This is a genomic window from Kitasatospora sp. NPDC056273 (assembly GCF_042268845.1).
Lineage (GTDB): Bacteria > Actinomycetota > Actinomycetes > Streptomycetales > Streptomycetaceae > Kitasatospora.
Genome location: NZ_JBHJSJ010000029.1, coordinates 52,427 through 106,129, shown reverse-complemented (window position 1 = coordinate 106,129; position 53,703 = coordinate 52,427). Strand labels below are relative to the sequence as shown.

The following is a 53,703-nucleotide window of genomic DNA, read 5'->3' as shown; positions in this document are numbered from 1 at the left end:
CACCCGGAGGGTTCCCTCCCGGGTGGGCCGCCGCCGTGTGAGGAGCGCGGTGCTCAGGTGGTGGTGCCCCCGGCGCCGCCGGCGCCCGCACCGGACCCGCCGGACCCGCCGGACCCGGGCAGCCCCGGGATGGTCGGCAGCTTGCCCTTGTAGTCGGTGATGCCCTTGACGATGGTGTCCATCACCGCGACGTCCGGCGACTTGTCGGCGATGTCGAAGCCGAAGTGCACCGAGACCAGCGACTTCCCGTCGGCGGACGGGAAGACCACGGTCTGCACGTAGCCGTTGTTGCCCTTGGGCGCGTCCACCTTCCAGCGGACCAGGTAGCCGTCCTGGCCGTTGACCTTCACGGCCTCGGACTTGAGCTCCTGGTGCCCGGTGACGTCGCCGTACGCGGCCTTGGCGGCCGCCGCGATGTCGGCCTTGGCCGCCGCCTGGGCGTCGGTGCCGCCGCCGTCGATCCGGCCGGTGTTGGCCCCGCCGAGGGAGCAGGTGCTCTTGCCGTCCACGCAGGTGTACGAGCCGACGCTGAGCATGGCGTAGCCGTCGGTGGTGGTGCCTGCCTCCCAGCCGTCCGGGACCGGCAGGGTGAGCTTGTTGACCACGTCGATCGCCTGGTCGGTGCTCGGGCGGGTCTTGCCGCCGCCGTTGCCGTTCCCGCCGCCGCCCTTCCCGCCGTTCCCGCCGTTGCCCCCGTTGCCGCCCTTGCTGTCCCCGCCCCCACCGTTGCCGGGGTCGCCGAAGCCCGGGAGGCCGCCCCACGGGCCGTAGCCGCCGCCCTGCGGGGCCGGGCGGGCGCTGCGCGGGGCGCGGTCGCTGTGGCCGTCCACCGCGAGGTAGGTGACCCCCGCGCCGACGGCCAGGCCGAGCAGGGCGGCGACGGTGGTCGCCAGCACCAGCTTGGAGGGCTTGCGCCGGGGCTTGCGCGGCGGCCCGGCGGGCGAGCCGTAGGCGGCGCCGAAGGGCGGCGGCTCCGGGTAGCGGACGGTCGGGCCGCTCTCCAGCACCTCGCCCTCCAGCACCGTGGTCTGCCCGGCCGCTCCCGGCCCCGGGGCCGCGGCGGCCGTCGGCTCCGCCTCCGGGGCCTGCGGTGCCGGGGCGTCCGAGGGTGCGGGCCGGGTGTCGGCCGTCCAGCCCTTGCCGTCCCACCACCGCTGCGGCCTCGGGTCGCCGGTGGTGTTCTTGGGGTCCGGGTACCACCCGGCGGGAATCTGCTCGCTCACGGTAGAGAATCTAAAGGCAGCCGGATAAACGCGAAATCAGCGCGGCCCGGAATTCCCGCCGTTTTCGATGAGATTCCGGTGAGAACCCCGACTGCGACCCTTCCGCGGCCCTTCCGCGGCCCGACCGCCCGCGGCCGCGGGCGGCTACAGCGGTGTGACGTACGCCCCGGAGATGCCGCCGTCCACCAGGAACTCGCTCGCCGTGATGAACGAGGAGTCGTCGCTGGCCAGGAAGGCCACCGCGGCGGCGATCTCCTCGGCCCGGGCGAACCGGCCGAGCGGGATGTGCACCAGCCGGCGGGCGGCCCGCTCCGGGTCCTTGGCGAACAGCTCGCGCAGCAGCGGGGTGTCCACCGGCCCCGGCGAGAGCGCGTTGACCCGGATGCCCTCCCGGGCGAACTGCACGCCCAGCTCGCGGGACATCGCCAGCACCCCGCCCTTGGAGGCGGTGTAGGAGATCTGCGAGGTGGCCGCGCCCATCCGGGCCACGAAGCTGGCGGTGTTGATGATCGAGCCCCGCCCGTGCCGGCGCATGTACGGCAGCGCGGCCTTGCAGCACAGGTAGACCGAGGTCAGGTTGACCTCCTGGACCCTGCGCCAGGCGTCCAGGCCGGTGGTCAGGATCGAGTCGTCCTCGGGCGGCGAGATGCCCGCGTTGTTGAACGCGACGTCCACGCTGCCGCAGGTCTCGTACGCCTCGTCGAACAGCGCCTCGACCATGTACGGGTCGGTGACGTCGGTGTGCACGAACAGCCCGCCGACCTCCTTGGCGGCGGCCCGCCCGGTCTCCTCGTCGAGGTCGGCGCAGACCACCTTCGCGCCCTCCGAGGCGAGCCGGCGGGCGGCGGCCAGGCCGATCCCGCTGCCCGCGCCGGTGACCACGGCGGTGCGGCCGACCAGCCGTCGGCAGACGGGCTCGTCCGGCGCGGCGTGCTTCTCGCTCATCGGGCTGTCACTCCTCGCTGTGGATGAAGACGTTCTTGGTCTCGGTGAAGTGGCGCAGCGCGTCCGGCCCCAGCTCGCGGCCCACCCCGGACTCGCCGAAGCCGCCGAAGGGCGTCCAGTAGCGCACCGAGGAGTGCGAGTTGACCGACAGGTTGCCCGCCCGTACGCCCCGGGCCAGGCGCAGCGCGCGGCCGACGTCCCTGGTCCAGATCGAGCCGGACAGGCCGTAGCGGGTGGCGTTGGCCAGCCGCAGCGCGTCGGCCTCGTCGGTGAACGGCAGGACGGCGGCGACCGGGCCGAAGATCTCCTCGGTGACGGCCGGGACCTCCGGGTCCTCGGGGGCGACCACCGTCGGCGGGTACCAGTAGCCGGGCCCGTCCGGGACCTTGCCGCGGGCCAGCACCGGCAGGTCGGGGGTGAGGTAGGAGGCCACCCGGCGGACCTGGGCGGCCGAGATCAGCGGGCCGAGCTGGGTCTGCGGGTCGGTCGGGTCGCCGGTGCGCAGGGTGTCGACGGCGGGCAGCAGCAGGGCGAGGAAGTCCTCGTACACCTCGCGCTGGACCAGGATCCGGCTGCGGGCGCAGCAGTCCTGGCCGCTGTTGTCGGCGAAGGAGAGCGGGTCGGCGGCGCGGGCCAGGTCGGCGTCGGCGAAGACGATGTTGGGGCTCTTGCCGCCGAGCTCCAGGGTGACCCGCTTGGCGCGGGCGGCGCAGCGGGCGGCGACCTCCTTGCCGACGAGGGTCGAGCCGGTGAAGACGATCTTGCGGACGGCCGGGTGGTCCACCAGGGCGCGTCCGGTGGTGGCGCCCGCGCCGGGGACGGTCTGGAACAGGCCCTCGGGCAGGCCCGCCGCGAGGGCGAGTTCGGCCAGCCGCAGAGCGGTCAACGGGGTGGCCTCGGCGGGCTTGAGCAGGACGGCGTTGCCGGCCGCCAGGGCGGGGGCGAAGCCCCAGGCGGCGATCGGCATCGGGAAGTTCCACGGCGCGATCACCCCGACCAGGCCAACCGGCTCGTGGAAGGTCACGTCCAGGCCGCCGGGGACCGGGATCTGCCGGCCGGTCAGCCGTTCCACTCCCCCGGCGGCGTACTCCAGCAGGTCCCGGACGTTGCCGGCCTCCCAGCGGGCGCTGGCCTGGAGGTGGCCGGCCTCCGCCACCTCCAGGGCGGCCAGCTCCGGGACGTGCACCTCGACCTGGTCGGCGAACCGGCGCAGCAGCCGGGCGCGTTCACCGGGGGCCAGCGCCGCCCAACCGGCCTGGGCCTTCACCGCGCGCCGGACGGCCGCGTCCAGCTGCTCGGGGGTGGTGTCGGGGACGGTGGCGAGCACCTCGCCGGTGGCGGGGTTGCGGACCGTGCTGCTCCCGGCGGTCGCGTTCGGCTCGGTCACGGCTCACATCCGTTCGAAGGATCGGTAGCGCTCCCAGTCGGTGACCGCCCCGTCGTAGGCGGACTGCTCGACCCGGGCCATGTTCAGGTAGTGCTCGACCACGTCGTCGCCGAAGGCCTCGCGGGCCAGTGCGCTGTCCGCCCAGAGCCCGGCGGCCTCGCGCAGCGAGCCGGGCACCCGCGCGTACTCCTCCACCGCGTAGGCGTTGCCGAGGCAGGGCGCGGGCAGGTCCAGCTTGCGCTGCAGCCCGTGCAGGCCGGCCGCGATCATCCCGGCCACCGCGAGGTACGGGTTGACGTCGCCGCCCGGCACCCGGTTCTCCATCCGCAGGCCGGGGCCGTGGCCGACCACCCGGTAGGCGCAGGTGCGGTTGTCCCGGCCCCAGGCGACGGCGGTCGGGGCGAAGGAGCCCGGGCGGTAGCGCTTGTAGGAGTTGATGTTCGGCGCGTACAGCAGGCTGAACTCGCGCAGCGCGACCAGCTGGCCGGCCAGGAAGTGCCGCATGGTGTCGGTCATCCGGCCGTCCCGGTCGGCGAAGGCGGGGGCGCCGACGGTGTCGCGCAGCGAGAGGTGGATGTGGCAGCTGTTGCCCTCGCGCTCGTCGTACTTGGCCATGAAGGTGAGCGCGCAGCCGAGTTGGGCGGCGATCTCCTTCGCGCCGGTCTTGTAGACGCTGTGCTGGTCGCAGGTGGTGAGGGCGTCGGCGTAGCGGAAGGCGATCTCGTGCTGGCCGAGGTTGCACTCGCCCTTGGCGGACTCCACCACCAGGCCGGCACCGGCCATCTCGGTGCGGATCCGGGACAGCAGCGGCTCGACCCGGGCGGTGCCCAGCATCGAGTAGTCCACGTTGTAGAGGTTCGCCGGGGTCAGGCCGCGGTAGCCACCCAGCCAGGCCTGCTCGTAGGTGTCGCGGAAGACCAGGAACTCCAGCTCGGTGCCGATGTCGGCGGCCAGACCGTACTCGGCGAGCCGGGCGATCTGGCGGCGCAGCAGCTGGCGCGGGGCGGCGTCCACCGGGTGGCCGCCGTGCCGGGCGAGGTCGGCGGTGACCTGGGCGGTGCCGGGCTGCCAGGGGGTCAGCCGCAGGGTGCCGAGGTCGGGGCGCATCGCGAAGTCGCCGTAGCCGGTGGCCCAGGAGGAGAAGGCGTAGCCGTCCACGGTGTTCAGGTCGACGTCGACGGCCAGCAGGTAGTCGCAGGCCTCGGCGCCGTGCTCGGCCACCTCGTCGAGGAAGAACCGGGCGGCGAAGCGCTTGCCCTGGAGGCGCCCCTGCATGTCGGTGAAGGCGAGCGCGACGGTGTGCACCTCGCCGGTGTCCACCAGGGCGCGCAGCCGGTCCAGGGTCAGCGGCGGCCGGGGCGGCGAGCCCGCGGCGGCCCGTTCGGGCGTTTCGGACATACCGAACCCTCCTCCTCGATCACTCTTCGAGATCAAACGGTCACAGCGAACCGTACGGCCTGCGACTCGCGGGGCGGAAGAGGGCGGGTGGGTGTCGGGCGCCCGTGGCGCGCCGACGCGCGTGGCTGACGGTGGATCAGGTGCTCCGGGGGGAGAATGCGCGCCATGGATCGCAGGCCTTTGATCGGCGTCAGCACCTACCTGGTGGACGCGAGTTGGAGCGATTGGCGGGGCCGCCGGGTGGCCCTGCTGCCCGAGCGGTACACCGCGCAGGTCCGGGACTCCGGCGGGATCGCGGTCCTGCTGCCGCCGGACGTCCCGGAGCGCGCCCCGGAGGTGCTGGCCCGGCTGGACGGCCTGGTGATCGCGGGCGGGCCGGACATCGACCCGGCGTACTACGGGGAGCCGGCCCACCCGGCGACGGAGGTGGACTCGCCGGAGCGGGACGCCTGGGAGGTCGCGCTGCTGCGGTCGGCGCTGGCGGCGGGGATGCCGCTGCTGGCGGTCTGCCGGGGGATGCAGGTCCTGAACGTGGTGTGCGGCGGGACGCTGGTACAGCACCTGCCGGACGTGGTGCCGGTGGACGTGCACGGCGGCGCGCCCGGGTGCTACGGCTCGCACCTGGTGCGGCCGGTGCCGGGGACGCTGCTGGGCGGGCTGCTGCCGGAGAGCGAGCTGGAGGTGCCGACCTTCCACCACCAGGCCGTCGACCGGGTGGGGGCGGGCCTGCGGGTGAGCGCCCACGCGCCGGACGGGACGGTGGAGGCGGTGGAGGGGCCGGGGTTCGCGCTCGGGGTGCAGTGGCACCCGGAGCAGGGGGACGACCTGCGGCTGATGCGGGCCCTGGTCCGGGCGGCCACCGCGGCGGTCCTCGACGCGATGGCGCTGGGGTAGATCAACTGGGCGCGGGGGAACGGGAGTTCGGGAGGCCGGCCGGGTGCGGAGTGAGCCGGATCCGGCCGCCCGGACGGGAACGACAACGGTCACCAGTACAACCTTTGGATCTTTGTCGATTCTGCGATTCACTTCGGTTGCGGGGCGGTCGTATCGCGCCCCCTTTCCCACCCGTGCGCCCAGAGAGGACTTCCATGGCCGGGCACGAGCACTCGCACGATGATCATGCGCATGACCAGAGGCACTCGCCCTCCCACTCGCACGGCTCCGGGGGGCACGCGCATGGTTCGGGCGGGCACTCCCACGGCTCCGGGGGACACGGCGGCCACTCGCACGGCGTCGCCGCCGACGCGGACCGCCGCTGGCTGCTCAGCGCCCTCGCCCTGATCGTCGTCTTCATGGCCGGCGAGGTCGTGGTCGGCTTCGCCGCCCAGTCCCTGGCCCTGATCTCGGACGCGGCGCACATGCTCACCGACGCCGCCTCGATCGTGCTCGCGCTGATCGCCATGCGGCTCGCCGCCCGCCCGGCCCGGGGCGGCTACACCTACGGCCTCAAGCGCGCCGAGATCCTCTCCGCGCAGGCCAACGGGGTCACCCTGCTGGTGCTGTCGGCCTGGCTGGGCTACGAGGCGGTCACCCGGCTGTTCGAGCCGCCGCAGGTCACCGGCTCGCTGGTGCTGATCACCGCGCTGATCGGGATCGTCGTCAACCTCGCGGCCACCTGGTGCATGTCCAAGGCCAACCGCAGCTCGCTGAACGTCGAAGGCGCCTTCCAGCACGTCCTGACCGACCTGTACGCCTTCATCGCCACCGCCGTCGCCGGCGCGATCGTACTGACCACCGGCTTCGCCCGGGCCGACGCCATCGCCTCGCTGATCGTCGTCGCACTGATGCTCAAGGCCGGCATCGCGCTGGTCCGGGACTCCGGACGGATCTTCCTGGAGGCCGCCCCGGCCGGGATCGACCCGGACGCCGTCGCCGACCGGATGGTCACCGAACCGCTGGTCGAGGAGATCCACGACCTGCACATCTGGGAGATCACCTCCGGCCAGCCCGCCCTGTCCGCGCACATCCTCGTCACCCCCGGCGGCGACTGCCACGCGGTGCGGCGCTCCCTGCAGCGCCGGCTCTCGGACGAGTACGGCATCACCCACTCCACCCTCCAGGTCGACCACGTCGGCGAGGACGAGGCCGGCGCGCTGCTGCAGATCGCCACCCCGCCCGACTCCACCGCCTCCGCCGCCACCGCTGCCTCCACCGCCGCCGAGCACTGCGCCGACTCCCACGGCCCGGTCCACCGCGCCGGACCGCACGAGCACTGAGAACCGGCGGTCCGTCACCGCCGTACGGCATGATCTGAGACGTGACCGCACCGCGACTGATGCTGCTCGACTCCGCCAGCCTGTACTTCCGGGCCTACTACGGCGTACCGGACACCCTGCGCTCGCCGCAGGGTGAGCCGGTCAACGCCGTCCGCGGCCTGCTGGACTTCATCGCCCGGCTGGTCCACGACCACCGGCCCGACCAGCTGGTCGCCTGCATGGACGCCGACTGGCGCCCGCAGTGGCGGGTCGACCTCGTCCCCTCCTACAAGACCCACCGGGTCGCCGAGGCCGCCGAGGACGGCGAGGAGGAGGTGCCCGACACGCTGGCCCCGCAGGTCCCGGTGATCGAGCAGGTGCTGGACGCCCTCGGCATCGCCCGGGTCGGCTCCCCCGGCTACGAGGCGGACGACGTGATCGGCACCCTCACCGCCCGCGCCACCGGCCCGGTGCAGATCGTCACCGGCGACCGCGACCTCTTCCAACTGGTCGACGACGCCCGCGGGATCACCGTGCTCTACCCGGTCAAGGGCATGGGCAACCTCCAGGTCACCGACGACGCGCTGCTTCAGGAGAAGTACGGCGTACGCGGCGCCCAGTACGCCGACATGGCCGCCCTGCGCGGGGACCCGTCCGACGGCCTGCCCGGCGTCAAGGGCATCGGCGAGAAGACCGCCGCCCAACTGATCAACGAGTACGGCGACCTCCCGGCCATCCGCGCCGCCGCCCTCGACCTCGGCTCCAAGCTCACCCCGGCCCGCCGCCGCAACATCGTCGAAGGCGCCGCCTACCTCGACGTCGCCCCCACCGTCGTCCGCGTCGCCCCCGACGCCCCCCTCCCGGACTTCGACCCGGTCCTCCCCCGCGAACCCCTCTACCCCATGACCCTGGAGGAACTCTCCACCCGCTGGGGCCTCGGCACCTCCCTCGACCGCCTCCTGGAATCCCTCGCCACCCGCTGACCCCGATTCCACTCCGGGGCCCGCACGTTCGCCTCGAACGCGCGGGCCCCTGCCCTACCGGCCGACCGCTACGCGGCCGGCCAGCCGTGGTGCGCCAGGCCGCCGGGGTCGGTGAGGGTGCCGTGGATGCCAGCGGCGGGGTACGGGATCAAGTCGTCGGGCAGGCCGTCCTCGGTGAACCAGCGCAGGTCCAGGCACTTCTCGGGTTCGCGGTTGACGGGCTCCCCCTGCCACTCGGTGGCGAGGTAGAACAGTCCGAGGCGCAGGGGTGCGGGGGCCTGGTGGTGTAGGACGGTGTAGGCGAGGCGGAGGTGGGCCGGGTCGGTCGTGATGCCGGTCTCCTCCCGCAGTTCGCGGGCGGCGCCGTGGGCGGGCTTCTCGCCGGGGTCGAGTTTGCCGCTGGGGGCGTGCCACTGGCCGTAGCTGTAGGGGCCGCCGCGCTGAGAGAGCAGGATCTTGCCGTCCGGGGTGCGCAGGACGACGTGGACGTCCACGATCGGGAGCGGGGCAGGGCCGATGTCGCTGATTGTGCTCATGTTCTCTCTAACTCCCGTACGGGATTTCGGTGTTGACCGTCCGGTGCGATACCGCTTCCAGGATGGCCTGTGCGGTGTCGGGCTCCGTGGTCAGCAGGACTGCGAGGTCAGGGACGTCCGCGCCGCGTAGGCGGCGGCGAGGAGGATCTCGGAGTCCACACAGTTGGCACCCTGGAGGACAAGGCCGAAGGGCAGGTGTCAGCCCAACAGTTTCGGAGCCCAGCGGCCTCGCTCGACCCGAGCGAGGCCGCGAAGCCCTGTCGCCGGGGCCGACCGATCAGGCGGCTCAGGCGGCGGCACCGTACTCGCGCGTCAGCCTCCGGACTTCGGCGTCCTTGAAGGCCAGTACCTCCTCCACGATCCCGCTCTTCGGCAACTCGGCCACGGGCACGCAGAGGTCCATCCGCTGAATGCAGACGCCCACCATGTACTCCCCCTGATCGGTGAGGTACAGGCGGATGCCGTAGTAGCCCTCCTCGCAGTCCGTGTCGTTGTTGAACCGGCACGACGCGCAGGTGTCGGGGAGCCGCACGGGCAGCAACCGCTTGACGTACACCGCCCGGCTGCCGAGCGCCCGGTAGAGGGTGCGCTCGTCGGAGGTCCCGGCGGTGAACGTCCGGAGCACCGGTTCCGCGCCGACCCGGGCCAGCACTTCGGAGATCGCCGCGACCGACTCCGGCCCGTCCTGGATGCTGGTGAGCATCCGCACGTCCGCGAACTGGCCGTACGACTCGACCAGGTTGACGACCCGGCCGACGTGGGCCATTCCGGGGACGACGATGTTCACGGAGGCCTTACTCGGCGCCCTGAAGCGCTCGGACTGAACGGCCCGGAGTTCTGCGGCGGTCGTGCCGAAGACCGACACGTTGACTCGGCCGAGTCCGGCCGCGGAGCACTCCGCCATCACCTGCCGGCCGCGTTCCCCGTTGCTGGTCATCCCGACGCTCAACCCCATGCCGGTGAGTGCCGCGACCAGCGCGGGCACCTCCGTGTGAAGGGTGGGCTCCCCACCCGTGAGGTGAACCTCGTGGGCGTCGAACGCCCTCGCCACGGTTCGCACCGCCCGCCGGAAGGACGCGTCCGGGGCCATCCTCGCGGCAAGGAAGCCGACCCCGTTCGTCTCGCTGTAGATCGACACACGCCCGGTCCTGCCCGGGCCCGCAACGAAGGGCAGTTCGGCGCGGCCTCGATTGTCGGCGGTGACCGGCGTTCCCTCGTTGTGGCAGAACGTGCAGGCCAGCCCGCAGTCGTCGATCACCTTGATGCGGATCGTCCTGTCCCGGACGACCCTGATCGCCGGACGATGGGTAGCTGACAAGGCTTGTCTCCTGTCACTCGAACGTGAGCCGGGGAATCGCTTCGATGTCGATCCCGTACCGGCGGTAGACCTTGGTGGTGTTCTCGCTCGTCAGCTCCTCCAGGGGGAGCTTGAGCGCGAGGGCGGTCGCGTGGACGCGTTCGGCGCTGTCGCCCTCGATCTCCAGGTAGGGGGGAATCAGCGGCCAGTGGTCGATCTCGATGGCCGCGCCACCGAGCGTCCAGGAGGACCGACGGTTCTCCTGGTACGCCTTCGGCTGGTAGCCGAGCTTGCCGAGGAGCGTGTTCGCGGCGTCGAAGTCACCGACGGTCGTCTCCGTTTCGGCCACGCCGTCGATCGCGTCGGAGTGGATCTCCTTGACGCACAGGGTGACGTCGGTGCCCGTGTCACGCAGCCGGACCCACGCTCCCGGCCGGCCGGGGATGTCGTAGACGTAGCGGCGCTGGAAGCGGTCGACCACGTGCTCGGCCCCGGCCCCGGCCAGGAGCACGCGGATCTCCTCCGGATCGACGTCGAGGATCTTCGCTTCGAACTCAGTTGCGGTCATGGGGAATTGCCTTCCTCGATGCGGTGCGGGCATACGAGCGCACGGTATCGGCGATGCTGCGAGCCACCTCGGCAGGCGTGCGGTCGGTGCCGTCGACCCGCAGCAGTCCGAACGCCCGGTACACGCGGGAGCTTTCGGCCACGTTCGGCTCCTCCCGCCGGTGCCAGGAACTCAGCGTTCCCAGCTCGGCCCGCCAGCGAAGCCGCTCCTGGCGGACGCGTTCGTCCACCTCCAGCAGAATCGGCACGTGCGGGACGAGGACTCCCTCCGGGTACTCCGGCGCGCAGTCGTGACCCATCGCCCTGTGCGTGGCGATGGTGCGCGGGAAGTAGGAATCGACCACCACGGTCCGACCCGCCCCGACAACCGCGCGAGCGGTCTCGGACTTGATGTGATTGGCCATCATCCACCAGTGGAACCGCGCCGCCAGGATGCCGACGGCGTCCACCTCCGCACGCATGCGGGGGAAGGTCGGCAAGGTGTCGTCCGTGAGGTGGACGCCGTCAACGAGGGCCGCGACCAGCGGGGCGACCGTGGTCTTCCCGCTCGCGCTGAGACCGTCGACGGTGATGAAGAATCCTCGGGTCACGTCCATGTGAACTCCGTTTCCTGGTTCGGACTTTCATCGCGGCCCCCAATTCCACGGAACCGGGTGTGCGCCGCGCAGGCACGCGAGGCGGTGGGCGGCCTCCTGGCGGATGCTGGCGTCGAGGTGGGCGCGGCGGACCGTGTTCATCACCGCGGTGAGGACAACGATGTCGCGTACGACCTGGTAGCCGGACCAGGCTCCGATGTAGGGGTGGTCCGGGAGCCGATCCTCCCGCTCGTAAGAGAGGTAGGTGTCGGCGTAGGTCCGGTGGTCCTGACGCGGGCCGGTGAGCAGTTCGGAGCGCCAGCGGGCGGCGACCAGGTCCCACTCGCGGTGGCCGCGTCGGAGCGGGCGGCGCAGCAGGAGTCCGACGTGGACTCCGTCGTCATGGCAGGGGACCATGCCGAGGGCGCCGAGGACGACGGTTTCCGGTGTCGGCCAGTCGAGGTAGTCCCACTCTTCTCGCAGTTGGGCGGCGCGTTCACGCAGGAACCGGCGGGCGGACTCGTCCAGCGGCGCGTCGTCCAAGCCGTCCAGCAGGTGGGCGAACGGGTCGTGTTCCCGCAGCCACGGAGCCGTCCCGGGGTCGATGCGGTGGGTGAGGGCGGTCACCCACGCGGAGAGGGACGTGTCGGTGCTCGGCTTCCCCGGGTCCTGCCAGAAGGTCACGGCCCGGCCGCCGGCGGTCGCGCGAACCTCGGTGTAGTAGGCGGAGGTGACGGGGAGCAGGTGCTCCCGGAGGAACTGCGCGCCCTTGATGAGCGCCCAGGCCTCGTCCACGTCCGGGTGGACGACGGCAAGTGCGCGCGAGCGCGAGCCGAGCGACCACAGGTGGTTCGGGCTGTCGCTGAGCAGCTCGGCTTTCGTGGGGTCGTCGCCGGTGGCCACGCAGGCCTGCGTCAGGGCCTCGCAGGAGGCCGCGATGTCCAGTCTGCGGGCGGGGCTGATGGTCTTGAGCAGCTTTCTGGTTCGCGTTCCGACGCTCATGGAGCAGTCCTCGGGTACGGAGTGGAAGGGTGGACGGGAGTGGCGGCCCGGCCCGGCCCGTGGAGACGTCGGCTCGCGGCTGTCGGCACGACGGTGCGTTCCCCAGGCCGTTGTGCCGGTCGGTTCGGCCTCGGCGTATTCCCGGGTGCGTGCCCGGGGCCGACCATCAGGCAACGCTCGGGGGGCCGCACGACGGCCTTCGGCTGCACTTCCGCCTCAGCGGCGGTGGCCTGGCCGAAGGTCGCCGGTTCCACGTCGAGTGTGAGGTGGACCGCCGGGCGAGGTGCCAGCCTGTGGGCTGGTCCTTTTCCCAGCGGCCTCCTCCCGAACCCGTCGTGCGACGTTAACCGCAACGGGCTCTCCAGTGACTTCCGTGAGGTGTGCTTTCGCAGTCAACGTGGATGTCGTTGTGGCAGGTTGGGCAGACGAGTAGGGTCACTCGTTTCCTCCTGGCCATTTCGGCAGCCCAGTTGGGTTGTTCCTGCCCGAAGAGGCCGAGGTCGGCAAGCTTGCGGATCTGGTGGACCGTGATGTCCTCGGTCGCTCCGCAGAGCTCACAGGTCCCGGCCAACAGCCTTCTGACCAGCTCGCGTTGGCGTGGTGCAGAGACTGCCTGGACAGGATCGCGGTCCTTGAGAACCGCGCTCTTTCTGCGCTGGAGTGGGATTCCGCCGAACCGGGCGACCAGTGGTTTGCTGCTCGGGGCGCGGGTGATGCTGACCTGGAGGCACTTGCGCGGCCCGGCCGGGGTTTCGATGGTGGCCTTGTACTTGCGGGCCATCTTCGACACGGTCGAGCGGTGCTTGTTCGCCAGGGAGCACAGCAGCGAGGACTGCATGACCCAGTGCAGCCGGTTCAGTCGGTGGACGTCGCCGGCCAGCAGGTAGTACTGGACGATCCCGCGATACCTGGCACCGAAGATGCCGACGAGACTGTAATCGTCGTGCCTGTACATCGACGGCTGATGTGCGGGTTTTCCGCGTTTCAGGTAGGGCGCGCATTTGGCTTTGATCACGTCTTTCGGGACATGGAGGGCGATGGTTCCGTTCACCGAGCGGCGGAGCCGCCGGTTTCCCTTCTTCCGCTCGGACCTCCCGTCGTCCCGCTGGGTCCTGATCTCGTAACCGAGGAATCTGGCAGCTTCGGTTCTGGCATGGGTGACCAGGGTTTTCTCCTCGGACAGTTCCAGCTTGAGGTCATCGCGCAGGAACCGCGCGAGGCGCTGTTTGATCTCGTCGGCCTCGGCCTTGGGTCCGGCGAACCCGAGAAGGGTGTCATCGGCATATCTCACATAACGCAGGCGGCGGTATCCCGGATCGTTCATGTCCTGACTCGGGAGAGAATGAAGCCGCTTGCGCAAGGCGCGCACGGCGGTGCGGTCTCCGCGCCTTCGTGCACGCCGGATAGCGTCTCCGACCCTGCGGTATTCGGGGCTCCTCGCCCTGAGTCCGCCTCGGGTGTATTCCGGCAGGAGAACTTTCTCGACGAAGGAGTCCAACCGGTGCAGGTAGATGTTGGACAGGATGGGCGATAGGACACCGCCTTGCGGAGCGCCACTCAGCGTGGCATTCCAGTTCCAGTCCTCCAGGTATCCGGCTTTGAGCATGTTGCGCACAAGCCGCAGGAACCGGTTGTCGTGGATCTTCTCGGCCAGTGTTTCGAGCATCAACCGATGGTCGAGCGCGTCGAAGCACTGGGCGATATCGCCCTCGATGAACCAGCTGGTCCCGGTCCAGGTACGGGCCACGTCGCGCAGTGCGGTGTGGCAGCCCCGGTGGGGACGGAAACCATGGGAGTGGTCGGAGAACTGCGGCTCGTAGTACGCCTCCAGCAGGAGACGCATCACCTCACCGACCAGCTTGTCCGTCCAGGACGGCAACCCCAGCGGCCTTCGCTTCCCGTTCTTCTTCGGGATGAAAACCCGCTTGACCGGCTTGAACCGGTGGCGCTCGTGGCGCATCGCGTCGACGACGCGTCCGATCTTCGCCAGCGACATGCCGTCCGCGGTTTCCCCTGTCGCCCCGGGCGTCATCGCCCCCTTGTTGGAGTAGATGCGCCCGTAGGCCATGAGATACAACTGCGGGTTGAACATCTGCCGATAGAGCTCCTCGCACGGCAGGCCGCGCCTGCCGCGTTCACGGAGGATATCAAGTACCGCTTCGGCGCTCTGCATTACGCATACCTCCCGGTTCCGTTGATATCCGGTCACCTGTGTCCCTTGGCCCTGTGGACGGCTTTCCCGTCCTCCCTGGCAGGTCGTGACTCCTGCGACTACTACGGACACTCCGTCACCATGGGGCTCGCGCCCTTTAGGTGATCCCCTGTTCGTCCTAGTTGTACGTATCAGCGCGACTTAGGTGCCCCACTCATCTCCTTGAATGCCCTCGCTGGACATCGTCCCACTCCCCGGAGTTGCATCGGCGTTCGAAGAACCTGATGCAGGAAGTGGCGCCGGCTTCGGATACCTTTCCGGCGGATCTGTCTTTGAATCGACTGGAGATTAGGGTTCAGGCAATCCAGCTTTCACCATATCGCGCGGGCCTCGCGGTGCACCGTCCCCGATATCTGGACCCGGCCACCGCTTTACTGGCATGCTACGGTCCCCTTAGTCTTTCGACGCCAGGTAAGCCATTGGGCCCAGGAATAACCTCCGAATTCCTCCCGGCTATGCCAGGGATACAACCAGGCGCTTTCAGGGCGCACTCGAACCAGACGGACCAGCCGGTGGGCCGCCCCTGAAGGTCGATCCGCTGGTGCCATCCGATGTCGTCCGCGTAACCGTCGACGACCACCAGTCCGCGGCCACTGGTCGCCTCGAGGTCGTCGACGCTGCTGTTCATCGCCGCTTCGACCACGCTCGGGTCCGTCACTGTGGTCCGCAAACGGCCGCGCTCCCGGTCGACGCCCACTTCGATCAACAACACGGCTTCACGGTCAGGGCCTTGACCGGCGGCGTGCTTGATCGCGTTGTCGACGAACTCCGACGAACACACGCGGAGCGCGTACGCCCGGGACTCGTCGAGGACGATGCCGGCTCTCGCGACCTCCTCGGACAACAGGTTGCGGATCGCGCCGAGGGACGCGGTTGTGACCTTGGCTTTGACCTCCAGGACACGGTGCATGGCTGTTCCTCCTGGCTGGACATGGGCAAGTGTTCCCGGGTCATTGGCGGGGGTGGCGAGTGGTGGCCATCGCGTGTCCACAGAGACTCGCCGCGTCAGAGTCGAGGGGCAAGCGGAAGAAGTTGCCGTTACGAGCCGGACTCACTGCTTTGACGCCAGCGGTGATGCAAACCGGCAATGAGTTACTGGTTTTGACGGTCAGTCAGTGACCCCGGGCGACTAGGCTGTCGCTCGGCGATAGTGGAGGTGGGGCGTGGGTCACAAGCCGTCCTGCGCAGCGAGTACCAGGGCCCGTGCCTTGGTGAACGGCTGGACGATCGACATGGCGGTGGCTGCGATCGTTGAGTGCTGTGGCGTTACGCGCCTCCGTGCTCACCGCTTCGCCCGGGGGTGGACACGAGCTCGTGCCGTCAGCGAACTGATCGCCCTGTGCGATGGGTTGGCGCTCGACCGTCCGAATCCGGACGCCGAGCAGCTGGGCGCGTGGGAGCGGAGCGCTCGGATGCCGCGGGCTCAGACCATCGACCTTCTGTGTCGCCTCTACCGGACCGATGCGCAAGGACTGGGACTTTCCGGTGGCTACCGGGCGGATGTGTGCTCGCCTGTGACCGTGTTCACGCCGCCCGTCGCACCCGATGTTCCGGTGACCGAACGTGCGGCCGCACCCGGGTCGCCTGACGTGAGCGACCCGTTCGATGCTGTGGCCCGCGCACACCGGCGCGCCATCGAACGCACGCTGGCGAGCACGACGCTCACCACCGGGGAGCTGGAGTCCCTGGACGGGAAGCTCCTCACGCTGCGACGGGACTACGTGTCCGACCCCCCGATGGTGATGCTGGCACGGCTGCTGACAACCCTGGAGGAAGTCCGGCAGTACTCCGAAGAGCGGCAGCCGGCGCTCGTCCAGGTGCGTCTGTCCGAGATGATCGCCGTGCTGTCCACTCTGACCGCGGACGCCCTGATGAAGCTGGGACGAAAGGAGCAGGCCCGGGACTGGTACGGGACCGGGAAGTCAGCAGCCGACGACAGCGGCAACCGCGAACTGCGCACACGAGTGCGAGTGCAAGCAGCAATGCTGCCGTTCTACTACGGGCCTCTGACCGAGGCAGCAGCCCTTGCCCACGAGGCTGTGCTCCTCAACCGCGGGCGGCCGTCCGCGACAGGAGCGTTCGCCGCCGCCGCGGAAGCCCGGATCAAGGCTCGCCAGGGAGACGAGGACGGCGCCCGCGCGTCGATCGCACAAGCCCGCGGGCTGTTCGAACGCAGTCGGCAGGCAGCCCTGGAGGACGATGCCTGGGCGTTCCCCTATCGGCGGCTCCAGCTCTATTTGTCGGGCGCCTTCACCGCGCTCGGCGACACGGTGCAGGCCGGCCGTGCCCAGGAGGAGGCTCTGCGCCTCTACCCCGACCACACCGGTATCGACCCGGCGCTGCTGCGCTTGGAGCAGGCCATGTGTCTGGTTCGGCAGCGGAGCGTGTCCGAGGCCTGCCAGTTGGCCCGGGACACCTACCTGGCGGTGCCCGGTGACCACCGTACGCAGATCCTCGGCACCCGCGCGGCGGATGTCATCAAGATAACGCCGAAGGAGGCGAGGCCTCGCGCAGCCCGGGAACTCGGCGAACTCCTGGCGCTTCCGTCCGGCGGGACGTGACAGATGCTTCCCCTGCCCGTCAGCCTGACAGGTATGAGTGTTCCGGTTGTCCGGGTCGGCGGGTTCGCCGAAGCCGAGGTCGTCACAATCCTCAACGCCGCGTGCGACCAGGTCGGGCTCGACCCGACCGGAGCCGTGATGCTGCGCGGCCATACCAACGCCGTCTACACGCTGCCGGCCGCCGGGGCGGTCGCCAAGATCGCGAGGGCGGGCACACCCTTGGAGAGCGTCCGCCGTACCGTCCGGCTCGTTCAGTGGCTCACCAGCAAGAACTTCCCCACCGTCGAACTGCTGCCGATGAAGCAACCGGTTGTGGTCGACGGGCATGCCGTGACGTTCTGGCACCACCTGCCCCAGCCCGACCGTCCCGTCCCGGCGGCGCATCTTGCTGTTCCCCTCCGCATGCTTCATGAGCTTCCACTACCTCCCTTCGATGTCCGTCCCGTCGACACAGCCGGTGCCATCAGGCGGTCGATCGCGAAGACCACCGCATTGCCGGCGAACGATGTCGCCTACCTCGAACGGCGGCTGACCGAGCTGGAGGACGCGCTTCGCCAGGTCCGCTACGTCCTGCCGCCGGGGTTGTCACAGGGGGACCCTCAGCACCGGAACGCGCTCCACCACGAGGATTCCGCAGTCCTGTGCGATTGGGACACCGCCTGCTTCGGGCAGCCGGAACTCGACCTCGTCACCGTCGAGATCCACTGTCGCCGCTTCGGCTACGGCCGCGCCCACTATCAGGAGTTCGCCGATGCCTACGGATTCGACGTGACGTCGTGGCAGGGCTACCCCGCCCTGTGCTCGCTCCGTGAACTGCGGATGATCACCACGAACGCCAAGCGGGCCTCAGCCGGAAGCCCGACGATCGCGGAGGTACGACACCGCATCCAAGGGCTGCGGTCCGGACACGACCGGCTCGAATGGAACATCCTCTGACCAGGCCCCGGTTCGGGCCAACGAGTTCCGACGCAACCACTTCGCCCGGATCACATGCCTCCGCCCTCTGCCTCTTGGCGAATCATCCTTGCCGGACTGCACGCCTCAGGGGCGGAAAGGAGCTTCGAGCGCAGCCTCGCGCCCTGGAAAACTTCCTCATTCTCGGTCACCTCAGCCTCGTGAAGGCCGGGCAGCGCTCCAGGGTCGCACTATCTCATCCCAGTCACTCGACGCCATGCAAACCGATCGACGCCGTCGACAGGCGCGCTGCCGAGTACTTGGCAGCCACCATCTGACCCGCCGCCCAAGCGCGGTCCGTTCCAAGGAGAGGAAACACATGAGTGACATCTTCAGCGTGGAAGCGCTCGGGCACGTTGTAGGAGGTCGAACGGAACCGACCGACGACTACTGGGGAGGGACGCGCGCCATCATCCGGCTCGACGGCGACAGGTTTCCGCTCGACGCGACGAAGGGGCTGGAGGAGTTCTCCCACCTCGACGTGATCTTCCGGTTCCACAGGACCGACCCGACCGATCTGAACTTCGGCGCGCGCCGCCCCCGGGACAACCCGGACTGGCCCGAGGTCGGTGTGTTCGGCCACCGGAACATGCGGCGCATCAACTGGCTCGGGTCCTCCCGCTGTCGGCTCGTGAAGGTCGACGGCCTGGACCTGCACGTCGAGAACCTGGACGCCATCGACGGCACCCCGGTCCTCGAAGTGAAGCCCTGGTTCGAGGAGTTCGGCCCGCGGGGAGAAGTCCGCCAACCCACGTGGACCAGCGAGATGCTCCGCGACTACTTCGCCCCGGCGCCGCCCACGGTCTGACCGACGGCATCGCCTCGTTCGTTTCGGCTGCCTCTTCTCCACGAGAAGTCGGCTGGCCGACTTCCTGCGCAACTCCGTGGAGGCCCAGCGGCGAGGCGAAGCCGAAGCCGCACAGGAGGTGGAAGGTGACGGGGAGGGGCTCGCCCTGCTGGACAGGGCCGAGGTGCTGGCGGACACGTACGGTACGACCCACCAGCGAAGGAGCATCCGAGGCATCCGGTCCGGATTCCGGCGGGAACGGTACCTTCAGTGAGCGGGAGAAGAACGTGGCGGACACTCAGCAGCACGAGATCACCGACCGACAGTGGGCGGACGCCGCGCTGATCTGGGTATACCACCAGATGGGGCACGAGCGGCGGCCGTGCGATGTGGCGATCGGTCTGGGCTGCCACGACCTCGGAGTGGCGGCCGAGACGGCAGCCCTGTACCTGGACGGCCTGGTGCGGAGGATCGTGTTCACGGGCGGGCCGAACCCGTCCCGGCCGGAGCTCTTCCCCCGAGGTGAGGCCGTGCACTTCACCGAGCACGCCATCGCCCTCGGGGTCCCCGAGCATGCGATCCACCAGGAGCCCCGCGCCCGTAACACCGGGCAGAACATCCAGTTCTCCCGTGACGTCCTGGAGGCCGCCGGCATCGAGGCACGGTCGGTGCTGCTCGTGACCATGCCGTACATGGAGCGCCGGGCGTTCGCGACGTGCCGCAAGGTGTGGCCGGAGGCCGAGGTGGTGTGCGCCTCGACCCCGATGATCCTGAACGACTACGTGAAGAGCATCGGCGACGACAAGCTCGTGATCGACAGCCTCGTGGGCGACCTCCAGCGGGTAATCGAGTACCCGAGGCGCGGGTTCGCCGTTGCCCAGGAGGTTCCGGAGACGGTTCATGATGCGTACCAGCGGCTTCTGGCCGACGGATTCGACAGCAAGACCCTCAACTGACGCGGCGCCGCCCTCCGGGCTTGGTGTGCGCTGTCCACCAGCCCAACTTCCTCCCCCGATGAAAGCGGCCCTCGAAATGGCATGAGAGGTGTTCGGCGCCCTCGCTCGGGTGGAGCGAGGGCGCCGGGGTTCAGCGTGGCAGTCGAGTTCCTCGTCTCCATGGGAAGTCGACCGTATCGATTTCCTACGCACCCCTCACAGGTTCCTTGCCGCTTCGGCGGCGCCGAAGCGGCGCGAGCGTGGGGGTGGCCGAAGGCCTGGCGCTTCCCCACCTTCGTCGTCAGGGAGGTGGAAATGCGGAAGGGCCCGCGCGCTCGGGTGGGTGAGCGGGCGGGCCCTTGCGGGGGTGCTGCGGTCAGCCGACGGAGGAGTAGGCGATGATGCCGCGGCGGAGGCCGTCGACGGCCTTGCGGGCGGTCTTGCGGAGTTCGACGTCCTCGCCGGCGGCGTCCTGGATCTGGCCCAGGACGTCGATCAGCTGCTTGGTCCAGCGGACGAAGTCGCCGGCCGGCATGTCGGCGTCGCGCAGGACCTGGTCGAGGTTGTGGCCGAGCGCCCAGCGGTAGGCGACCCAGGCGAAGCCCAGGTCGGGCTCGCGCTGGCCGACGCCCTCGGCGGTGTTGATCCGGTGCTGCTCCTCCAGAGCGTCGAGGTGGCCCCAGATCCGGACCATCTTGCCGAGCGCCTCCTTGGCCGCGCCCTCCGGCACCCGGGGGGCGCCGGCGTCGTCGGCCTGGCGGGCCTCGTACACCAGCGCCGAGGCGCAGGCGGCGAGTTCGGCGGCGGCCAGGCCGCTCCAGACGCCTTCGCGGATGCACTCGGAGGCGAGCAGGTCGAGTTCGCCGTAGAGCCGGCCGAGCCGCTTGCCGTCGTCGGTGACGGTGTCCCCGCTGAGGTAGCCGAGGTCGGTGAGCAGCCCGCAGACCCGGTCGAAGGTGCGGGCGATGGTGTGGGTGCGCGAGCGCATCCGGCGTTCCAGCAGTTCGGTGTCGCGGTGCAGCCGGTGGTAGCGCTCGGCCCAGCGGGCGTGGTCCTCGCGGTCGGAGCAGCCGTGGCAGGGGTGCTGGCGCAGTTCGGTGCGCAGCCGGGTGATCTCCGGGTCGTCGGCGGCGGCCGCGCGGCCGCGCCGGAACCGCTCGGGCTCCAGGTGGCCGGCCTTGGTGCGCAGCGCCGAGGCGAGGTCGCGCCGGGACTGCGGGCTGCGCGGGTTGAAGGACTTGGGGATGCGCAGCCGGTCGACGGCGACGACCGGGTGCGGGAAGTCGATCATGGCGAGCCGCTTGACCTGCCGCTCGGCGGTGAGCACCACCGGGCGCGGGCCGTCCTGGTAGTCGGGGTGGCGCGGGCCGCCCCGGCCGGAGCGGTTGACCGGCGGCAGGCCCGGGTCGAGGACCAGGGCGAGGCCGGCGAACTTGCCGGTGGGCACGTGGATGACGTCGCCCGGCTTGAGCTGCTCGATGGACTCGACGGCGGCCGCGCGGCGCTGGCTGCTGCCCTCGCGGGCCATCTCGTTCTCGCGGTCCTTGAGCTTGCGGCGCAGCTCCATGTACGCGTCGAAGTCGCCGAGGTGGCAGGTCATCGACTCGCGGTAGCCCTCCAGCCCCTCCTCGTTGCGCTGGACCTGGCGGGCGATGCCGACCACCGAGCGGTCCGCCTGGAACTGGGCGAAGGACGTCTCCAGCAGCTCGCGCGAGCGGTGCCGGCCGAACTGGGAGACCAGGTTGACGGCCATGTTGTACGAGGGCCGGAACGAGGACTTCAGCGGGTAGGTGCGGGTGCCGGCCAGGCCGGCCAGCGCCTCCGGGTCGAGGCCGCGCTGCCAGAGGACCACGGCGTGGCCCTCGATGTCGATGCCGCGCCGCCCGGCCCGGCCGGTGAGCTGGGTGTACTCGCCGGGGGTGATGTCGGCGTGGGTCTCGCCGTTCCACTTGACCAGCTTCTCCATGACCACCGAGCGGGCGGGCATGTTGATGCCGAGCGCCAGGGTCTCGGTCGCGAAGACGGCCTTGACCAGGCCCTTCACGAAGAGCTCCTCGACCACCTCCTTGAACCGGGGCAGCATCCCGGCGTGGTGGGCGGCGATGCCGCGCTCCAGCCCGTCCAGCCACTCGAAGTAGCCGAGGACGTGCAGGTCCTCGTCGGGGATGTCGGCGCAGCGCTCCTCGACGAACGCCCGGACGAGGGCGCGGTCGGAGTCCTTGTTGAGCCGCAGGCCGGAGCTGAGGCACTGCTGGACGGCGGCCTCGCAGCCGGCCCGGCTGAAGATGAAGGTGATCGCGGGCAGCAGGCCCTCGGCGTCGAGCCGGTCGATGACGTCCACCCGGCCCGGCGTCCAGACCCGGCCGGGACGGCCGTTGGGCATCGAGCGGCCCCGGCCGCGGCCGAAGCGGTCGCGCGGGTTGCGGTCGAGTTCGGAGCGGGCGAGCCGGACCAGTTCGGGGTTGACGGCCTTGCCGGGGTTCTTCAGGCTGTGCTTGGGGCGGCCGTCGCGGTCCGGGTCGGCGAACAGGTCGTACATCCGGTTGCCGGCCATCACGTGCTGCCACAGCGGCACGGGGCGGGTCTCGGAGACGATCACCTTGGTGCCGCCGCGCACGGTGTCCAGCCAGTCGCCGAACTCCTCGGCGTTGGAGACGGTCGCGGAGAGCGAGACGAGGGTGACCGACTCGGGGAGGTGGATGATGACCTCCTCCCAGACGGCGCCGCGGAAGCGGTCGGCGAGGTAGTGCACCTCGTCCATCACGACGTAGCCGAGGCCGTCGAGGGTGCTGGAGCCCGCGTAGAGCATGTTGCGCAGCACCTCGGTGGTCATCACCACCACGGGTGCGTCGCCGTTGACGGTGTTGTCGCCGGTGAGCAGGCCGACCTTGGCGGCCCCGTAGCGCTTGACCAGGTCGCCGTACTTCTGGTTGGAGAGCGCCTTGATCGGCGTGGTGTAGAAGCACTTGCGGCCCGCGGCCAGGGCCAGGTGCACGGCGAACTCACCGACGATCGTCTTCCCGGAGCCGGTGGGGGCGGCGACGAGGACGCCGGAGCCGGCCTCCAGCGTCTCGCAGGCCTCCAGCTGGAAGTCGTCCAGCGGGAAGTCGTACAGCTGCTGGAAGCCGTACAGGGCGGTGGCCTGCTCCTGCGCCCGGCGACGGCTGGCCGCGTACGCCTCGGCGGGGCTGAGCTCCTGGTCGTCCTGGGGCTCTGGATCGGGGGTGTTCATCGCCGTCCGGGTGTGATTGGTGTGATCTCGCATCTCAGCGAGAGGTTACCCGGGTGGACTGACATCGATAGCACCGTTTTTCCGTGCGACGGATTCACTCCCTCGGCACACTCCCGGGATCAGTTCCCTCTCAGATCCATAGTTGCAAATGTCTTCAAGTGATCGGGACGGAGTCAGCCCCGATCGTCTCCGGTCATTCCTGGTGGAGGCCGGTGACGGCTCCCTACCGTCGTCGTCCCGGCCACCACGACCCGGGAGGACCGCCGTGCCTAGCCCTTCAGCAGCTCCGCCAGCCCGTCCGCCAGCCGCTCGTACTCCTCCGGCCGGTTGTACAGCTGCGCGCTGACCCGCAGCACCCCGCCGCCGGCCCAGGGGCGGACGGCGATCCGGGTGCCGAACCGGTGCCACACCTCGGCCATCAGCGCCTTCACCTGCGGCTCGGTCTCGCCGTACCCGGCCGGCAGCCGGACGGTGCGCATCCACACCCCGGGCGTCGCGGGCAGCGGCGCCAGGCCGGCCCGCTCGGTCAGCGCATGGCGGCCGTACGCGGCGAGGGCGGTGTTGTGGGCGGCCACCGCCGGGTGGCCGAGGCCGCGCAGCAGCTCGAAGCCGGCCGGGGCGGCCAGCCAGGGCGTGTAGTCGCAGGTGCCGCGCCACTCGACGTTGCCCGGGAAGCCCTTGTCGTGCTCCCAGGACAGCGCCAGCGGGCGCACCCGGCCGGTCCACTCGGGGCGGACGGCGAGCACCCCGGTGGCGCGCGGGGCGAAGGCCCACTTGTGCAGGTTGCCGAACCAGAAGTCGGCGTTCGGGTCGATCGGGGCGGGCAGCATGCCGGGGGCGTGGGCGCCGTCCACCACGGTGGTCACGCCGCGGGCGCGCAGGTCGGCGAGCAGGGCGGGGCCGGCGACCAGGCGGGCGGTGGGCGAGGTGAGCTGGTCCAGGACGGCGACGGTGGTGCGGCCGTCCACGGCGGCGAGCACCGCCTCCCGGACGGCCTGCTCGTCGGGGGCGTCCAGCGGGACGGGGGCCACCACGAGTTCGGCGCCGGTCTCGGCGGCCTTGCGGGCGGCGGCCTGGGTCACCGCGCCGTAGCCGTGGTCGGTGACCAGGATCCGGTCGCCGGGCGCGAACGGGATGCTGTCGAGGGCGATCGCGACCGCCTCGGTGACGTTGGAGACGAGCGCGAGCCGGTCCGGGTCGGTGTCGAGTTCGGCGGCGATCAGGGCGCGGGCGGCGGCGATCCGGGCCGGGAGGTCGGCGAAGAAGCCGTCCGGGTCCTGCTCGTGCTCGGTGCGCAGCCGGTCCTGCGCCCGCTGGACGGGGACGGGCACGGCGCCGAAGGAGCCGTGGTTCAGGTGCGCGGTCCGCGGCGACACGCTGAACAGCCCGTCGGCGGCGGGCAGTGGCGCCGGGGGTTCGACGGTCCGCAGGTCCTCGATCACGGTTTCCTCCGCTCACTGGCGCACACTGGTGTGTGACATTTCACATGACAGACTACTGGTCGGGACACACACCGCGCGACCACCATCGGGCCGTGACCATCACCGACGCCTTCCTTGCCCTCAGCGCCCGTACCGGTCGGTTCACCTTCGGCGCGCCGCGTGCGTACACCTTCGCCGAGGACGGTACCCGGCTGCTGCTCCTCCGCTCCAGCGGTCCGGAGGATCCGGTCGACCGCCTCCACCTGCTCGACACCGCCACCGGCGAGGAGCGGCTGGTCGCCGACCCGGCCGCGCTGCTGCCCGGCCGCACCGGCCGGCGCGACGACCTGCCCGTGGTCGAGCGCCGCCTGCGCGAGCGCAGCCGGCTGGTCGCCGCCGGGATCGGCACGTACGCCGCCACCGCCGACCTCGCCACCGCCGTCTTCACCCTGGACGGCCGGCTGTTCCGCACCGACACCACCGCCGGCACCAGCGACGAACTCCCGGTCGCCGGGCCCGCGTTCGACCCCCGGCCGGACGCCACCGGACAGCGCGTCGCCTACGTCGCCGAGGACGCCCTGTACGTCACCCCCGGCCTCGAACCGCTCTCCCCCGCCGACGGCGCCCGCTGGGGCGTCGCCGAGTTCGCCGCCGCCGAGGAGCTCGGCCGCCACCGGGGCCACTGGTGGCGCCCGGACGGCGGCGCGCTGCTGGCCGCCCGGGTCGACGAATCCGCCGTCCCCCGACGGTACTTCGCCGACCCGGCGCACCCCGGCGAGGCCCCCGAGGACTTCGCCTACCCGCAGGCCGGCGGCCCCAACGCGGACGTCCAGCTCTGGGTGCTCGGCCTCGACGGCACCCGGGTCCGACTGCGCTGGGACACCGAGGAGTTCCCGTACCTCTGCGCCGCCTTTTGGGCCTCCACCGAGGAGGTGCTGCTCACCGTCGCCGACCGCCTGCAGCAGAACGTGCTGCTGCTGAGCGCCGACCCGGCCACCGGTGACACCGCCGAACTCTCCCGCACCACCGACGAGTTCTGGGTGGACGACCTGCCCGGCACCCCCGCCCGGCTGGCCGACGGCCGACTGCTCACCGTCCACGACACCCCGCAGGCCCGCGGCCTCGCGCTCGACGGCAAGCCGCTGGACACCACCGGCCTGCAGATCCGCCGGGTCGTCGGCCGGCTGCACGGCCGACTGCTCTGCGAGACCGGCGAGGGCGACCCGTTCGACCAGTACGTCCACCTGGTCGACCCGGACGGCGGCGCACCCGAGCCGCTCGCCTCCGGCCCCGGCCTGCACTCGGCGCTCGCCGCCGCCGACACCCTGCTGCTCACCTCGGCCACCGCCGACGGCTTCCGGCGCGTCATCAGCCGCGACGGCCACGAGCTGGCGCTCACCGACCTCAGCGAGCCGCTGCCCCACCGGGTGGAGCCGCGGCTCGCCCGGGTCACCGAACGCGCCCTGCCCAGCGCCGTGGTGTACCCGCGCGGCCACGTCCCCGGCACCCGGCTGCCCGTCCTGCTGGACGTCTACGGCGGGCCCGGCTACCAGGCGGTGGCCGCCGAGCCGCGCCGCTGGCAGCTCAAGCAGTGGTGGGCCGACCAGGGCTTCGCGGTGGTCACCGTCGACAACGGCGGCACCCCGTTCGTCTCCCCGGACTTCTCCCGCACCATCTTCCGGCGGATGTCCCAGGTGGCGCTGGACAACCAGGTCGACGCGCTGCACGCGCTCGCCGAGCGGCACCCGGACCTCGACCTCGGCCGGGTCGGCGTGCGCGGCTGGTCGTACGGCGGCTACTTCGCGGCGCTCGCCGTGCTGCGCCGCCCGGACGTCTTCCACGCCGCCTGCGCGGGCGCCCCGCCCACCGACTTCCGGCTCTACGACACCGCGTACACCGAGCGCTACCTCGGCCTGCCGCAGGAGAACCCGGAGGGCTACGCCGACGACTGCCTGCTCCCCGACGCGCCCGGCCTGAGCAGGCCGCTGCTGCTGATCCACGGGCTGGCCGACGACAACGTCCACCCCTCGCACACCCTGCTGCTCTCCCAGGCGCTCACCCGGGCCGGCCGCCCGCACAACGTGCTGCCGCTGCCCGGCGCCACCCACATGACCCCGGGCGGGCTGCTGGAGCAGCTGGCGCAGGCCGAACTCGCCTTCCTGCGGGCCTCCTTGGGCTGATCCGCAGCAGCGTCGGGGCCGCCGGGTGACGGCCCGGCAGTCGAAGGGCGTCGCACCCCCGGGTGCGGCGCCCTTCCGCTTGCCGCACACCTCTTTCACGTAACCCGTGACATGTGAAATATTACCTGCGCTTCACCTACCGATGACCGAGGCACCCCCATCCCCCGGAAAGGACCGGTCAGTTGCGCAGACTGTCCGCGGCCCTCGCCGCCGCACTCACCACGAGTGCGATAGCGGCCACCCTGCTGGGCACCCCCGCCCAGGCCGCACCCCCGACCCCCGCCACCCTCGCCGCCGCGTCCGCCGACGCCCAACAGGGCGCCGAGGCCCCGCCGGCCCCGCTCGCGCCCCAGGAGCGCGAGCGCCAGGCGCTGCGCGGCAAGGCGCTGGAACAGCTCAACAAGGGCACCGTCGCCAAGGCCGCCGGCAAGCGGGCCCCGGCGAAGGTGAAGGTCGGCAACGACTACGTCCAGCTCGCGCACCAGCGCACGGACAAGGTCTTCGTGATCCTCGCCCAGTTCGGCGACCAGGTCGACAACACCACCCAGTGGAACGGCCAGCCCCGCTACGGCGGCACCCCCGGCCCGGCCCACAACCAGATCCCCAAGCCGGGCAAGGACGACAACCACACCCTGTGGTCGCAGGACTTCGACCGCGGCTACTACCAGAAGATGTTCTTCGACGACACGCCCGGCGCGGTGTCGATGCGCAACTACTACCGCACCCAGTCCTCCGGCCGGTACGACGTCGAGGGCACCGTCAGCGACTGGGTCACCGTCCCGTACAACGAGGCCCGCTACGGCAGCAACAAGGGCCCGCAGGGCTCCGGCGCCTGGACCCAGGGCCAGGAGTTCATCCGGGACGCCGTGAAGGCCTGGTACGACGGCGAGGTCGCCAAGGGCCGCTCCGCCGCCGACATCAAGGCGCAGCTCGCCCAGTACGACGTCTACGACCGCTACGACCACGACAAGAACGGCGAGTTCGCCCAGCCGGACGGCTACCTGGACAACGTCGTCGTGGTGCACGCGGGCGTGGACGAGACCTGGGGCGGCGGCGCCCAAGGCGCCGACGCGCTGTGGGCGCACCGCAGTTGGACCTTCCCGGACGCGACCGGGCAGACCGGCCCGGAGGGCAACAAGATCGGCGGCGCCCCCGTCGGCGACACCGGCCTGTACGTCTACGACTACGTCCAGGCGGGCGAGAACAGCGGCGTCGGCCTGTTCGCCCACGAGTTCGGCCACAACCTCGGCCTGCCCGACCTGTACCCCACCAACGGCGGTGACAACAGCGTCAACTTCTGGTCGCTGATGTCCTCCGGCTCCTACCTGGGCAAGGGTCCGAACACCACCGGCGGCTACCCCGGCGACCTCGACGCCTGGAGCAAGCTGCAGTTCGGCTGGCTCGACTACGACGAGGCGCAGGCCGCCACCCGCTCCACCCACGCGCTCGGGGTGAGCAGCTACAACACCGACCAGGCCCAGGCCGTCCTGGTCCACCTGCCGGACGGCACCACCCGCACCGACCTCGCCGACCCGTACGAGGGCGGCCGGCAGTGGTGGAGCGACACCGGCGACAACCTCGACAACTCCCTGGCCCGGGACGTCGACCTGCGCACCGCCACCGGCCCGGCCGCCCTGGACGCGGCGGTCTGGTACGACACCGAGCAGGACTACGACTTCCTGACCGTCGAGGCCTCCACCGACCAGGGCAAGCACTGGACCTCCCTCGGCGGCACCGTGGACGGCGCCCCGATCGGCAACACCAGCGCCAACACCCCCGGGCTGAGCGGCAGTTCCGGCAGCTACAAGCAGCTGCACATCCCGCTGGACGGCTACCTCGGCCAGCAGGTCCGGCTGCGCTTCCACGTCACCTCGGACGGCAACACCCACGGCCGGGGCGTGCTGGTGGACGCCGTCAAGGCCACCGCCGGCGCCGCCGTGCTGTTCGCCGACGGCGCCGAGAACGGCGCGAACGGCTGGACGGCCGGCGGCTTCACGATCATCGACGGCCGCACCGCCGTCAAGCAGCACCCGCGCGCGTACCTCGCCGAGAACCGCCGCTACACCGGCTACGGCGAGTTCCTGAAGACCGGCCCGTACAACTTCGGCTACAGCGGCGTCGCGGGCAAGGCCAACGTGGTGGACAACTACCCGTACCAGGAGGGCGTCCTGATCTGGCTGTGGGACACCTCGTACGGTGACAACAACACCAAGGACCACCCCGGCGGCGGGCTGATCCTGCCGATCGACGCCCGTCCGGCGCCGATCCGCTTCGCCGACGGGACGCTGGTCAACGGGCGGGCGCAGACCTACGACGCGACCTTCTCGCTCAAGCCGACCACGGCGTTCACCCTGCACAAGGGCGGCGTGGCGGTGCGCGTCCCGTCGAAGCCGGCCGTCCCGGTCTTCAACGACCGCACCGGGGTGTACGGCGACCCGGCCACGCCGCAGCTGACGGTGAAGGTCCCGGACACCAACACGAAGATCGAGGTCGTCCGGGAGTCCCAGGGCGGCAGGATCACCACCGTCCGGGTGGGCCCGGCCTCCTGACCGGTACGTGAAGGGCCCCGGATCCCCCCGACGAAAAGGGATCCGGGGCCTGCTCGCGTGCCCGGGGCCTGCTGGGCGCCCGAGGCCGGCCGGGTACCCGGGGTCAGCGCCCCAGGCTGCGCGCGGTGCGCGCGGCGGTGACCACCCCCAGGACGGTGATCGCGGCGATCCCGAAGGTCATGTACCGGGCCGAGTCGACCGGGCTGTCCCCGCCCAGGTTGACCAGGGTGCCGGCCAGCGCCGAGGTCACCGAGAAGGCGATCAGCTGGGTGGTGTTGATCGCCGCGGCCGCCTTGCCGCCCTCGGCCGGGTCGCTGCTGCTGCGCATCGCCGCCACGCTCAGGTGCGGGAAGGCCAGGCCTATCCCGGTGCCGGCGGCGAACAGCGCCACCGCCCAGAGCAGCACCCGGAGCCCGGAGGCGTGCCCGGTCTGCGACAGCCCGTACACCAGCAGGCCGCCGACCAGCACCAACGGGGCGACCCGGATCGCCAGGGCCCGGCCGCGGGCCGACTCGATGCCGACGCTGAACAGCTGGGCGGCGGTCCAGCCGGCCGAGGTGGCGGCGCCGAGGAAGCCGGCCACCAGCGGGCCGAGGCCGCCCAGCTGCTGGCCGAACAGCGGGATGAAGTTCTCCGTCACCACGCCCGCGCAGAGCACCGCGACGGTCAGGTAGAGCCACTTCAGGGGGTTGCCGGGCCGGTAGGTCTGCCGCGGCAGCACCGTCGCCGCCGAGCGCCGCTCGACCGCCGTGAAGCCCACCAGCAGCACCAGTCCGGCGAGCAGGCAGAGCGCCGTCGGCCAGCCGGACGGCACGGTCGAGCTGACGCTGAAGACGGCCGCCGCCAGGGTGAGCAGCAGCAGCGAGGGCAGCGGCACCGGGCCGCCGCCCCGACCCGCGCCGGAGCGCCCGGGCAGCACCCGGCGGGCCAGCACCGCCAGCACCAGCGCGGCGGCCAGCAGCAGGACGTACGCCCCGCGCCAGGCGCCGAGCTGGGCGAAGAGCCCGCCCAGCGACGGCCCGACCAGGGTGCCGACGCCCCACATCGCGGAGACCAGTCCGGCCGCGCGGGTCCACAGCCGCTCCGGCAGGGCGCTGCGGATCACCGCGTAGCCGAGCCCGGCCACCAGCCCGCCGCCGAGGCCCTGCACCACCCGGCCGAGGATCAGCGCCGCCATCGACGGGCTGAGCGCGTTGACCACGGCGCCGGCGCCGAAGACCAGGAAGCCCAGGACGTAGGCCCGGGCCGCGCCGAGGCGCTCCAGCAGCCGGCTGACCAGCATCGAGGCGATCACGGCGGCCATCAGGAAGCCGGTGGCCACCCACGCGTAGTACCGCTCGCCGCCGATGTCGGCGACGATCGAGGGCATCAGCGCGGCGGTGAAGTAGAGGTTCATCGCGTACAGCGCGACGCCGCCGGCCAGGATCGAGGCGGGGGCGGCGTACCGGCGGGAGAAGAGTTCGCGCCACCCGGCGGCGGCCCCGGCGGACTGCGACTCCGGTGCGTAACTGCCCTGCTCAGCAGGGGCGGTGTCGGTCACTACAGCAGATGATTCGGTCACGTCCGGTACGCTAGGACTTCAAGGGAACTTGAAGTCAAGGAAGCCGAAGGAACCGAGGAGTCGCCATGACCACCGCGCCGGTCGACCTGCTGAGCGTCGGGGAGGTGGCCCGGCGGGCCGGGATCGCCACCTCGGCGGTGCGCTTCTACGAGGACCAGGGGCTGATCTCCTCCGAGCGCACGGCCGGCAACCAGCGGCGCTACCGGCGGCACGTGCTGCGCCGGATCTCGCTCATCCTGGTCGCCAAGCGGCTCGGCATCCCGCTCTCCGAGGTCGCCGAGGTCTTCACCGGCCTGCCCGAGGACCGGATGCCCGGCAAGCACGACTGGGAGCGCATCTCCCGGCGCTGGGCCGAGCAGCTGCGCGCCCGCCGGGCCGAGCTGGAGCGGCTGGAGGACGAGCTGACCGGCTGCATCGGCTGCGGCTGCGTGTCGCTGCGCCGCTGCCGGGTGCTCAACCCGGGGGACGAGCTGGCCGCCGAGGGGCCGGGCCCCCGCCGGCTGCTGCCGGAGGAGGGCCTGCTGCCCGTCGAGGAGTGAAACGCCGTCGACGGGTGAGGCGCCGTCGACGGGTGAGATGCCATCGGCGAGTGGGACGCCGTCGACGCGTGGGCGGGGAAGGGGTTGGAACCCGGCCGGACGCGGCCCTCGCAGGGTTCCCCGCCGCGTCCGACCGGGGGCTTGTGCGGCTCAGACCTCCGGGAAGTGGCAGGCCGCCTGCCGCTCGCCGGGCCCGGCGATCCGCAGCAGCGGCCGCTCGGTCCGGCACAGGTCCTGGGCCTTCGGGCAGCGCGGGTGGAAGGTGCAGCCGGGCGGCGGGTCGGCCGGGCTCGGCGGGTCGCCGAGCAGCACGATCCGCTCCCGGGTGCGCTCCGCCTCCGGGTCGGGCAGCGGGACGGCGGACAGCAGCGCCCTGGTGTACGGGTGCGCGGGGCTGCCGTACACCTCGGCCTTGTCGCCGATCTCCACGATCCGGCCCAGGTACATCACCGCGACCCGGTCGCAGACCCGCTTGACCACCGAGAGGTCGTGCGCGATGAACACGTACGCCAGCCCGAGCTCCTGCTGGAGCCGCTCCATCAGGTTGACCACCTGGGCCTGGATGGAGACGTCCAGCGCGGAGACCGGCTCGTCGGCGATCACCAGCCGCGGCGAGGTGGCCAGCGAGCGGGCGATGCCGATGCGCTGGGCCTGGCCGCCGGAGAACTCGTGCGGGTAGCGGTCCAGGTGCTCGGGGATCAGCCCGACCAGCTCCATCAGCTCGGCGGCCCGCTTGCGCGCGGCCGCCGCGCTCTCGCCCTGGACGAGCAGCGGCTCGGAGATGATCCGGGCCACCGTCTGCCGGGGGTTGAGCGAGGAGTACGGGTCCTGGAAGACCATCTGGAGGTCGCGCCGGTGCGGCCGCAGCCGGGCCTGGGAGAGCCCGCCGATCTCGGTGCCGTCGAAGGTGACGGTGCCCGAGGTCGGGTCGAGCAGCCGGACGATCATCCGCCCGGTGGTGGACTTGCCGCAGCCGGACTCGCCGACCAGGCCGAGCGTCTCGCCCGCCCCGACGTCGAAGCTCACCCCGTCCACCGCCCGGACCGGCGCACCGGGGCGCCCGGTGCGGCTCCGCCGGCCGGGGAAGGTCTTCACCAGGTCCCGTACGGACAGCAGCGGTCCGGCCGCGTCCTTCGTCGACGGTGTGGTCATCACAGCACCCCTTCCGGCACCAGCGGCAGGTGGCAGGCGGCCTGGTGGCCGGGGGCGAGCCGGTCGAGCACGGGGCGCTCGGCCAGGCAGCGGGAGTGCTCCTCGGCGGACGCCGCGGTGGTGCGGGCGCAGCGCGGGGCGAAGGAGCAGCCGGGGGCGGGGGCGATCAGCGACGGCGGGCTGCCGGGGATGGCGCGCAGCGGGGCGTCGTCGGTGTCGTCCAGGCGCGGCAGCGAGTCCAGCAGGCCGCGCGTGTACGGGTGCGCGGGCTGCGCGAACAGCCGGTCCACCGGGGCCTGTTCGGCGGCCCGGCCGCCGTACATGACCAGCACCTCGTGGGCGACCCGGGCGACCACGCCGAGGTCGTGGGTGATCATCACGACGCCGAGGCCGCGCTCCTGCTGGATCCGGGCGATCAGGTCGAGGATCTGCGCCTGGACGGTGACGTCGAGCGCCGTGGTGGGCTCGTCGGCGATCAGCAGCTCGGGCTCGCAGGCGAGCGCCATGGCGATCATGACGCGCTGGCGCATGCCGCCGGAGAACTGGTGCGGGTACTCGTCGACCCGGCGGGCCGGCTCCGGGATGCCGACCTCGGCCAGCATCTCCACCGCCTTGGCCCGCCCGGCCTTGCGGTTGGCCTTGAAGTGCACCCGGTAGTGCTCGGCGATCTGCTCCCCGACGGTGTAGAAGGGGTGCAGGCTGGACAGCGGGTCCTGGAAGATCATCGCGATCCGGCGGCCCCGGACGGTGCCCAGCTCCCGCTCCCCGAGCCCGTTCAGCTCCTGCCCGTTCAGCCGGATCGAGCCGGTGACGGCGGCGCCGCGGTGCAGGCCCATCACGGCGAGCGAGGTGACGGACTTCCCGCTGCCCGACTCGCCGACCAGCCCGAGGGTGCGACCGGCCTCGACGGCGAAGGAGATCCCGTCGACCGCGCGGACGGTGCCGCGCGGGGTGTCGAAGGCGACCTTGAGGTCCTCGACCTCCAACAGCCTGGTCATCAGTACCTCACTCTCGGGTCGACGAACGCGTAGAGCAGGTCGACCAGCAGGTTCGCCGCGACGATGAAGAAGGCCGCGAGCAGGGTGACGCCGAGGATCACGGGCTGGTCGGAACGGGCCAGCCCGTCGTAGAACAGCCGGCCGACGCCGGGCAGACCGAAGATCGACTCGGTGATGACCGCGCCGGCCAGCAGGCCGCCGAGGTCCATGCCGAAGATGGTCAGGATCGGCGTCATCCCGGAGCGCAGCCCGTGCTTGACGGTGACCGTCCGCGGCGGCAGGCCCTTGGCCCGGGCGGTGCGGATGTACGGCTCGGCCATCGCCTCGATCATCGAGTTGCGGCTCTGCCGGGCGTACATGGCCGCGTACAGCAGGGCCAGCGCGATCCACGGCAGCAGCAGGTTGGAGCCCCATTCGAAGGGGTTCTCGGTGAACTTGTGGTACGAGGGGTAGGGCAGCACGCCGGCCGTCCTGACCAGGCCCCAGATCAGCATGATCGAGGTGAAGTAGACCGGCAGCGAGGCGGTGCCGACGGACAGCACCATCAGGGTCTTGTCGATCGGCCTGCCCTTGCGCAGCGCCGAGGTGACGCCCGCGCCGAGGCCGAGGACCAGCCAGAGCACGGCCGCGCCGAGGGCCAGCGAGATAGAGACCGGCAGCCGGTCGGTGAGCAGGTCCCAGACCGGCAGCCCGTACTCGTAGGAGTAGCCGAGGCAGGGGAAGCCGCAGTGCACCGCGCTGGGGCCGGAGCCGTAGTCGCGGCCGGCGAAGATGCCGCCGAGGTAGGCGAGGAACTGGTCCCAGACCGGCTTGTCCAGGCCCATCGCCGACTTGACGTCGGCGAGCCGCTCGGGGCTGCAGGTCTTGCCGCAGGCGGCCGCGGCCGGGTCGTTGGGCAGCAGGTAGAAGATGGTGAAGGTGATGGCGCAGATGGCGAGCAGGATGCCCGCCACGCCGAGCAGCCGGCGGCCGAGGTAGAGGATCACGACCGGCCTCCCCGGGGGTCGAGGATGTCGCGCAGCGCGTCGCCGAGCAGGGTGAAGGCGAGCACGGCGACGAACAGGAAGGCGGTCGGGATCAGGAAGTAGGTCGGGTCGGTCTCGTAGTGCACGATGCTCTCGGCGATCATCTGGCCCCAGGACGCGGTCGGCGGGCGGACGCCCACGCCGAGGTAGCTGAGCGCGGCCTCGGTGGCGATCATGCCGGGGACGAGCAGGGTGGTGTAGGCGATGATCGGGCCGGAGACGTTCGGCAGGATCTCGCGGGTGAGGATGCGCCAGGAGCGCGCCCCGCCGACCTTGGCGGCCTCGACGTACTCGCGGTGCTTGAGCGAGAGGGTCTGGCCGCGCACCACCCGGGCGATGCCGGGCCAGGTGAACAGCCCGATCACCAGGGTGATCAGCAGGATCCGGTTGACGTCCTTGGCCACCGACATCATCGCGATCATGAAGATCAGCGAGGGGAAGGACATCGTGAGGTCCATCAGCCGGGACAGCAGGGTGTCGACGCGCCCGCCGAAGTAGCCCGCCGCGATGCCGGCCAGGGTGCCGGCGATCACGACCACGGCGGTCGCGGTGAACGCGATCAGCAGGGACACCTGACCGCCGTGCAGCACCCGGGCGAACAGGTCGCGGCCGCTGCCCGGCTCGACGCCCAGCCAGTGCCGGGCGCTGATGCCGCCGAAGTCGCCCCGGGGCACGCCGCCCAGGTACGGGTCGACGGCGCGCTTGTCGAACTCCTCAGGGGTCCAGCCGCCGAGGGCGCTGAGCGGTCCGGCCAGCGCGGTGACCAGGATCAGCACGCCGACGGTGATCAGCCCGAACCGGGCCGAGCCCTTGGCCCACAGCTGGTCCCAGACCAGCCGCCAGGGCCCGCGCCCGGCGCTCTTCTTGGCGCCCCCCGCCGTGGCGTCGGCCACGGCGGCGGGCTCAGTGGTGGTACTCATCGCTGCCGGCCCCTCACTTGCCCTTGGCGGGGTCCTTGAGGCCGATGGCACCCAGGTCGAGCATCCCGGCGTAGCCCTGGTTGCCGAAGGCGCCGGCCACGTTGGTGCCGACCAGCAGGGGGCGGCGCTGCCAGATCAGCGGGACGGCCGGGGCCTTCTTCGCCAGGTCCTGGTCCAGCTGCTGCCAGGCCTTGTTGGCCTCGTTGACGTCCGTCATGGCCGCGATCTGGTCCATCCGGTCCATCGTGGCCTGGTCCTTGAACTGGCTCAGGTTGCCCTGGTTGCCCTTCTCCTTGATGGTGCGGCCGTCGAACTGGAACGGCAGGAAGGTCGCACCGGAGGGGTAGTCGGGGCACCAGCCGCTGATGGTCAGGTCGGGGGCGTTCTTGATGTCGCCGACGGTGTCCTGGAAGGCGGACGGGTCGGTGGTGTTGATGGTGACCTGGACGCCGGCCTTGGACAGCGACTGCTGGATCGCCTCAGCACGGCTCTTGTCGCCGAGCGAGACGGTGAGCGAGACCTTGAGGTCGCTCTTGCCCGCCTCCTGGAGCAGCTTCTTGGCCTTCTCCGGGTCACCGGCCGCCGGGACCTTCAGCGGGTCGGACTTGACGCCGCCGGTCAGCGAGGGCGGCAGGTAGGAGGTCGCCACGTCGGCCATCGCCGGGCCGCCGAAGGCCGTCACCTGCCCCTCGCGGTCGACCGCCCACATCATCGCCTCGCGCACCTTCGGGTCGTCGAAGGGGGCCTTGGAGGTGTTCATGTACAGCATGTCGGTACAGCCGGTGACCTCGGCGGCCATGCGGGACTTGACGTCGGGCTTGGGCAGCACCTTGGCGACGGTCTCGTGCGCCATCCACGGCATGTTGATCGCGTTGGCGTCGGCGCCGTCGCTGGCGATGATCCGGTCGTCGGCCTGGCCGCCCTTGATGCCCTCGGTGACCACGACCTTGTCCGGGTAGGCCTTGCGGACGGTGTCGGTGGCCGGGTCCCAGTTGGTGTTGCGGACCAGCACCAGCTGCTTGCCGCGGTCGTAGGTCTCGATCTTGTACGGGCCGGAGGAGAACGGCCGGGCGTCGTACTGGGTGCCCTTCTCCTGGGACTGCGGCACCGGGGAGAAGGTCGGCAGCGAGACGGTGGAGGAGAACTCGGCGACCGGGCGCTTCAGGTGGAAGACGATCGTCTTGTCGTCCGGGGTCTCGATGCTCGCCAGGTGCTCGCCGTTCAGCGGGCCCTTGTAGTTCTCGCCGCCGGCCAGGTACTGGATCGCGTAGTCGGGGCCGCCGGTGAGGTCCGGGGAGAAGGACCGCTCGACGTTGTACTTGATGTCGGCGGCCTTGATCGGCGAGCCGTCCTCGTACTTGAGGCCGTCCTTGAGGGTGAAGGTCCACACCTTGCCGCCGTCGGAGGACTTGCCGAGGTCGGTGGCGAGGTCCGGGACGATCTCGCTGCCCGCCGCGCCCGGCTCGGCCTTGAAGGTGGTCAGGGTGCGGTAGATCAGCCGGGTGCCGAAGTCCATGTGCGGCACCACCCAGCTGCGGGCCGGGTCGAGGTGGGCGAAGTCCTGGTTGGTCAGGACGGTGAGGGTGCCGCCCTTGGCAGGGGTGCCGCCGATGACCGAGCCGGACGCGGCGCCCGGGCCCTTGCCGTCGGAGGGGGCGGCGTCGCTGCCGCCGTCACTCTTGTCGTTGGAGCAGGCCCCGAGGCCGAGGGTGAGGGTCGCCGCGAGGGCCGCCGCGAGGGCGGCGTGGGTGCGCCTGGTCATGTTGCAACTCCGCTGTGGGGGGCCCGATCCGCCGGATCTGGCCGCTGCGCTGTGTGACCCGTAACATAGTAATGTGAAATTGCACTGCACAAGAGGTGACGGCTCCCGTTACCGAGCTGTGTCCGTGCCAGCATCTCCCCCGCCCCGCCAAGGAGTTCACCGGTGACCCTTCCCCCGACCGGCCTCAACACCGGGAGCCACGACCTCCCGGTCTCCCCCGCCCTCGCCTCCTTCATGGCCACCAGCTGGGCCGCCACCCCGCTCCCCGCCGACCGGCGCGTCCCCGGCCACGACCGCTTCCCCGGCCGCCGCGCCCGGCTCTCCGCCGCCTTCCCCGGCGAACGGCTGATCGTCCCGGCCGGCCGGCTCAAGGTCCGCTGCAACGACCTCGACTACCGCTTCCGCCCGCACAGCGCGTACGTCTGGCTCACCGGCCTCACCGGCGAGGACCAGGCCGACCACGTCCTCGTCCTCGAACCGGCCGGCCCCGAAGGCCACGAGCCCGTCCTCTACCTGCGCCCGCGCTCACCGCGCGACGGCGGCGAGTTCTACCGCGACCGCCGCTACGGCGAGTTCTGGGTCGGCTCCCGGCCCGACCTCGCCGAAGCCGCCCGACTCACCGGCGTACGCACCGAACACCTCGACGACCTCGGCAAACTGCTCACCGGCCCCCAGCCCCCCACCCGGGTCCTGGCCGGCACCGACCCGCTCGTCGACGAGGCCACCGGACGGCCCGCCGACGGCCGGCGGGACGGCGAACTCGCCGCCGTCCTCTCCGAGTTGCGCCTGGTCAAGGACGAATGGGAGATCGGACAGCTGCAACTGGCCGTCGACCACACCACCACCGGCTTCGAGGACGTCGTCCGCGCCCTGCCCACCGCACTGCGCCACCACCGCGGCGAACGCTGGATCGAGGGCGTCTTCGACCTGCGCGCCCGCGCCGAGGGCAACGGCACCTCCTACACCACCATCGCCGCCTCCGGCGCCCACGCCTGCGTCCTGCACTGGATCCGCAACGACGGCGCCCTCGACCCGAACTCCCTCCTCCTGCTGGACGCCGGCGTCGAGACCGACACCCTCTACGCCGCCGACATCACCCGCACCCTGCCGCTCAGCGGCACCTTCACCCCGATCCAGCGCCAGGCCTACGACCTCGTCCTCGCCGCCCAGAGCGCCGGCATCGCCACCCTCCGCCCGGGCGCGCGGTTCCGCGACTTCCACCGCGCCGCCATGCGGGTCATCGCCGAAGGCCTCGCCGACTGGGGCGTCCTGCCCGTCTCCGCCGAAGAGGCCCTCGCCGAGGACAACGGCCTCTACCGCCGCTACACCCTCTGCGGCAGCGGCCACATGCTCGGCCTCGACTACCACGACTGCGCCAAGTCCCGCGCCGACCGCTACCTCGACGCCACCCTGGAGGAGGGCATGGTCCTCACCGTCGAACCCGGCCTCTACCTCCAGCCCGACGACGAGACCCTCCCCGCCGAACTCCGCGGCCTCGGCATCCGCATCGAGGACGACCTCGTCATCACCCCCGACGGCGCCCACCTGATGTCCGGCGCCCTCCCGAGGACCGCCACCGACGTCGAGTCCTGGATGGCGACCCTGCTGTCCTGAGGAGGCCGCCAGGAGCGGACGGTCAAGCCACCTTGATCGTCCGCTCCCCCCGCCGAATCATCACCTCGACCTCGCCGCCGATCGCCGCCGAATACGCCCGCAGGTTGTCCAGGCTGTCCACCTGCCCGTGCTCGATCTGGGACACCCGCGCCTGACTCACTCCCATCAGCGCCGCCACCTCCTTCTGGGTGAGGTTGGCCGACTTCCGCATCTCGGCCAGCTCGTAGCCGCGGATCCGGGCCAGGTTCTCCTTTCGGATCCGAGCCCGGTCGGCCTCCGCCTCCGGCGAGGCCAGCCAGGGGTTGATCCGCTGCGCCTCGGCCCACACCTCGGTCCAGCTACGACCCTTCATGCTCACGCTCCCTTGTCCTTCTCCTCGACGTACTGCTCATAGCGAGCCTCCGCCAGCGGGATGTTGATGTCGTACCACCGGGACCACTCCCCGTTCTTGTCGCCGGCGACCAGGATGACGGCCTCCCGTTCGACATCGAAGACGAAGAGCATTCGAACCTCGGAGCGCCCCGCCGAGCCGGGCCGGAGCTCCTTCAGGTTGTGCAACGTGCTGCCATGAATCCGATCCACCAGCGGGCGCCCGAGCAGCGGCCCCCTTCTGGCGAGCAATTCGATCGCGTCGGCGATCTGGTCGGCCGTATCCGGGTCCTTAACAGCGATGTCCAGGAACCAGTCGTTCACCGGACCGATGAGTGTGATCTCCCACATGGACCCAAATTAAGTTGTTCCTTATACGTTACCGCGCGCTTTCCCGCTCAATCCACCCCTGCGGGGGACAACACGCCGGGTCCTGCGCGCCCCCGGCTCGCTACCCCCGCGCCGCCTGCCACAGGTCGGCGACGATCGTCTCCGCCGGGCCGGTGCGGGCCAGGTGGTGGGCGGTGCCGGCCCAGAGGTGCATGGCGTCGGTGTCGCCGCGGCGGGCGGCGGCGGCGCGGAGGGGGGCGGTGAGGTGGTGGACCTCGGGGTAGGCGGGCGGGGCGTACGGGCCGTGGCGGTCGATGAAGCCGTTGCGCAGGCCGCGGGCCGGGCGGCCGGTGAAGGCGCGGGTGACGGCCGTCTCCGGGAGTTCGACGAGCGCCGCCCGGTGGGCGGCCGAGGCGCCGGACTCGTCCGAACGCAGCAGCGCCGTGCCCAGCTGCACCGCCACCGCCCCCGCCCGCAGTGCCGCCGCGACGGCCGCGCCGTCGCCGAGCCCGCCCGCGGCGATCAGTGGCAGCGCCGTCACCTCCCGTACGGCGGGCAGCAGTTCGAGCAGCGGCAGCTCCCCGGGCCGGTCCGTCACCCGGTGGGTGCCCCGGTGGCCGCCCGCCTCCGGGCCCTGCACGCACAGCGCGTCCATCCCGAGGGCCTGCGCCGCCCGCGCCTCCTCGGGCGTGGTGACGGTGGCGACCTGGGTCGTGCCGACCGCCCGCACCGCCGCCGCCTCCTCGGCTGTGGGCAGCCCGAAGGTGTACGAGAGCACCGGCACCGGGTCGGCGAGCAGGAGGGCGAGCTTGGCCTCCCAGTCGTCGCGGTCCGGCCCGATCTCCTCCGGCAGGGTCACGCCCCACTGCTCGGCCTCGGGGCGCAGCCGCTCCCGGTACGCCGCGACGGCCGCCGCGTCCCCGGGCGTGCCCGGCACGAAGAGGTTCACCCCGTACGGCCGGTCGGTCGACTTCCGTACCGCCGCGATCTGCTCGGCCATCGCCTGGGCGGTCTTGAGGGCGCCGGCCAGGAACCCGAGCCCGCCGGCCCGGTTCACCGCCGCCGCCAGTTCGGGCGTCGAGGGCCCGCCCGCCATCGGGGCGGCGATCACCGGTACGGCGAGCTCGTCGAGACGGACGGTCATCAGGCGCTCCTCACACTGCCACGGGCACGGAACACCCCCACCCTACGCTCAGCGGATCAGCCCCAGCCGCCGTGCCTCGCGCACCGCCGCCGTGCGCGAGTCCACGCCCAACTTGGTGTAGATGTGCACCAGATGGGACTTCACCGTGGCCTGGCTCAGGTGCAGCCGCTGACTGACCTGCTGGTTGGTCAGCCCGTCCGCGACCAGCCCCAGCACCTCGGTCTCCCGGGCGCTGAGCGCCGCCGCGGGCGTCCGCATCCGCTCCAGCAGCCGGTCCGCCACGCTGGGCGCCAGCGCGCTGCGCCCCGCCGCGGCGGCCCGGACGGCCTGGGCCAGCTCCTCTGGCGGCGCGTCCTTCAGCAGGTAGCCGGTGGCGCCCGCCTCCAGGGCGGGCAGGGTGTCCGCGTCGGTGTCGTACGTGGTGACCACCAGGACCCGCGGCGCGCCCGCGCGGGCGGTGATCGCCGCGGTGGCCTGCGCCCCGTTCATGGCCGATCCCGGTCCGAACTGGAGGTCCATCAGCACCACGTCCACGCCCGGCTCGGCCGCCAGTTCGACGGCCCGCTCGGCGGTGGCCGCCTCCGCCACGATGGCGAAGTCCGGTTCGCACTCCAGCACGGCCCGCAGCCCGGCCCGCACCACCGGGTGGTCGTCGGCGATGAGCAGCCGGATCACTGGCCGGCCTCCGGGGTGACCGGCAGCTGCACCGCCACCGTCGTGCCCTGCCCGGGCGCCGACTCCACCGTGAAGCCGCCGCCGAGCGCCCGCGCCCTGGCCCGCATCGACGGCAGCCCGAAGCCGCCGTCCCCGCCGGTGCGTCCGGCGACCGCCGCCGGGTCGAACCCGGCCCCGTCGTCGTACACGTCCAGTGCCACCTCACCCTCCATGTAGCTGAGTGTCACCTCGGCCCGCGCGGCCCCCGCGTGCCGGACGGTGTTGCCGAGCGCCGACTGCGCGATCCGCAGCAGCGCGACCTCCTCCGCGGCCGGCAGCCGGACCGGGGCGCCGGAGACGTGCAGCTTCACCGGCAGGCCGCTCTGCGCCGTCGTCGTCGCGCACAGCCGCTCCAGCGCGACCGGCAGCGGGTCGCCGTCCAACGCGGGCGGGGTGAGCGCCCGGACGAACCGGCGGGCCTCGTCCAGGTTGTCCTGGGCGGCCTGCCGCGCCTGCTCGACGTACCCGGCGGCGGTCTCGGTGCGCTCCGGCAGGGCCCGCTGGGCGGCCCGCAGCAGCAGCTGGATGGAGCTGAGGCCCTGTGCGAGGGTGTCGTGGATCTCCCGGGCGAGCCGCTCCCGCTCGGCCAGCACCCCGGCGGCGTGGTGGGCGGCGGCGGCGTCGGCGCGGGCGGCGGTCAGCTCGTCGATCAGCCGGCGGCGCTCCTCGCTCTCCCGGTACAGCGCCTGGTAGCCGAGCACGGTGGCGGTGGCGACGGCCGCGCCGAGCGCGGGCCCGATCGAGGCCGCGAAGCTGAAGCTGTGCTGGTGCCAGGACCACGCGGCGATCGACGCGGCGGCGGTCAGCCCGACGGCGACGAGCCCGCCGCGCCGCCCCAGCAGGTGCAGCTCCAGGAAGTACAGCGGGAAGGCCAGCCAGACGCCGTCCTGGGTGGTGATCAGCACGCCCGCCCAGGTGACGCCGAGCAGCGCCAGCCAGAGCGCGGCCGCCCGCCGGGAGCGGCGCACGGCGGCCAGCTGCGGCCCGACGGTGTAGACGGCGGCCATCGCGGTGGCCGCGGCGGCGACGGCGGCCGGATCGCCGCCCCGGTCGACGAGGACGGCCCGGGCGACGGCGAGCGCGAGCAGGCCCGCCACGAGCAGGTGCAGGCAGACCTGGAGGACGCGGGCGACGGGGGTGGTTCTGGATCGTTCGGTCGCCATCCGTCCAGCCTAAGTTCCTAGCCCGGCACCCGGCATCAATCAAAAGGTTGAACTCGGGCTCTCCCCTTTGATGCCCAGGATGCAATCCCCGGCGCGATGCCCCGGCCCCCTTCCGTCCAGGACGGTGGAAGTGTCGAAACCACCTGCCCAGAGGAAGGCCCCGTCGTGTTCGTCGCCTGGAGGGACCTGAGGTTCGCCAAGGGGCGGTTCGCCCTGATGGGAACCGTCATCGTGCTGATCACCGTGCTGGTCGGCCTGTTGTCCGGGCTGACCGCCGGGCTCGGCCGGCAGAACATCTCCGCGATCACCGGCCTGCCCGCCGACCACCTGGTCTTCGGCAAGCCGGCCGACGGGCAGAAGCTCTCCTTCACCGACTCCCAGGTCACCCCCGACCAGTGGCAGGCCTGGGCCCGCGAGCCCGGCGTCACCTCCGCCCAGCCGATCGGCATCACCACCACCAAGGCCGCCGCCGGGCAGCGCACCGCCGCGCTGTCCGCCTTCGGCGTCCCGGACGGCTCCGCACTCGCCCCGCAGGGCAGCCGGATCGCCCCCGGCCAGGCCGTACTGTCCAGGACCGCCGCCGAGAACCTGGGCGGCCTCGCCCCCGGCGCCGACTTCACCCTGGCCGGCCACCCGCTGCGGGTCGCCGCCGTCGAGGGCGACGCCGCGTACAGCCACACCCCGGTGATCTGGACCAGCCTCGGCGACTGGCAGCAGGCCGCCCCCGGCGGCGCCGGCCACGCCACCGTCATCGCGCTCGACACCGCCAAGGGCGCCGACCTGGCCGCCGCCGACGCCCGCCACGGCACCGAGACCCGCACCCGCGACGACGCCCTCGCCGCGATCGGCTCCTACACCTCCGAGAACGGCTCCCTCCAGCTGATGCGCGGCTTCCTGTTCGCCATCTCGGCCCTGGTGATCGGCGCGTTCTTCACCGTCTGGACGATCCAGCGCAGCGGCGACATCGCCGTCCTCAAGGCCCTCGGCGCCTCCACCCGCTACCTGCTGCGCGACGCCCTCGGCCAGGCCGTCCTCCTGCTGCTGCTCGGCACGGTCGTCGGCACCGCGATCGCGTCCGGCTTCGGCGCGCTGATCGGCTCCGCCGTCCCCTTCGTCCTGGACGCCCCGACCGTCCTGCTGCCCGCCGCCGTCATGATCGCCCTCGGCGCGATCGGCGCGGCCCTGTCCATCCGCCGGATCACCTCCGTCGACCCGCTGACCGCCCTCGGGAGCGCCCGATGAGTCTCGTCCTCGACCGCATCACCCTCACCTACCCTGACGGCGACGGCCGGCTCACGGCACTCGACGAGGTCTCGCTGACCGTCCCCAAGGGCACGCTCACCGCCGTCGTCGGCCCCTCCGGCTCCGGCAAGTCCAGCCTGCTCGCGGTCGCCGCCACCCTGATCACCCCGGACTCCGGGCAGGTCGTCGTCGACGGCACCGACACCGCGGGCCTCAGCCGGGCCGACCTCACCGCGCTGCGCCGCACCAGGATCGGCATCGTCTTCCAGCAGGCCAACCTGCTGCCCTCGCTCACCGCGGTGGAGCAGTTGCAGGTGATGGCCCACCTCGACGGCCGCCCCCCGCGCGGCGCGCTCCCCCGCGCCCTGGAACTCCTCGACGCCGTCGGCCTGCGCGACCAGGCCGCCCGCCGGCCGCACCAGCTCTCCGGCGGGCAGCGCCAGCGGGTCAACATCGCCCGCGCGCTGATGAACGACCCCACCGTCCTGCTGGTCGACGAACCCACCAGCGCCCTCGACCACGAACGCGGCGCCGCCGTCCTCGACCTGATCACCGACCTCACCCACCGCCGGGCCACCGCCACCGTCCTGGTCACCCACGACCGCACCCACCTGACGGCCGTCGACCAGATCGCCGAGGTCCACGACGGACGGCTGACCCTCCCGGCGGCGGTCTAGGCGACCAGCTCCGACACCGGCAGCGTCACCGCCGTCCCGGGCAACCCGACCACCTGCCCGGGACGGCGTACGACCCGCTCCCGGTACTCGCCCCGCACGGGATCGGTCAGCACCAGCACCTGCTGCTCGACCCGGTCCACGACCACGTAGGTCGGCACCCCGGCCAGCGCGTAGGCGGCGGGCTTCCTGGTGACGTCACTGCACAACGCCGCCGATGTCACTTCGAGGACGAGGCGGAAGATCTTCGGGTCGTAGCAGTTGTACGTGACCATCCGGTCGTCGCTCACCGCCTCGACGATCGACAGATCCGGCATCGCGAAGTCGTCCGGCCCGGTCGGCAGCCAGATCGCGAGCCGCTGGAGGACTTCCGTGTCCCCGCCTTCCAGCCCGGCCTCGAAGCAGGCCTTCATCACGTCGGAGAGGATCTCGCCGTGGCGCCCGTCGGGCAGCGGCTCGACGGCCACCTCACCGCCGAGCACCTCGACCCGGTGCCCGGGAAACCGATCGAAGAGGACCTCTGCCATGTCGAGCACCCTGTTCCGCACAGGCGAATCCTCCGCCCGTCGGCCCCAAGCCGCCGTCCATACCCGGACTCTTCACCCGAACGGGCGGTTTGACTCCTGCCGAGTCCCCTAGCGGGACCGCAGGCGCAGCGCCGAGGGCTCCGGTTCGGCGGGCTTCTCCTCGCCGGCCCAGAGGGAGCGGACGTGGCTGAGGTGGCGGGTCATGCAGGCCTCGGCCCCGGCCGCGTCGCCGGCGAGCAGCAGGTCGAGCAGCTCCAGGTGCTCCTCCGCCGAGGAGACCAGCTCGCCGCGCTCGTCGAGCCGGTTGAGGCCGTAGAGCCGCGAGCGCTTGCGCAGGTCGCCGACGACCTCGACCAGCCGCGAGTTGCCGGCCAGGCCCAGCAGGTCGAGGTGGAACTGGCGGTCGGCCTCCAGGTAGCCGATCAGGTCGTGCTTGCGGGCCGCCGCGACGATCGCCTCGGCCTGCGGGCGCAGCCGCTCCAGCTGCTCCTTGGTGGCGGTGCGCGCCACCCGGCCGACGGTCGGGACCTCGATCAGGGCGCGGATCTCGGTGAAGTCGTCGAGGTCGCGGTCGGTCAACTCGGTGACCCGGAAGCCCTTGTTGCGGACGGCTTCGACCAGGCCCTCGCGGGCGAGGTCGAGCATGGCCTCGCGGACGGGCGTCGCGGAGACGCCGAAGTCGGCGGCGAGCGCGGGGGCGGAGTAGACGACGCCGGGGCGCAGTTCGCCGGAGATCAGGGCTGCCCGGAGTGCGTGCGCGACCTGGTCGCGAAGCCGCTCCTGTACGGAGATCAGGGTGCGGGACTTGAGGTCGGCCATGGTGTTCCTCCGGGTGGGTGCAGAACACCAGCGTACAATGTCACGTTACGTTGCGTGCGCAACAGCCAGTGATTCGAACACCCGTCACCGACCCGCCGCACCGGCCCCTCTTCCTGCCGAACGCCATGGTGACAGCGGCCGTCGGCCGTGACAACGGCCGACGGCACACGATCTTCCGGTCCGCCCGGGAGGTCCGTACGAAGATCCGCACGGAGGTCCGCCCGGAGGCCCCTGCGGAGGGCTACGCCCGGCGGAACCGCCCCACCAGGGTGCTCAGGCTGGCCGCGCCGTCCCCGTCCGCCACACCCCGCCGGACCGCCTCCGCGAGGAGGGCCGGCAGGGCGCCGTCCACCCCGGAGTCCTCCGCGGTGTGCTGGACGTGCTCGATGCTCGCGAGTGCCATCGTCAGCCGGTCGACGTCCCCGCGGTGGTCCCCGGCGGTGATCCGCGGCGCGTAGAACTCGATCATCCGCGGCAGCAGCGCGGCGGTGGGCAGGGCGTACGGCAGGAACTCCTCGGCGGTGATGCCGTTGGCCTCGGCGACCGCCGTGGCGTGCAGGTAGCCGACCATCGAGGACCAGAACAGGTCCATCTGGATCTGGTAGTACAGCTGGGCCAGCCCGGGGTCGTCGCCCCGGTAGTCGGCCGCGGTGAGCACCTCCAGGGTGGCCCGGTGCCGCCGGAACAGCTCGACCGGGCCGCTGTAGAAGGTGGACGACTCGGGGCTGCCGATGCCCGACGGCGGCACCTGCACCCCGCCGGTCAGGTGTCCGGCGCCGCGCTCGGCCAGCCAGCGGGCGGCCTCGCGGGCCCGCCCGGGGGTGTCCGAGCTGAGGTTCGCGACCACCTTCCCCTTCAGCGCCGGCTCGACCGACTCCAGCACGGTGAACACGGCGTCGTAGTCGGTGAGGCTGAGCACCACCAGTTCGTTCGCCGCCACCGCCGCCTCCGCGCTGGGCGCCGCCTGCGCGCCCCGGGCGACGAGTTCGTCGGCCCGTGCGGCCGTGCGGTTCCACACCGTGACGGCGTACCCGGCGTACAGGAACGCCCGGGCCATGGCCTGCCCCATCGGGCCGAGCCCGATCACCGTCACGGATCGCTTCGCCTGCTGCTCCACGGACATGCGTGTTCCCCTCCACTGGACGAATGCCTAGAACGAACGCTCTATCCAGAGCGCCGGAGCCGACGCTAGCACAGGACTGGAACGAACGCTCTACTCAGAATCTCGGCTAGGATCACGCCGTGAAGACGCCCGAGAAGACCCCCGCGCAGGCCGACCCGAAGGCCGCCGCGAGGGTCGCGGCGAAGGCCCCGGTGAAGGCCCCGGCGAAGGCCGCACCGAAGGACGGCGCGCAGGCCGAAGCGAAGCCCGGCACCCGGGAGCGGATCGTCCGGGCCACCTCCCGGCTGCTGCAGCGCCAGGGGTACGAGGGCACCGGGATCAAGCAGATCTCCCGCGAGGCCGAGGCCACCCTCGGCTCCGTCTACCACTTCTTCCCGGGCGGCAAGCAGGAGTTGGCCGCCGAGGCGATCCGGCACGGGGACGAGGAGTTCGCCGTCATGCTGCACGCCGGGCTCGGCTCCTCACCGGACCTGGGCGAGGCGATGACCGCCTGCACCCGGCTGCTCGCCACCGAACTGCGCGCGTCCGACTGGCAGGACGGCTGCCCGATCACCAGCACCGCCCTGGAGACGATCGGCCGGGTGCCGGTGATCGAGGAGGCGGTGGCCGAGGCCTTCGCCCACTGGCGGGCCGTCGTGACGGAACGGCTGCTCGCCGCCGGCATCGGCGAGCAGGACGCCCGCGAGCTGGCCGGCACCGTGATCAGCACCCTGGAGGGCGCCGAGCTCGCCGCCCAGGTCGCCCGCAGCGAGGAGCCGCTGCTGGTCACCGGCAAGCACCTGGCCCGCCTGCTCACCGCCTACGCCGACGACCGGGCCTGACGCGCGGAACCGGACCGCCCGCCAGCCAGCCCGGGAGCCTGCCGGAAAACGTCCGGAAAACGTGAGGAGCCGGTGCAGCGGGGGATCCCATCCCGCTGCACCGGCTCCGGCTCCACAACTCCCGACCACCACCAGGAGTAACGCCGTGTCGATCGACATCGCGCTGTACGGCGGCCGCCCGAACGGCGGCCGCCGCACCAGCGCCAGGTTGCTGCACCTGTCGAGCCCCGGCGAGGCCCTCACCTCCGCCCTGGCCCGGCACACCGATCCGACCCGCCACCGGCTCGGCCGGATCGACCCGTACGGGGACACCCCGTTCAACGAGCAGGACGCCGGCGCCGCCTTCGAGGAGGCCACCGCCCTGCTCGCCCGCTGCACCACCGGGGAGCAGCGGGCGGCCGTCCGCGAACTGCGCAACCTGCTCGCCAACTGCGCCGCCACCCCGGGCAGTTGGCTCGTCTTCCTGGGCGACTGAACCGCTAGGGCGTGTCTTCAAACTCCCGTCGTCCGCCCGGAGGGCGGGCGGGGCGGCGTTGGGGTGCGTGCATCGCAAGGCGGAGGAGGGAGCCACTGCGGAGCATTGGCGACCGACGACAACGCGGCGAGGTGCGTGCCCCGGCGTCGCCCCGCAGACGCGAGTTTGAAGACACGCCCTAGGACGCGGCCCGGTACACCTCCGCCGCGACGGCCAGGTCCTGCCAGGCCATCCCGACGCTCTTGAAGAACCGCGGCCGCCCGTCGGGCACCAGCGCGTCGCCGCGCACCAGTTCGGCGAGGTTCCACAGCTGCCGCCCGGCCACGCCCGCCATCAGCAGGTCCCCGGCCTCGCGCTCCGCGACGGTACGTGCCTCGACGTACAACTCGGCGCGCTGGACGAGCAGTTCGTCCACCTCCCGGGCGTCCGGCTCGTGCGAGCCGACCGCCGCCACCGCCGCGTGGGCGGGCACCAGGGCGCCGTCGAACAGCGGGGTGCGCGCGGTGGTGCAGCAGACCACCAGGTCCGCCTCGCGGACCGCGCGCGGGTCGCCGACCTCGGCCGCCAGCCCGAGCTTCCGCCCGTAATCGGCCAGCGCCCCGGCCCGTTCGGCGTTGCGCGCCACCACGGTGAGCCGGCGCAGCGGCCGGACGGCGAGCAGGGCGTCCAGGTGCCCGTACGCCTGCGGTCCGGAGCCGAACAGCACCAGGTGCTCGGCCTCCGGCACGGCCAGCCGCCGCAGCGCGGCCGCGGTGACGGCGGGCGTGCGCAGCGCGGTGAGCGCGGCGCCGTCCAGCAGGGCGAGCGGCTGGAGGGTGGGCCCGTCCAGCAGCAGGTAGCTGCCGGTGATCCGGGGCAGTCCGGCCGACGGGTTGGCGGGCGCGACCCCGGCGATCTTCACGCCGGCGTACGGCCCGGCGGCGGCCGGCATCATCAGCAGTTCGCCGGCGGGCACCGGTACGGCCGACCGGGCGGGTGCCGCCTCCGGGTCGAACCCGTCCAGCAGCACCCGCTCGATCGCCCCCACCGCCCCGGCGGGCCCGACCCCGCCGGTGCCCGGCACGGCGTACTGGAGCGGCACAACCGCCGCGCCGGGCACTTCGGTTGGCTTCACGGCTTCGGTCGCACGCACGGTGGTCACAGCAGGAACCCCGCTCCCAGGTCGTCGTCCGGCTCCAGCACGAAGCCGTGCTCGCCGGTGCGGAAGGCCGTCCCGCCGACCTCGGTGACCACGCCCTCGCCCTGCGGGTCGCCGCCCGGGAGGACCTGCCCGCTGAAGACCGTCCCGATGATCGACTCGTGCCGCAGCGGCTCGCCCGGGGCCAGCCGCCCCTCGGCGGCGAGCACCGCGAGCCGGGCGGAGGTGCCGGAGCCGCAGGGCGAACGGTCGATCTGGCCGTCCGCGAAGACGGTGACGTTGCGCTGGTTCAGCACCCCGTCCACCGGGGGGAGTTCGTCGTGGAGGATGACCCCGTAGACGCCCGACAGCCGGGCGTCCGTCGGGTGCGCGACCGCCTCCGAGCCGGCCAGCGCGGCCCTGATCTCCCGCCCCACGGCGGTGAGTTCGGGCAGCTGCTGCTTCTCCACGGCGAGCCCGAGGGCGGCCGCGGGCACCGAGGCGTAGCAGGCGCCGGAGTGCGCCACGGCGACCTCCACGGTGCCGCGCGAGGTCTCCACCGGGAGCTTCAGCGCGGTGACCCGGCTGGGCACGTTGCGGAAGGTCACCCCGGTGGTCCGCCCGCCGGAGCGGTGCACCAGGGCGGTGACCCGGCCGGACGGCACGTCGATCCGCACCCGCGCCACGCCGTCCGCGGGGGCGGCCACCAGTCCGGAGTCCACCGCCCAGGCGCCGAGCGCGATGGTGCCGTGTCCGCAGGCGGTGGAGTAGCCGTCCTTGTGCCAGAACAGCACACCCAGGTGCGCCTCGTCGTCGTCCGGCGGGACCAGGAAGCCGCCGTACATCCCGGCGTGGCCGCGCGGTTCCCGGCTGAGCAGCTGCCGGACCTCGTCCAGCGCGCTGGGCCGGGGCGCGGTCGCGCTGCCGCCCGCGCCGAGCGCGATGGCCCGGCGCTCGGCGACGGTGTCGCCGGGGATCGGGGGCACGCCGTCCAGCACGATCCGGAACGGCTCGCCGGCCGTGTGGTAGTCGACCGTCCGTACGAACATCAGAGCGCACCTCCGCCCGGCAGCACGCTGACGGTCCGGCTGACGGTGTAGAAGTCCAGGGCGGCCTGGCCCTGTTCGCGGTCGCCGTGGCTCGCGCCCTTGGCCCCGCCGAAGGGCAGGTGGAAGTCGACGCCGCTGGACGGGGCGTTGACCCGGATCATGCCCGCGTCCAGCCGGTCGGCGGCGGCCAGCGCCACGTCCAGGCTGCGGGTGTGCACCGAGGTGGAGAGGCTGTGCGGGGTGTCGTTGGCGAGCGCGATGGCCTCGTCCAGGTCGGCCGCGGCGTGCAGCACCGCGATCGGGCCGAAGAACTCCTCGCGGGCCAGCGGGTGTTCGGCCGGCACCTCGGCGAGCAGGGTCGGCTCGACGTACCAGCCGGTCCGCTCGGGCACCCCGCCGCCGGTGAGCACGCTCGCCCCGGCCTCGACGGCCGAGGAGACGGCCCCGGTCAGCCGCTCCCGCGCACCGGCGTTGATCACCGGCCCGCAGACCGCGTCGTCGACCGCCGCCAGCGCCTTGACCAGCGCCTCGCGCAGCGGCTCGTACGCGGCGCCGACCGCGATCACCCGGCTGGTGGCGGTGCACTTCTGCCCGGCGTACCCGGCGATGGCCGCGGCGATGTGCCCGGCGGCCTGCGCGATGTCGGCGTCCGGCAGCACCAGCGCGGCGTTCAGCCCGCCGAGTTCGGCCTGCACCGGCACCCCGCGGTCGGTCGCGGCCCGCACCACGGCCCGGCCGACGCCGGTCGAGCCGGTGAAGGAGACCACGTCCGCGGCGTCGACCAGCGCCGCGCCCTCCTCCGCCCCGCCGGGCAGCACCGTGAACACGTCCTCGGGCAGCCCGGCCAGCTCCGCCAGCCGCAGCGCGCAGGCCGTCGCCTCGGGGGCCGGCTTGAGCACCACCGCGTTGCCGACGGCGAGGGCCGGCGCGGCCTTCCAGGTCGGGATCGCCAGCGGGAAGTTCCACGGCGCGATCAGCCCGGCGACCCCGTACGGGCGGCGGCGGGTGAGCAGCAGCCCGGGGCCGGCGGCGGTCTCGTGCACCGCCCCGGAGGGCGCGTACGGCGCCTGCGCGTAGTAGCGCCAGATCGCCGCCGTGCGGGCGACCTCGCCGAGCGCCTCGGCCAGCGGCTTGCCGACCTCGCGCACGATCAGCGCGGCCAGCTCGTGGGCGTGCGCCTCCACGGCGTCCGCGATCCGGCCGAGCGCCGCCGACCGGGCGCCCGCCCCGGCGGCGAGCCAGTCGCCCTGCGCCGCCCGGGCCCGCCCGACGGCGGCCCGCACGGCCTCGGCGCCGGGCTCCTCGACGGCGACCACGAGGTCGTCGGGGTCGGCGGGGTTGTACGAGGTGATGGTCACGGCCAGCAGCCCTTCGGGGGGAGGTACGGGGACGAAGGAGGAAGGAGGGGTCAGAGCAGGAAGCCCGCCGGGAACGGGTCGCTCGGGTCGAGGAAGTACTGGGCGGTGCCGGTGACCCAGGCCCGCCCGGTGACGGTGGGCACCACCGCGGGCAGCCCGGCCACCTCGGTCTCCTCGACCAGCCGCCCGGTGAAGGTGGTCCCGATGAAGGAGTCGTTGCGGAAGTCCCGCCCGAGCGGCAGTTCGCCGCGCGCGTGCAGCTGGGCCATCCGCGCCGAGGTGCCGGTGCCGCAGGGCGAGCGGTCGAACCAGCCGGGGTGGATGGCCATCGCGTGCCGGGAGTGCTCGGCGGTGGAGCCGGGGGCGAGCAGCTGGACGTGGTGGCAGCTGTGGATGGACGGGTTCTCCGGGTGCACCGGCCGGTCCGGGCCCGCGTTGATCGCGTCCATCATGGCCAGGCCGGCGTCCAGGATCTCCTGCTTGCGCTCGCGCTCGAAGGGCAGCCCGAACTCGGCGAGCGGCAGGATGGCGTAGTAGTTGCCGCCGTACGCGAGGTCGTAGGTCACCGTGCCGTAGCCGGGCACCTCGACCTTGCGGTCCAGGGCGACGGAGTAGGAGGGCACGTTGCGGATGGTCACCGCCTTGGCGGCGCCGTCCTCGACCTTCACCTCGGCGACCACGAGTCCGGCCGGGGTGTCCAGCCGTACGGTGGTGACCGGCTCGACCACCGGGACCATCCCGGTCTCGACCAGTACGGTGGCGACCCCGATGGTGCCGTGCCCGCACATCGGCAGCAGTCCGGAGACCTCGATGTAGAGCACGCCGAAGTCGGCGTCCGGCCGGGTCGGCGGCTGGAGGATCGCGCCGCTCATCGCGGCGTGGCCGCGGGGCTCGTACATCAGCAGGGTGCGGAAGTGGTCCAGGTGCTCCTGGAAGTGCACCCGGCGCTCGGCCATGGTGGCGCCGGGGATGACGCCGAAGCCGCCGGTGATCACCCGGGTCGGCATGCCCTCGGTGTGCGAGTCGACGGCGTGGAACACGTGACGGCTGCGCATGGGTCACAACTCCCGTACAGGTTCGGATGGTTGGTGGGTAGGCCGGGCCGACTGCCGCCGCAGCCGGCCCGGAGGCCCGGGATCGCGCCGGTGTCAGACCAGGCCGTCGGCCAGCGCCTTCTCGGTGGCCGCGCGGACGGCCTCCTCGATCTCCGGGACGAGCGGCAGGCGCGGGGCGCGCACCGGGCCGCCGGGGCGCCCGGCGATGTCCATCGAGAGCTTGATGGCCTGGACGAACTCGGTCTTGGAGTCCCAGCGCAGCAGCGAGTGCAGCGACTTGTACAGCGGCAGCGCGTTCTCCAGGTCCTTGGAGACGGCGGCGTCGTAGAGCGCGACCGAGGCGGCCGGCAGGGCGTTCGGGTAGCCGGCGATCCAGCCGACCGCGCCCGCGAGCGCCAGCTCCAGCAGCACGTCGTCGGCGCCGATCAGCAGGTCCAGCCCGGGGGCCAGCTCGGCGATCTCGTACGCCCGGCGGACGTCGCCGCTGAACTCCTTGACCGCGACGATCGAGCCCTCGGCGTGCAGCTGGGCGAGCAGCGTGGGGACGAGGTCGACCTTGGTGTCGATCGGGTTGTTGTACGCCACGATCGGCAGCCCGGCCTTGGCGACCTCGGCGTAGTGGGCGCGCACCGAGGCGTGGTCGGCCCGGTAGGCGTTCGGCGGCAGCAGCAGGACGGAGCCGGCGCCGGCCTCGGCGGCCTGCTCGGCCCAGCGGCGGGACTCGGCGCTGCCGTAGGCGGCCACGCCGGGCATCACCCGGGAGCCGTCGCCGGCCGCCTCGATGGCGACCTCGACGACCTTGGCGCGCTCCTCGGCGGTGAGCGTCTGGTACTCGCCCAGCGAGCCGTTGGGGACGACGCCCTCGCAGCCGGAGTCGATCAGCCAGCGGACGTGCTCGGCGTAGGCGTCGTAGTCGACGGAGTGGTCCGGGCGCAGCGGAAGCGTGGTGGCGACCATGATGCCGCGCCAGGGACGGGTGCTGTCGTGCTGGGTGATGGACACATGAGCTCCTTGATGAGGTGTGACATTTTACTAGAGTGGACGGGCCGGAGACAAGGTCCCCGGCCCGTCCTTCGACGACGGACCCCGGGGGCGGGGGCGGGGCGCAGGCACCCCCCGCGGCGGGGGGGGGGCCCCCCCACCCCCACCGCGCGGCGCGCCCCCCCCCGGGCGGTGGCGGGGCGGGGCGCCCCCGCCCCGCGCGCCGCGGGCG

Annotated in this window: 47 protein-coding genes; 15 read left to right on the top strand and 32 right to left on the bottom strand. The window is 72.2% G+C overall.

From position 1 onward, the window contains the following. Positions 1-53: 53 nt before the first annotated feature. The 4 genes from ACFCY1_RS24650 to ACFCY1_RS24635 form a co-directional block, all read right to left on the bottom strand. Complete coding sequence (locus ACFCY1_RS24650) at positions 54-1,223, bottom strand: DUF2510 domain-containing protein (protein WP_375876068.1); 1,170 nt, start codon at positions 1,221-1,223, stop codon at positions 54-56. A 144-nt stretch (positions 1,224-1,367) separates the two neighbouring features. After that, positions 1,368-2,168, bottom strand: a complete 801-nt coding sequence (locus ACFCY1_RS24645) for a 3-oxoacyl-ACP reductase (protein WP_049649878.1) — start codon at positions 2,166-2,168, stop codon at positions 1,368-1,370. A gap of 7 nt (positions 2,169-2,175) precedes the next feature. After that, complete coding sequence (locus ACFCY1_RS24640; protein ID WP_375876067.1) at positions 2,176-3,555, bottom strand: aldehyde dehydrogenase family protein; 1,380 nt, start codon at positions 3,553-3,555, stop codon at positions 2,176-2,178. A gap of 3 nt (positions 3,556-3,558) precedes the next feature. Next, on the bottom strand, positions 3,559-4,953 hold the full coding sequence (locus ACFCY1_RS24635) for a glutamine synthetase family protein (protein ID WP_375876066.1): 1,395 nt from the start codon (positions 4,951-4,953) through the stop codon (positions 3,559-3,561). A 165-nt stretch (positions 4,954-5,118) separates the two neighbouring features. Here ACFCY1_RS24635 and ACFCY1_RS24630 point away from each other — a divergent pair, with 165 nt between their 5' ends. From ACFCY1_RS24630 to ACFCY1_RS24620, 3 genes are all read left to right on the top strand, one after another. After that, positions 5,119-5,847 carry a gamma-glutamyl-gamma-aminobutyrate hydrolase family protein gene (locus ACFCY1_RS24630; protein ID WP_375876064.1) on the top strand — a complete coding sequence of 243 codons (729 nt, stop codon included), beginning with the start codon at positions 5,119-5,121 and terminating at the stop codon, positions 5,845-5,847. Positions 5,848-6,041: 194 nt separating this feature from the next. Beyond that, entirely contained in the window at positions 6,042-7,169 is a 1,128-nt protein-coding gene (locus tag ACFCY1_RS24625) for a cation diffusion facilitator family transporter (protein WP_375876062.1), read from the top strand. A 59-nt stretch (positions 7,170-7,228) separates the two neighbouring features. Then, positions 7,229-8,131: a 5'-3' exonuclease gene (locus ACFCY1_RS24620; RefSeq protein WP_117491547.1), complete on the top strand. Its 903-nt coding sequence runs from the start codon at positions 7,229-7,231 to the stop codon at positions 8,129-8,131. 68 nt (positions 8,132-8,199) lie between these two features. On the opposite strand, the gene ACFCY1_RS24615 is transcribed toward ACFCY1_RS24620, so the two are convergent. The 7 genes from ACFCY1_RS24615 to ACFCY1_RS24585 all read right to left on the bottom strand — a co-directional run bounded on the left by ACFCY1_RS24615 (position 8,200) and on the right by ACFCY1_RS24585 (position 15,230). Beyond that, complete coding sequence (locus ACFCY1_RS24615; protein ID WP_375876061.1) at positions 8,200-8,667, bottom strand: NUDIX domain-containing protein; 468 nt, start codon at positions 8,665-8,667, stop codon at positions 8,200-8,202. Between the two features lie 286 nt (positions 8,668-8,953). Beyond that, positions 8,954-9,985, bottom strand: coding sequence for a radical SAM protein (locus ACFCY1_RS24610; protein ID WP_375876060.1), 1,032 nt, complete (start codon positions 9,983-9,985; stop codon positions 8,954-8,956). A gap of 13 nt (positions 9,986-9,998) precedes the next feature. Beyond that, on the bottom strand, positions 9,999-10,532 hold the full coding sequence (locus tag ACFCY1_RS24605) for a class IV adenylate cyclase (protein ID WP_375876059.1): 534 nt from the start codon (positions 10,530-10,532) through the stop codon (positions 9,999-10,001). After that, positions 10,519-11,127 carry an AAA family ATPase gene (locus tag ACFCY1_RS24600; RefSeq protein WP_375876058.1) on the bottom strand — a complete coding sequence of 203 codons (609 nt, stop codon included), beginning with the start codon at positions 11,125-11,127 and terminating at the stop codon, positions 10,519-10,521. Before ACFCY1_RS24600 ends, ACFCY1_RS24605 begins: the two co-directional genes overlap by 14 nt. Positions 11,128-11,154: 27 nt before the next feature. Beyond that, on the bottom strand, positions 11,155-12,108 hold the full coding sequence (locus ACFCY1_RS24595) for a hypothetical protein (RefSeq protein ID WP_375876057.1): 954 nt from the start codon (positions 12,106-12,108) through the stop codon (positions 11,155-11,157). Positions 12,109-12,451: 343 nt separating this feature from the next. Beyond that, entirely contained in the window at positions 12,452-14,281 is a 1,830-nt protein-coding gene (locus ACFCY1_RS24590) for a reverse transcriptase domain-containing protein (protein ID WP_375876056.1), read from the bottom strand. 421 nt (positions 14,282-14,702) lie between these two features. After that, positions 14,703-15,230, bottom strand: coding sequence for an ATP-binding protein (locus ACFCY1_RS24585; protein WP_375876055.1), 528 nt, complete (start codon positions 15,228-15,230; stop codon positions 14,703-14,705). A gap of 301 nt (positions 15,231-15,531) precedes the next feature. Between ACFCY1_RS24585 and ACFCY1_RS24580 the strand changes: the two genes are divergently transcribed. The 4 genes from ACFCY1_RS24580 (at position 15,532) to ACFCY1_RS24565 (ending at position 19,578) form a co-directional block, all read left to right on the top strand. Continuing rightward, positions 15,532-16,881 (top strand): tol-pal system YbgF family protein, encoded by a 1,350-nt coding sequence (locus ACFCY1_RS24580; protein ID WP_241852865.1) that lies wholly within the window; start codon positions 15,532-15,534, stop codon positions 16,879-16,881. A gap of 33 nt (positions 16,882-16,914) precedes the next feature. Then, a complete protein-coding gene (locus tag ACFCY1_RS24575) occupies positions 16,915-17,817 on the top strand; it encodes a phosphotransferase (protein ID WP_049649896.1) in 903 nt (300 codons plus the stop codon). A 337-nt stretch (positions 17,818-18,154) separates the two neighbouring features. Beyond that, positions 18,155-18,643, top strand: coding sequence for an SAM-dependent methyltransferase (locus tag ACFCY1_RS24570; protein ID WP_375876054.1), 489 nt, complete (start codon positions 18,155-18,157; stop codon positions 18,641-18,643). Positions 18,644-18,909: 266 nt separating this feature from the next. After that, positions 18,910-19,578, top strand: a complete 669-nt coding sequence (locus ACFCY1_RS24565) for a YdcF family protein (RefSeq protein WP_375876053.1) — start codon at positions 18,910-18,912, stop codon at positions 19,576-19,578. A gap of 355 nt (positions 19,579-19,933) precedes the next feature. On the opposite strand, the gene ACFCY1_RS24560 is transcribed toward ACFCY1_RS24565, so the two are convergent. Together ACFCY1_RS24560 and ACFCY1_RS24555 are read right to left on the bottom strand one after the other, a co-directional pair. Further along, positions 19,934-22,789: a DEAD/DEAH box helicase gene (locus ACFCY1_RS24560; protein ID WP_375876071.1), complete on the bottom strand. Its 2,856-nt coding sequence runs from the start codon at positions 22,787-22,789 to the stop codon at positions 19,934-19,936. A gap of 269 nt (positions 22,790-23,058) precedes the next feature. Continuing rightward, on the bottom strand, positions 23,059-24,231 hold the full coding sequence (locus ACFCY1_RS24555) for an aminotransferase class V-fold PLP-dependent enzyme (protein ID WP_241852864.1): 1,173 nt from the start codon (positions 24,229-24,231) through the stop codon (positions 23,059-23,061). 92 nt (positions 24,232-24,323) lie between these two features. Here ACFCY1_RS24555 and ACFCY1_RS24550 point away from each other — a divergent pair, with 92 nt between their 5' ends. Together ACFCY1_RS24550 and ACFCY1_RS24545 are read left to right on the top strand one after the other, a co-directional pair. Next, a complete protein-coding gene (locus tag ACFCY1_RS24550; protein ID WP_375876052.1) occupies positions 24,324-26,390 on the top strand; it encodes a prolyl oligopeptidase family serine peptidase in 2,067 nt (688 codons plus the stop codon). 182 nt (positions 26,391-26,572) lie between these two features. Beyond that, a complete protein-coding gene (locus ACFCY1_RS24545) occupies positions 26,573-28,939 on the top strand; it encodes an immune inhibitor A domain-containing protein (protein ID WP_375876051.1) in 2,367 nt (788 codons plus the stop codon). A 103-nt stretch (positions 28,940-29,042) separates the two neighbouring features. Here ACFCY1_RS24545 and ACFCY1_RS24540 read toward each other — a convergent pair whose 3' ends face one another. Continuing rightward, positions 29,043-30,500, bottom strand: coding sequence for an MFS transporter (locus tag ACFCY1_RS24540; protein WP_375876050.1), 1,458 nt, complete (start codon positions 30,498-30,500; stop codon positions 29,043-29,045). Positions 30,501-30,565: 65 nt separating this feature from the next. Here ACFCY1_RS24540 and soxR point away from each other — a divergent pair, with 65 nt between their 5' ends. Next, the gene (soxR, locus tag ACFCY1_RS24535) at positions 30,566-31,039 is read left to right on the top strand and encodes a redox-sensitive transcriptional activator SoxR (protein ID WP_049651587.1); all 474 of its coding nucleotides are present in this window, start codon (positions 30,566-30,568) and stop codon (positions 31,037-31,039) included. Positions 31,040-31,189: 150 nt separating this feature from the next. Here soxR and ACFCY1_RS24530 read toward each other — a convergent pair whose 3' ends face one another. Genes ACFCY1_RS24530 through ACFCY1_RS24510 form a run of 5 tightly spaced genes read right to left on the bottom strand, consistent with a single transcriptional unit; the run spans position 31,190 to position 36,896 of the window. Next, positions 31,190-32,191, bottom strand: coding sequence for an ABC transporter ATP-binding protein (locus tag ACFCY1_RS24530; RefSeq protein ID WP_049651588.1), 1,002 nt, complete (start codon positions 32,189-32,191; stop codon positions 31,190-31,192). Continuing rightward, complete coding sequence (locus ACFCY1_RS24525) at positions 32,191-33,189, bottom strand: ABC transporter ATP-binding protein (protein WP_049651589.1); 999 nt, start codon at positions 33,187-33,189, stop codon at positions 32,191-32,193. Before ACFCY1_RS24525 ends, ACFCY1_RS24530 begins: the two co-directional genes overlap by 1 nt. After that, positions 33,189-34,175 carry an ABC transporter permease gene (locus tag ACFCY1_RS24520; RefSeq protein WP_049651590.1) on the bottom strand — a complete coding sequence of 329 codons (987 nt, stop codon included), beginning with the start codon at positions 34,173-34,175 and terminating at the stop codon, positions 33,189-33,191. The genes ACFCY1_RS24525 and ACFCY1_RS24520 overlap by 1 nt, the downstream gene beginning before the upstream one ends. Continuing rightward, positions 34,172-35,134 carry an ABC transporter permease gene (locus tag ACFCY1_RS24515; protein ID WP_074002328.1) on the bottom strand — a complete coding sequence of 321 codons (963 nt, stop codon included), beginning with the start codon at positions 35,132-35,134 and terminating at the stop codon, positions 34,172-34,174. The genes ACFCY1_RS24520 and ACFCY1_RS24515 overlap by 4 nt, the downstream gene beginning before the upstream one ends. 13 nt (positions 35,135-35,147) lie before the next feature. Continuing rightward, positions 35,148-36,896 (bottom strand): ABC transporter substrate-binding protein, encoded by a 1,749-nt coding sequence (locus tag ACFCY1_RS24510; RefSeq protein ID WP_049651592.1) that lies wholly within the window; start codon positions 36,894-36,896, stop codon positions 35,148-35,150. Positions 36,897-37,058: 162 nt separating this feature from the next. Between ACFCY1_RS24510 and ACFCY1_RS24505 the strand changes: the two genes are divergently transcribed. Continuing rightward, positions 37,059-38,510 carry an aminopeptidase P family protein gene (locus ACFCY1_RS24505; protein WP_375876049.1) on the top strand — a complete coding sequence of 484 codons (1,452 nt, stop codon included), beginning with the start codon at positions 37,059-37,061 and terminating at the stop codon, positions 38,508-38,510. A gap of 22 nt (positions 38,511-38,532) precedes the next feature. Here the strand turns inward: ACFCY1_RS24505 and ACFCY1_RS24500 are convergent, their stop codons facing one another. The 5 genes from ACFCY1_RS24500 to ACFCY1_RS24480 all read right to left on the bottom strand — a co-directional run bounded on the left by ACFCY1_RS24500 (position 38,533) and on the right by ACFCY1_RS24480 (position 42,230). Further along, positions 38,533-38,862, bottom strand: a complete 330-nt coding sequence (locus ACFCY1_RS24500; RefSeq protein ID WP_117487201.1) for an XRE family transcriptional regulator — start codon at positions 38,860-38,862, stop codon at positions 38,533-38,535. Positions 38,863-38,864: 2 nt separating this feature from the next. Then, on the bottom strand, positions 38,865-39,230 hold the full coding sequence (locus tag ACFCY1_RS24495) for a type II toxin-antitoxin system RelE/ParE family toxin (protein ID WP_117487202.1): 366 nt from the start codon (positions 39,228-39,230) through the stop codon (positions 38,865-38,867). Positions 39,231-39,330: 100 nt separating this feature from the next. Beyond that, on the bottom strand, positions 39,331-40,353 hold the full coding sequence (locus ACFCY1_RS24490; protein ID WP_375876048.1) for a nitronate monooxygenase: 1,023 nt from the start codon (positions 40,351-40,353) through the stop codon (positions 39,331-39,333). A 48-nt stretch (positions 40,354-40,401) separates the two neighbouring features. Further along, positions 40,402-41,028 carry a response regulator transcription factor gene (locus tag ACFCY1_RS24485; RefSeq protein WP_049656462.1) on the bottom strand — a complete coding sequence of 209 codons (627 nt, stop codon included), beginning with the start codon at positions 41,026-41,028 and terminating at the stop codon, positions 40,402-40,404. Next, complete coding sequence (locus tag ACFCY1_RS24480; protein ID WP_049656461.1) at positions 41,025-42,230, bottom strand: sensor histidine kinase; 1,206 nt, start codon at positions 42,228-42,230, stop codon at positions 41,025-41,027. Before ACFCY1_RS24480 ends, ACFCY1_RS24485 begins: the two co-directional genes overlap by 4 nt. Positions 42,231-42,395: 165 nt before the next feature. Here ACFCY1_RS24480 and ACFCY1_RS24475 point away from each other — a divergent pair, with 165 nt between their 5' ends. Then, positions 42,396-43,472 carry an FtsX-like permease family protein gene (locus ACFCY1_RS24475; protein ID WP_117487204.1) on the top strand — a complete coding sequence of 359 codons (1,077 nt, stop codon included), beginning with the start codon at positions 42,396-42,398 and terminating at the stop codon, positions 43,470-43,472. Beyond that, positions 43,469-44,149: an ABC transporter ATP-binding protein gene (locus tag ACFCY1_RS24470; protein ID WP_117487205.1), complete on the top strand. Its 681-nt coding sequence runs from the start codon at positions 43,469-43,471 to the stop codon at positions 44,147-44,149. Before ACFCY1_RS24475 ends, ACFCY1_RS24470 begins: the two co-directional genes overlap by 4 nt. Here ACFCY1_RS24470 and ACFCY1_RS24465 read toward each other — a convergent pair. From ACFCY1_RS24465 to ACFCY1_RS24455, 3 genes are all read right to left on the bottom strand, one after another. After that, on the bottom strand, positions 44,146-44,673 hold the full coding sequence (locus ACFCY1_RS24465; RefSeq protein WP_375876047.1) for a Uma2 family endonuclease: 528 nt from the start codon (positions 44,671-44,673) through the stop codon (positions 44,146-44,148). The two genes, ACFCY1_RS24470 and ACFCY1_RS24465, sit on opposite strands and share 4 nt — an antisense overlap. A 108-nt stretch (positions 44,674-44,781) precedes the next feature. Then, positions 44,782-45,492, bottom strand: a complete 711-nt coding sequence (locus tag ACFCY1_RS24460) for a GntR family transcriptional regulator (protein ID WP_117487207.1) — start codon at positions 45,490-45,492, stop codon at positions 44,782-44,784. A gap of 241 nt (positions 45,493-45,733) precedes the next feature. Beyond that, on the bottom strand, positions 45,734-46,615 hold the full coding sequence (locus ACFCY1_RS24455; RefSeq protein ID WP_375876046.1) for an NAD(P)-dependent oxidoreductase: 882 nt from the start codon (positions 46,613-46,615) through the stop codon (positions 45,734-45,736). A gap of 191 nt (positions 46,616-46,806) precedes the next feature. Here ACFCY1_RS24455 and ACFCY1_RS24450 point away from each other — a divergent pair, with 191 nt between their 5' ends. Both ACFCY1_RS24450 and ACFCY1_RS24445 read left to right on the top strand, forming a co-directional pair. Then, a complete protein-coding gene (locus tag ACFCY1_RS24450) occupies positions 46,807-47,436 on the top strand; it encodes a TetR/AcrR family transcriptional regulator (protein ID WP_375876070.1) in 630 nt (209 codons plus the stop codon). Positions 47,437-47,581: 145 nt separating this feature from the next. Further along, entirely contained in the window at positions 47,582-47,911 is a 330-nt protein-coding gene (locus ACFCY1_RS24445; RefSeq protein WP_375876045.1) for a hypothetical protein, read from the top strand. A 178-nt stretch (positions 47,912-48,089) separates the two neighbouring features. On the opposite strand, the gene ACFCY1_RS24440 is transcribed toward ACFCY1_RS24445, so the two are convergent. From ACFCY1_RS24440 to ACFCY1_RS24420, 5 genes are all read right to left on the bottom strand, one after another. Beyond that, the gene (locus ACFCY1_RS24440; protein WP_338016276.1) at positions 48,090-49,025 is read right to left on the bottom strand and encodes an ornithine cyclodeaminase family protein; all 936 of its coding nucleotides are present in this window, start codon (positions 49,023-49,025) and stop codon (positions 48,090-48,092) included. A 23-nt stretch (positions 49,026-49,048) separates the two neighbouring features. Beyond that, the gene (locus ACFCY1_RS24435; protein WP_375876044.1) at positions 49,049-50,077 is read right to left on the bottom strand and encodes a proline racemase family protein; all 1,029 of its coding nucleotides are present in this window, start codon (positions 50,075-50,077) and stop codon (positions 49,049-49,051) included. Continuing rightward, positions 50,077-51,435, bottom strand: a complete 1,359-nt coding sequence (locus tag ACFCY1_RS24430) for an aldehyde dehydrogenase family protein (RefSeq protein ID WP_375876043.1) — start codon at positions 51,433-51,435, stop codon at positions 50,077-50,079. Before ACFCY1_RS24430 ends, ACFCY1_RS24435 begins: the two co-directional genes overlap by 1 nt. Before the next feature lie 50 nt (positions 51,436-51,485). Next, positions 51,486-52,490 (bottom strand): proline racemase family protein, encoded by a 1,005-nt coding sequence (locus ACFCY1_RS24425; protein WP_049660310.1) that lies wholly within the window; start codon positions 52,488-52,490, stop codon positions 51,486-51,488. A gap of 93 nt (positions 52,491-52,583) precedes the next feature. Continuing rightward, a complete protein-coding gene (locus ACFCY1_RS24420; RefSeq protein ID WP_369808372.1) occupies positions 52,584-53,447 on the bottom strand; it encodes a dihydrodipicolinate synthase family protein in 864 nt (287 codons plus the stop codon). Positions 53,448-53,703: the final 256 nt, after the last annotated feature.

Bases quoted from the DNA above. Each gene is read 5' to 3' on its own strand.
- ACFCY1_RS24645 (WP_049649878.1), bottom strand. From the start codon at position 2,168: ATGAGCGAGAAGCACGCCGCGCCGGACGAGCCCGTCTGCCGACGGCTG.
- ACFCY1_RS24635 (WP_375876066.1), bottom strand. From the start codon at position 4,953: ATGTCCGAAACGCCCGAACGGGCCGCCGCGGGCTCGCCGCCCCGGCCG.
- ACFCY1_RS24630 (WP_375876064.1), top strand. From the start codon at position 5,119: ATGGATCGCAGGCCTTTGATCGGCGTCAGCACCTACCTGGTGGACGCG.
- ACFCY1_RS24625 (WP_375876062.1), top strand. From the start codon at position 6,042: ATGGCCGGGCACGAGCACTCGCACGATGATCATGCGCATGACCAGAGG.
- ACFCY1_RS24620 (WP_117491547.1), top strand. From the start codon at position 7,229: ATGCTGCTCGACTCCGCCAGCCTGTACTTCCGGGCCTACTACGGCGTA.
- ACFCY1_RS24615 (WP_375876061.1), bottom strand. From the start codon at position 8,667: ATGAGCACAATCAGCGACATCGGCCCTGCCCCGCTCCCGATCGTGGAC.
- ACFCY1_RS24605 (WP_375876059.1), bottom strand. From the start codon at position 10,532: ATGACCGCAACTGAGTTCGAAGCGAAGATCCTCGACGTCGATCCGGAG.
- ACFCY1_RS24600 (WP_375876058.1), bottom strand. From the start codon at position 11,127: ATGGACGTGACCCGAGGATTCTTCATCACCGTCGACGGTCTCAGCGCG.
- ACFCY1_RS24595 (WP_375876057.1), bottom strand. From the start codon at position 12,108: ATGAGCGTCGGAACGCGAACCAGAAAGCTGCTCAAGACCATCAGCCCC.
- ACFCY1_RS24590 (WP_375876056.1), bottom strand. From the start codon at position 14,281: ATGCAGAGCGCCGAAGCGGTACTTGATATCCTCCGTGAACGCGGCAGG.
- ACFCY1_RS24585 (WP_375876055.1), bottom strand. From the start codon at position 15,230: ATGCACCGTGTCCTGGAGGTCAAAGCCAAGGTCACAACCGCGTCCCTC.
- ACFCY1_RS24575 (WP_049649896.1), top strand. From the start codon at position 16,915: ATGAGTGTTCCGGTTGTCCGGGTCGGCGGGTTCGCCGAAGCCGAGGTC.
- ACFCY1_RS24570 (WP_375876054.1), top strand. From the start codon at position 18,155: ATGAGTGACATCTTCAGCGTGGAAGCGCTCGGGCACGTTGTAGGAGGT.
- ACFCY1_RS24560 (WP_375876071.1), bottom strand. From the start codon at position 22,789: ATGAACACCCCCGATCCAGAGCCCCAGGACGACCAGGAGCTCAGCCCC.
- soxR (WP_049651587.1), top strand. From the start codon at position 30,566: ATGACCACCGCGCCGGTCGACCTGCTGAGCGTCGGGGAGGTGGCCCGG.
- ACFCY1_RS24530 (WP_049651588.1), bottom strand. From the start codon at position 32,191: ATGACCACACCGTCGACGAAGGACGCGGCCGGACCGCTGCTGTCCGTA.
- ACFCY1_RS24525 (WP_049651589.1), bottom strand. From the start codon at position 33,189: ATGACCAGGCTGTTGGAGGTCGAGGACCTCAAGGTCGCCTTCGACACC.
- ACFCY1_RS24515 (WP_074002328.1), bottom strand. From the start codon at position 35,134: ATGAGTACCACCACTGAGCCCGCCGCCGTGGCCGACGCCACGGCGGGG.
- ACFCY1_RS24510 (WP_049651592.1), bottom strand. From the start codon at position 36,896: ATGACCAGGCGCACCCACGCCGCCCTCGCGGCGGCCCTCGCGGCGACC.
- ACFCY1_RS24500 (WP_117487201.1), bottom strand. From the start codon at position 38,862: ATGAAGGGTCGTAGCTGGACCGAGGTGTGGGCCGAGGCGCAGCGGATC.
- ACFCY1_RS24495 (WP_117487202.1), bottom strand. From the start codon at position 39,230: ATGTGGGAGATCACACTCATCGGTCCGGTGAACGACTGGTTCCTGGAC.
- ACFCY1_RS24490 (WP_375876048.1), bottom strand. From the start codon at position 40,353: ATGACCGTCCGTCTCGACGAGCTCGCCGTACCGGTGATCGCCGCCCCG.
- ACFCY1_RS24480 (WP_049656461.1), bottom strand. From the start codon at position 42,230: ATGGCGACCGAACGATCCAGAACCACCCCCGTCGCCCGCGTCCTCCAG.
- ACFCY1_RS24470 (WP_117487205.1), top strand. From the start codon at position 43,469: ATGAGTCTCGTCCTCGACCGCATCACCCTCACCTACCCTGACGGCGAC.
- ACFCY1_RS24465 (WP_375876047.1), bottom strand. From the start codon at position 44,673: ATGGCAGAGGTCCTCTTCGATCGGTTTCCCGGGCACCGGGTCGAGGTG.
- ACFCY1_RS24460 (WP_117487207.1), bottom strand. From the start codon at position 45,492: ATGGCCGACCTCAAGTCCCGCACCCTGATCTCCGTACAGGAGCGGCTT.
- ACFCY1_RS24455 (WP_375876046.1), bottom strand. From the start codon at position 46,615: ATGTCCGTGGAGCAGCAGGCGAAGCGATCCGTGACGGTGATCGGGCTC.
- ACFCY1_RS24435 (WP_375876044.1), bottom strand. From the start codon at position 50,077: ATGTTCGTACGGACGGTCGACTACCACACGGCCGGCGAGCCGTTCCGG.
- ACFCY1_RS24425 (WP_049660310.1), bottom strand. From the start codon at position 52,490: ATGCGCAGCCGTCACGTGTTCCACGCCGTCGACTCGCACACCGAGGGC.
- ACFCY1_RS24420 (WP_369808372.1), bottom strand. From the start codon at position 53,447: ATGGTCGCCACCACGCTTCCGCTGCGCCCGGACCACTCCGTCGACTAC.